At 73.8% G+C, this 57494-nt stretch carries 44 protein-coding genes (2 of these 44 only partly in view); 17 read left to right on the top strand and 27 right to left on the bottom strand.

Annotated elements, in window-relative coordinates:
- Together ACGF15_RS12155 and ACGF15_RS12150 are read left to right on the top strand one after the other, a co-directional pair.
- Positions 1–223, top strand: partial view of a hypothetical protein gene (locus ACGF15_RS12155; RefSeq protein WP_392798232.1) — the 3' portion only. Its footprint begins 437 nt before the window's first position; the window shows 223 of its 660 coding nt (coding positions 438–660); its start codon lies off the left edge, out of view; the stop codon is at positions 221–223.
- 5 nt (positions 224–228) lie between these two features.
- The gene (locus ACGF15_RS12150; protein ID WP_392798317.1) at positions 229–1095 is read left to right on the top strand and encodes an SgcJ/EcaC family oxidoreductase; all 867 of its coding nucleotides are present in this window, start codon (positions 229–231) and stop codon (positions 1093–1095) included.
- Between the two features lie 206 nt (positions 1096–1301).
- Here ACGF15_RS12150 and ACGF15_RS12145 read toward each other — a convergent pair whose 3' ends face one another.
- The 15 genes from ACGF15_RS12145 to ACGF15_RS12075 all read right to left on the bottom strand — a co-directional run bounded on the left by ACGF15_RS12145 (position 1302) and on the right by ACGF15_RS12075 (position 24260).
- Positions 1302–3938: a polynucleotide kinase-phosphatase gene (locus ACGF15_RS12145; RefSeq protein WP_392798314.1), complete on the bottom strand. Its 2637-nt coding sequence runs from the start codon at positions 3936–3938 to the stop codon at positions 1302–1304.
- A gap of 50 nt (positions 3939–3988) precedes the next feature.
- The gene (locus ACGF15_RS12140; protein WP_392798229.1) at positions 3989–5545 is read right to left on the bottom strand and encodes a 3' terminal RNA ribose 2'-O-methyltransferase Hen1; all 1557 of its coding nucleotides are present in this window, start codon (positions 5543–5545) and stop codon (positions 3989–3991) included.
- A 196-nt stretch (positions 5546–5741) separates the two neighbouring features.
- Positions 5742–6650, bottom strand: a complete 909-nt coding sequence (gene mmuM / locus ACGF15_RS12135) for a homocysteine S-methyltransferase (protein ID WP_392798226.1) — start codon at positions 6648–6650, stop codon at positions 5742–5744.
- A gap of 285 nt (positions 6651–6935) precedes the next feature.
- Positions 6936–7859: an LLM class F420-dependent oxidoreductase gene (locus ACGF15_RS12130; protein WP_345609559.1), complete on the bottom strand. Its 924-nt coding sequence runs from the start codon at positions 7857–7859 to the stop codon at positions 6936–6938.
- 36 nt (positions 7860–7895) lie between these two features.
- Positions 7896–8381: a DUF6099 family protein gene (locus tag ACGF15_RS12125; RefSeq protein ID WP_360646732.1), complete on the bottom strand. Its 486-nt coding sequence runs from the start codon at positions 8379–8381 to the stop codon at positions 7896–7898.
- 144 nt (positions 8382–8525) lie between these two features.
- The gene (locus ACGF15_RS12120) at positions 8526–8858 is read right to left on the bottom strand and encodes a nucleotide pyrophosphohydrolase (protein ID WP_345609563.1); all 333 of its coding nucleotides are present in this window, start codon (positions 8856–8858) and stop codon (positions 8526–8528) included.
- Positions 8855–10027 carry an AAA family ATPase gene (locus ACGF15_RS12115; RefSeq protein ID WP_392798221.1) on the bottom strand — a complete coding sequence of 391 codons (1173 nt, stop codon included), beginning with the start codon at positions 10025–10027 and terminating at the stop codon, positions 8855–8857. The genes ACGF15_RS12120 and ACGF15_RS12115 overlap by 4 nt, the downstream gene beginning before the upstream one ends.
- 56 nt (positions 10028–10083) lie before the next feature.
- On the bottom strand, positions 10084–10488 hold the full coding sequence (locus tag ACGF15_RS12110; protein WP_345609567.1) for a cell division protein SepF: 405 nt from the start codon (positions 10486–10488) through the stop codon (positions 10084–10086).
- 73 nt (positions 10489–10561) lie between these two features.
- On the bottom strand, positions 10562–15955 hold the full coding sequence (pulA, locus tag ACGF15_RS12105; protein WP_392798218.1) for a pullulanase-type alpha-1,6-glucosidase: 5394 nt from the start codon (positions 15953–15955) through the stop codon (positions 10562–10564).
- A 119-nt stretch (positions 15956–16074) separates the two neighbouring features.
- Positions 16075–17772, bottom strand: coding sequence for a carbohydrate-binding module family 20 domain-containing protein (locus ACGF15_RS12100; RefSeq protein ID WP_392798215.1), 1698 nt, complete (start codon positions 17770–17772; stop codon positions 16075–16077).
- 502 nt (positions 17773–18274) lie between these two features.
- The gene (locus tag ACGF15_RS12095) at positions 18275–19324 is read right to left on the bottom strand and encodes a LacI family DNA-binding transcriptional regulator (RefSeq protein WP_362610275.1); all 1050 of its coding nucleotides are present in this window, start codon (positions 19322–19324) and stop codon (positions 18275–18277) included.
- A complete protein-coding gene (locus ACGF15_RS12090; protein WP_345609575.1) occupies positions 19321–20970 on the bottom strand; it encodes a glycoside hydrolase family 13 protein in 1650 nt (549 codons plus the stop codon). Before ACGF15_RS12090 ends, ACGF15_RS12095 begins: the two co-directional genes overlap by 4 nt.
- A gap of 132 nt (positions 20971–21102) precedes the next feature.
- Complete coding sequence (locus tag ACGF15_RS12085; protein WP_345609577.1) at positions 21103–21954, bottom strand: carbohydrate ABC transporter permease; 852 nt, start codon at positions 21952–21954, stop codon at positions 21103–21105.
- Positions 21951–22961 (bottom strand): carbohydrate ABC transporter permease, encoded by a 1011-nt coding sequence (locus tag ACGF15_RS12080; RefSeq protein WP_256522019.1) that lies wholly within the window; start codon positions 22959–22961, stop codon positions 21951–21953. The genes ACGF15_RS12085 and ACGF15_RS12080 overlap by 4 nt, the downstream gene beginning before the upstream one ends.
- Positions 22962–22982: 21 nt before the next feature.
- Complete coding sequence (locus tag ACGF15_RS12075; RefSeq protein WP_345609579.1) at positions 22983–24260, bottom strand: extracellular solute-binding protein; 1278 nt, start codon at positions 24258–24260, stop codon at positions 22983–22985.
- Between the two features lie 349 nt (positions 24261–24609).
- Between ACGF15_RS12075 and ACGF15_RS12070 the strand changes: the two genes are divergently transcribed.
- Positions 24610–25632: a LacI family DNA-binding transcriptional regulator gene (locus ACGF15_RS12070; protein WP_345609581.1), complete on the top strand. Its 1023-nt coding sequence runs from the start codon at positions 24610–24612 to the stop codon at positions 25630–25632.
- Positions 25633–25935: 303 nt separating this feature from the next.
- Here the strand turns inward: ACGF15_RS12070 and ACGF15_RS12065 are convergent, their stop codons facing one another.
- The 5 genes from ACGF15_RS12065 to ACGF15_RS12045 form a co-directional block, all read right to left on the bottom strand.
- Complete coding sequence (locus ACGF15_RS12065; RefSeq protein ID WP_392798210.1) at positions 25936–28749, bottom strand: hypothetical protein; 2814 nt, start codon at positions 28747–28749, stop codon at positions 25936–25938.
- On the bottom strand, positions 28746–29870 hold the full coding sequence (locus ACGF15_RS12060) for an AAA family ATPase (RefSeq protein WP_345609585.1): 1125 nt from the start codon (positions 29868–29870) through the stop codon (positions 28746–28748). The genes ACGF15_RS12065 and ACGF15_RS12060 overlap by 4 nt, the downstream gene beginning before the upstream one ends.
- Before the next feature lie 83 nt (positions 29871–29953).
- Positions 29954–31336 carry a VWA domain-containing protein gene (locus ACGF15_RS12055; RefSeq protein WP_392798207.1) on the bottom strand — a complete coding sequence of 461 codons (1383 nt, stop codon included), beginning with the start codon at positions 31334–31336 and terminating at the stop codon, positions 29954–29956.
- Positions 31333–32760, bottom strand: coding sequence for a hypothetical protein (locus ACGF15_RS12050; protein ID WP_392798204.1), 1428 nt, complete (start codon positions 32758–32760; stop codon positions 31333–31335). The genes ACGF15_RS12055 and ACGF15_RS12050 overlap by 4 nt, the downstream gene beginning before the upstream one ends.
- Positions 32730–33245 carry a hypothetical protein gene (locus ACGF15_RS12045; RefSeq protein ID WP_345609591.1) on the bottom strand — a complete coding sequence of 172 codons (516 nt, stop codon included), beginning with the start codon at positions 33243–33245 and terminating at the stop codon, positions 32730–32732. Before ACGF15_RS12045 ends, ACGF15_RS12050 begins: the two co-directional genes overlap by 31 nt.
- 664 nt (positions 33246–33909) lie before the next feature.
- Here ACGF15_RS12045 and tap point away from each other — a divergent pair.
- The 3 genes from tap (at position 33910) to ACGF15_RS12030 (ending at position 38476) form a co-directional block, all read left to right on the top strand.
- Complete coding sequence (gene tap, locus ACGF15_RS12040; RefSeq protein WP_392798201.1) at positions 33910–36141, top strand: telomere-associated protein Tap; 2232 nt, start codon at positions 33910–33912, stop codon at positions 36139–36141.
- A gap of 12 nt (positions 36142–36153) precedes the next feature.
- Positions 36154–36711 (top strand): telomere-protecting terminal protein Tpg, encoded by a 558-nt coding sequence (gene tpg, locus ACGF15_RS12035; RefSeq protein WP_362610295.1) that lies wholly within the window; start codon positions 36154–36156, stop codon positions 36709–36711.
- 613 nt (positions 36712–37324) lie between these two features.
- Positions 37325–38476 carry an SMI1/KNR4 family protein gene (locus ACGF15_RS12030; RefSeq protein ID WP_345609597.1) on the top strand — a complete coding sequence of 384 codons (1152 nt, stop codon included), beginning with the start codon at positions 37325–37327 and terminating at the stop codon, positions 38474–38476.
- Between the two features lie 241 nt (positions 38477–38717).
- Here ACGF15_RS12030 and ACGF15_RS12025 read toward each other — a convergent pair whose 3' ends face one another.
- From ACGF15_RS12025 to ACGF15_RS12015, 3 genes are all read right to left on the bottom strand, one after another.
- Positions 38718–39944, bottom strand: coding sequence for an esterase/lipase family protein (locus ACGF15_RS12025; protein ID WP_392798196.1), 1227 nt, complete (start codon positions 39942–39944; stop codon positions 38718–38720).
- A gap of 437 nt (positions 39945–40381) precedes the next feature.
- Positions 40382–42010 carry a hypothetical protein gene (locus tag ACGF15_RS12020; protein WP_392798311.1) on the bottom strand — a complete coding sequence of 543 codons (1629 nt, stop codon included), beginning with the start codon at positions 42008–42010 and terminating at the stop codon, positions 40382–40384.
- 606 nt (positions 42011–42616) lie between these two features.
- Positions 42617–43498 carry an alpha/beta fold hydrolase gene (locus tag ACGF15_RS12015; RefSeq protein ID WP_392798193.1) on the bottom strand — a complete coding sequence of 294 codons (882 nt, stop codon included), beginning with the start codon at positions 43496–43498 and terminating at the stop codon, positions 42617–42619.
- 187 nt (positions 43499–43685) lie between these two features.
- Here ACGF15_RS12015 and ACGF15_RS12010 point away from each other — a divergent pair, with 187 nt between their 5' ends.
- From ACGF15_RS12010 to ACGF15_RS11995, 4 genes are all read left to right on the top strand, one after another.
- Complete coding sequence (locus tag ACGF15_RS12010) at positions 43686–44273, top strand: TetR/AcrR family transcriptional regulator (protein WP_392798190.1); 588 nt, start codon at positions 43686–43688, stop codon at positions 44271–44273.
- A 46-nt stretch (positions 44274–44319) separates the two neighbouring features.
- Entirely contained in the window at positions 44320–44820 is a 501-nt protein-coding gene (locus ACGF15_RS12005; RefSeq protein ID WP_362740755.1) for a nitroreductase family deazaflavin-dependent oxidoreductase, read from the top strand.
- Between the two features lie 314 nt (positions 44821–45134).
- Entirely contained in the window at positions 45135–45797 is a 663-nt protein-coding gene (locus ACGF15_RS12000; protein WP_362608664.1) for a helix-turn-helix domain-containing protein, read from the top strand.
- The gene (locus tag ACGF15_RS11995; protein ID WP_392798185.1) at positions 45797–46696 is read left to right on the top strand and encodes an endo alpha-1,4 polygalactosaminidase; all 900 of its coding nucleotides are present in this window, start codon (positions 45797–45799) and stop codon (positions 46694–46696) included. The genes ACGF15_RS12000 and ACGF15_RS11995 overlap by 1 nt, the downstream gene beginning before the upstream one ends.
- Positions 46697–46874: 178 nt before the next feature.
- On the opposite strand, the gene gdhA is transcribed toward ACGF15_RS11995, so the two are convergent.
- Both gdhA and ACGF15_RS11985 read right to left on the bottom strand, forming a co-directional pair.
- Positions 46875–48230, bottom strand: a complete 1356-nt coding sequence (gene gdhA / locus ACGF15_RS11990; RefSeq protein ID WP_345609612.1) for an NADP-specific glutamate dehydrogenase — start codon at positions 48228–48230, stop codon at positions 46875–46877.
- 154 nt (positions 48231–48384) lie between these two features.
- Positions 48385–50055 carry an FAD-dependent oxidoreductase gene (locus tag ACGF15_RS11985; protein ID WP_392798182.1) on the bottom strand — a complete coding sequence of 557 codons (1671 nt, stop codon included), beginning with the start codon at positions 50053–50055 and terminating at the stop codon, positions 48385–48387.
- Positions 50056–50297: 242 nt separating this feature from the next.
- Between ACGF15_RS11985 and ACGF15_RS11980 the strand changes: the two genes are divergently transcribed.
- The 7 genes from ACGF15_RS11980 to ACGF15_RS11950 all read left to right on the top strand — a co-directional run bounded on the left by ACGF15_RS11980 (position 50298) and on the right by ACGF15_RS11950 (position 55618).
- The gene (locus tag ACGF15_RS11980; RefSeq protein ID WP_345609872.1) at positions 50298–51419 is read left to right on the top strand and encodes a SchA/CurD-like domain-containing protein; all 1122 of its coding nucleotides are present in this window, start codon (positions 50298–50300) and stop codon (positions 51417–51419) included.
- A 71-nt stretch (positions 51420–51490) separates the two neighbouring features.
- On the top strand, positions 51491–51916 hold the full coding sequence (locus ACGF15_RS11975) for a cupin domain-containing protein (protein ID WP_256522035.1): 426 nt from the start codon (positions 51491–51493) through the stop codon (positions 51914–51916).
- The gene (locus tag ACGF15_RS11970) at positions 51913–53181 is read left to right on the top strand and encodes a beta-ketoacyl-[acyl-carrier-protein] synthase family protein (RefSeq protein WP_345609618.1); all 1269 of its coding nucleotides are present in this window, start codon (positions 51913–51915) and stop codon (positions 53179–53181) included. Before ACGF15_RS11975 ends, ACGF15_RS11970 begins: the two co-directional genes overlap by 4 nt.
- Positions 53178–54416 carry a beta-ketoacyl synthase N-terminal-like domain-containing protein gene (locus ACGF15_RS11965; RefSeq protein WP_392798178.1) on the top strand — a complete coding sequence of 413 codons (1239 nt, stop codon included), beginning with the start codon at positions 53178–53180 and terminating at the stop codon, positions 54414–54416. The genes ACGF15_RS11970 and ACGF15_RS11965 overlap by 4 nt, the downstream gene beginning before the upstream one ends.
- Before the next feature lie 79 nt (positions 54417–54495).
- The gene (locus tag ACGF15_RS11960) at positions 54496–54753 is read left to right on the top strand and encodes an acyl carrier protein (RefSeq protein WP_256522039.1); all 258 of its coding nucleotides are present in this window, start codon (positions 54496–54498) and stop codon (positions 54751–54753) included.
- Between the two features lie 2 nt (positions 54754–54755).
- Positions 54756–55244, top strand: a complete 489-nt coding sequence (locus ACGF15_RS11955; RefSeq protein ID WP_345609623.1) for an SRPBCC family protein — start codon at positions 54756–54758, stop codon at positions 55242–55244.
- 41 nt (positions 55245–55285) lie between these two features.
- Positions 55286–55618, top strand: coding sequence for a TcmI family type II polyketide cyclase (locus ACGF15_RS11950; RefSeq protein WP_360650382.1), 333 nt, complete (start codon positions 55286–55288; stop codon positions 55616–55618).
- 75 nt (positions 55619–55693) lie between these two features.
- Here the strand turns inward: ACGF15_RS11950 and ACGF15_RS11945 are convergent, their stop codons facing one another.
- On the bottom strand, positions 55694–56740 hold the full coding sequence (locus tag ACGF15_RS11945) for a methyltransferase (protein WP_392798173.1): 1047 nt from the start codon (positions 56738–56740) through the stop codon (positions 55694–55696).
- Between the two features lie 103 nt (positions 56741–56843).
- A protein-coding gene (locus ACGF15_RS11940; RefSeq protein WP_345609629.1) for a right-handed parallel beta-helix repeat-containing protein crosses the window boundary here: on the bottom strand, positions 56844–57494 show its 3' portion. 417 nt of this gene lie beyond the right edge of the window; the window shows 651 of its 1068 coding nt (coding positions 418–1068); its start codon lies beyond the right edge, outside the window — the gene reads right to left on this strand; its stop codon occupies positions 56844–56846.

Genomic DNA, 57494 nt, shown 5'->3' with positions numbered 1-57494 from the left:
CTCGGCGCGCGGGCAGGTGCTCAGCGAGCGGCCCACCCCCATGGACCGCCATCTCTTCGGCCGGGCGGGCTGGCCCCTCAACCTCATCTGCTACCTGGAACGCCGGGGTGACGCCTTCTACCACGCGCTCGCGGGCTGGACGCCCCCTGCGGAGGGCTCCGGCACGGACGTGTGCACCGCGCTCGACCTGCGCATCCGTACCAGCGCCCTGGCGGCGGTGTGACGGAGATGGACGAGCCCGGCACACCGGCGCATCCCGAGGTCCGGCGGGAGCAGGACCTGCGCGCGATCGCCGCCCTGTGGGACGAGTTCGCGCGGGGCTGGGCGGCAGGCGACGCCAGGCGGTTCGCCGCGAGCTTCGCCGAGGACTGCGACTTCACCACCGTACGAGGCGGCAAGCCGGCCGGCCGGGCGGGCATCGAGGCCGGACACGCGGAACTCTTCCGCGGCCCGTACGCGGGAACCACGCTCGACACCGAACTCAGGGCCGTCCGCTTCCTCCGCCCGGGCCTCGCCACGGTCGACGCGGCGTCGGCGATCAGGGCGCCCGGTGGCGCCGTGCGGACCCGCACCCATGCTCTGGCCGTCGTGGAACGGACGGCGGAGCGCACCTGGCTGATCACCGCGTTCCACAACATGGTCCCCGTCTCCCCCGCCGCGCGGGAGGCACCCCCCTCGAAGGAGTCCGCGATGCCCACACCCGTCACCCGACCCGCGCTGCGCCATCTGGCCGTCGTGGCGCGCGACCCGGAGAAGCTCGCCGCCTTCTACGGCGAGGTCTTCGCGATGGAACTCTTCCACCGCGATCCGGACGGCAGTTGCTTCCTCTCCGACGGGTACCTGACGCTGGCGCTGATCAAGCACCGGCTCGACGGCGAGACCCCGGTGGGGATGAACCACTTCGGCTTCCATGTCGGGAGCACGGCCGAGGTGTCCGAGGCCCTCGTCGCGGCCGGCACCCCGGAGCCGGCGGAGCGCTTCACCGACCGCCCCTACGCCGAGTACCGGGCGATGGATCCGGAGGGGAACTGGTTCGACCTCTCGGCCCACGGCTTCGGCGGTCCCCGGCCGCCTGCCGGTCCTGCCGAGGCGTGATCCGCGGCGGGTGACCGGGGCCGGGCCGGGGCCGCGAGCCGGAGCCGCGAGCAGGCCGGGCCCCGGGGCGGACGCGGACCGCACCGAGCACCGGGCACCGGGCACCGGGCGATGCGCACGGGCGCCGCCGGGCGGGCGGTGGTGCCCGCCCGGTGTCCAGGGGTTCCCGGTGTCCAGGGGTTCCCTGCCTCAAGGGGTACCCGGTGTCACAGCCGGGGGTCGACCGGCTCCGACTCCAGTGCGAGGACCGCGAACACGGCCTCGTGGACCCGCCACAGCGGCTCCGCGTCGGCGAGCCGGTCCAGCGCCTCCAGCCCGAGCGCGTACTCGCGCAGCGCGAGTGAGCGCTTGTGGCCGAGGGAGCGCTGCCGCAGCCTCTCCAGGTTCTCCGGGCGGGTGTACTCGGGCCCGTAGACGATGCGCAGGTACTCGCGTCCGCGGACCTTCACCCCGGGCTGGACGAGGCGTCCCCCGGCGTTCCTGGCAAGCGCCTGGAGCGGCTTGACGACCATGCCCTCCCCGCCGCGGCCGGTCAGCTCCAGCCACCAGTCGGTCCCCGCGCGCACCGAGTCCTCGTCGCCGGTGTCCACCAGCAGGCGGCGGGTGATCCGCAGCAGACCCGTGGGATCGTGCTCGACGAGGCGGTCCAGCCAGGCCAGTTGGCGGTCGTGCGGGACGGCGGCGAGGCTGCGGCCCTCGGCCGCCAGGATCTGGAAGGGTGCGAGGTTCACCCCGTCGAGCCCCTCGGTGCTCCAGCAGTAGCGCCGGTAGGCGTCGGTGAACGCCGCCGCGTCCGCCGCCCGGGCGGCCTGGCGGGCGCGCAGCCCGCCGAGCGGCACGCCCCGGGCGGCGGCGGCGTCCAGCGCCCCGAGCGCCGTCGGGAACGCCGCGCCCGAGGCCGCGCCGACCGCGGCGTACTGGGCGCGCAGCAGACCGGTCGCCTTGAGGGACCAGGGCATCAGCTCGCCGTCCAGCAGCAGCCAGTCGGTGTCCAGCTCCTGCCACAGGCCCGCGGCGCCCACGGCCGCACGCAGCCGCTCCAGCACCTGCTCCGTGACCCGGGGGTCGTCGAAGAACGGGCGCCCGGTACGGGTGTGCAGGGCTCCCGTGGGGCCCTCGACGCCGAAGCGGCGGGCCGCCGCCCGTGCGTCCCGGCACACCAGCGCCACGACCCGGGAGCCCATGTGCTTCTCCTCGCACACGACCGTGCCCACACCGTCCGCGCGGTACTGGGCGAAGGCCTCCGCCGGGTGCTCCAGGTAGCCCTCCTGCCGGGTGGTGGCGGTGGGGGCCATCGTGGGCGGGAGATAGGCGAGCAGCCTGGGGTCGACGGCGAAGCGGCTCATCACCTCCAGCGCCGCGGCCGCGTTCTCCTCCCGGACGGCCACCCGCCCCGTCTGCCGGGTCTCCACCACCCGGCGGCCCCAGACGTCCGCCAGGTCCAGCGGCCGGCCCTCGCGGCCGCCCGGCGCCTCGCTGGTCATCGGGCGGACCGGCTCGTACCAGGTCCGCTCGGCCGGGACCTCCACCAGCTCCCGCTCGGGCCAGCGCAGCGCGGTGAGCTTGCCTCCGAAGACCGCACCGGTGTCGAGGCAGATGGTGTTGTTCAGCCAGGACGCCGCCGGCACCGGGGTGTGCCCGTAGACCACCGCCGCACGCCCCCGGTAGTCCTCCGCCCACGGGTAGCGCACGGGGAGGCCGAACTCGTCGGTCTCGCCGGTGGTGTCGCCGTAGAGCGCGTGCGAGCGGACACGGCCGGAGGTGCGGCCGTGGTACTTCTCCGGCAGCCCCGCGTGGCAGACCACCAGGCGGCCCTCGTCGAGGACGTAGTGGCTGACCAGGCCCTCGACGAAGGTGCGCACCCGCTCGCGGAAGGCGGGGTCCCGGGCGTCCTCCTGCTGGAGCTGGGCGATGGTCTCGGCGAGTCCGTGGGTGTGCCGGACGGCACGCCCCTTGAGCCACCGGCCGAGCTTGTTCTCGTGGTTGCCGGGGACGCACAGGGCGTTGCCCGATGCGGTCATGGCCATCACCCGGCGCAGCACCCCGGGACTGTCGGGCCCCCGGTCCACCAGGTCGCCGACGAAGACGGCGGTGCGCCCCTCGGGGTGCACGCCGTCCACGTAGCCGAGCCTGGCCAGCAGGGTCTCCAGTTCGGAGGAGCAGCCGTGGACGTCGCCGATGATGTCGAAGGGGCCCGTCAGGTGGCGCAGGTCGTTGAAGCGGCGTTCCAGGACGACCTCGGCGGTGTCCGCCTCGGCGGGGTCGCGCAGCACGTGCACCTTGCGGAAGCCCTCGCGCTCCAGGCCGCGCAGCGACCTGCGCAGTTCGCGGCGGTGGCGGCTGATCACACGGCGCGGCACACCGGCGCGGTCGGGACGAACGGCATTGCGGGCGGCGCACACGTCCTCGGGCATGTCGAGGACGATCGCCAGGGGCAGCACGTCGTGCTCGCGGGCCAGCCGCACCAGACTCCTGCGGCTCTCCGGCTGGACGTTGGTGGCGTCGACGACGGTCAGGCGTCCGGCGGCCAGGCGCTTGCCGACGATGTAGTGGAGCACGTCGAAGGCGTCGCCGCTCGCGCTCTGGTCGTTCTCGTCGTCGGCGACGAGGCCGCGGCAGAAGTCGGAGGAGACGACCTCCGTCGGCTTGAAGTGCTTCCTGGCGAAGGTCGACTTGCCGGAGCCGGTGGCGCCGACGAGGACGACCAGGGACAGGTCGGTGACGGGGAGGCGGCGCGGGGCGCCGGTGGCCGCCGCCGGGGCGTCCGGTCCGGCGGCGGTCCGCGCGCGGGGCTGCGGACCCGTCTCCCGCGGAGTACCGGGGGTGGGGCTCGTGGTGTCCATGGTGTCCGTCGCCGGGTCGGGGGCGCTGTGGCCCGTGGGGTTGCTGCCGGTCATGCGTTCTCGCCCTCCTTCTCCGTGGCGTCGGTCCGCGCCTGCGGCTCGTCCCGCGGTCGGGGGGCGGGGTCGGCCGGTGTGTGCCGCGGTGCGTCCGGCGCGGTGCCGTCCGCGGCCGTCCGCTCGAAGACGGCCATCTGGGTGGGTGGTCCCACCTCGGGGTCGTCGGGGCCGACCGGGGCGAACCGCACCCGGTAGCCGTGCCGTTCGGCCACCGAAGCCGCCCAGGTGCGGAACTCCGCGCGGGTCCACTCGAAGCGGTGGTCGGCGTGGCGGACCCGGCCCGCGGGCAGCGTCTCCCAGCGGACGTTGTACTCGACGTTCGGCGTGGTGACGAGCACGGTGCCGGGCCGGGCGGTGCCGAACACGGCGTGCTCCAGGGCGGGCAGCCGCGGCGGGTCGAGGTGCTCGATCACCTCGCTGAGCACGGCGGCGTCGTAGCCGGTCAACCGCTTGTCGGTGTAGGCGAGCGAGCCCTGGACAAGGCTGACGCGGGAGGCCTGGCGCTCGCCGAGGCGGTCCAGCCTGAGTCTCCGGGCGGCGACGGCGAGCGCGCGTACCGACACGTCCATGCCCACGATCTCGGTGAAGCGGACGTCCTGGAGCAGGGCCTGGACCAACTGGCCCTGGCCGCAGCCCAGGTCGAGGACCCGGCTCGCGCCCGCGGCGTGCAGCTCCGCCAGAACGGCCTCGCGGCGCTGCACGGCGAGCGGCACCGGGCGGTCCTCGGTGTCGGACGTCTCGTCGACGGCGTTGTCCACGTCCTCCAGGCGCAGGTCGTCCGCCTCGGCGAGGCGGATCAGCTCCAGCCGGTCCATGGCCTGCCGGGTGAGGCTCCAGCGGCGCGACAGGTAGCGGCTGGTGATGAGCTTCTGCTCCGGGTGGTCCGCGAGCCAGCCCTCGCCGGCGCGCAGGAGCTTGTCGACCTCGTCGGGGGCGACCCAGTAGTGCTTGGCGTCGTCGAGGACCGGCAGCAGGACGTAGAGCTGCCGCAGGGCGTCGCGCAGGCGCAGCTCGCCCTGCAGGACGAGCCGGACGTAGCGGGAGTCGCCCCACTCGGGGAAGCTCTCGTCCAGGGGGACCGGCCGGGCGTCGACGTGCGCCCAGCCCAGCGGCTCGAAGAGCGCGCGGACCAGCTCCGCACCGCCGCGCGCGGGCACCGCGGGGAGTTCGACGCGCAGCGGCAGGGGGGCGGCGGCACGGTCCGGCAGGGCGTTGCAGACGCCTCGCAGCGCGCTCTTGAACACCGTGCTCAGGGCGACGGCGAGCAGGGAGGAGGCCGCGTACGGGCGGTCGTTGACGTATTGGGCCAGGGCCGTGTCGGGCGCGCCGCCGCGCCCCTTGCCCTTGCCGCGCCGTACGAGTGCCACCGGATCGACCTCCAGCAGGAGGGCCGCCGTGCAGCGCTCGGCGGAGGCCTCCGGGTAGAAGACGTGCGCGGTGCCGTAGGCGGTGGAGAACGCCTGCGCGTTGTCGGGATGCTTGTGCAGCAGGAAGCCGAGGTCCGTCGCGGGGTTCTCCGGGGTACCGGTCGTACTGATCGTCAGGAACACCCGTGTGATTATCGCGGGTCGCCGGTGCGGCGACCACGCGTTTTCGCCCGTCGGGGGCCGTGGGGGGCCGCGGCTGCCGCAGGCTCCGCCCGGCGCGCGCGGCAGCACCGGGCCGCGCCCGCGGGCCGGGTGACCGGGGCCGGGTGACCGGGGCCGGGTGACCGGGGCCGGTGGCCGTGCACCCGCCGGGTCCGGATCACGGCGGGCGGCGCAGCAGCGGGGCGAGGGCGGCGATGCGGTCCGGGCCGACCCGGCAGCAGCCGCCCACCAGCCGGGCCCCGGCGGCGCGCCAGGAGCGCACCGGCGCGGAGTCGAAGGCCACTGCTCCGTGCCAGGCGCGGGCGACGGGGTCCCAGTGCTCGCCGCTGTTGGGGTAGACCACCCCCGGCCTGCCGGTGACGGCCGCCGCCACCGCCAAAGCCGCCCCGGCCTCCGGGGGATCGCAGCAGTTGACCCCGACGGCGGCGACACCCCGCCGCCCCGCGGCCACCGCGAAGGCCTCCGCCAGGTCCTGTCCGGCCCGGGTGCGGCCGTTCGCGACGGTGTACGAGAGCCAGACCGGCACCCCGCAGCCCTCCGCGGCCTCCAGCAGGGCGTGCGCCTCCTCGGCGTCGGGCACCGTCTCCAGGGCCAGCACATCGGGACCGGCTGCGGCGAGGGCCTCGATCCGGGGGCGGTGGAAGCGCTCCAGTGCGCCGGGGGGCAGCCCGTAGCGGCCGCGGTACTCGCTCCCGTCGGCGAGGTGGGCCCCGTAGGGCCCGACGGAGGCGGCCACCCAGACCTCGTGGTCCGCCTCCTCGGCCGCCGCCCGGGCCAGGGCGACACTGCGGGCCATCAGGTCACCGGCCTCGCGCCGGCCCGTGCCGCGGCGGGCGAAGCCCTCGAAGGTGGCCTGGTAGCTCGCGCCGATGAGCACCTGGGCCCCCGCGCGCGCATAGGCGCGGTGCGCGGCCAGGATCTGCGCCGGGGCGTCGGCGAGCAGCCGCGCGGACCAGAGCCCGCCGCTCAGGTCGCAGCCCTGCGCCTCCAACTGGTTGGACAGGCCCCCGTCGAGGAGGAGGGTGTCCTCGGCGAGCGCCTCGGTGAGCGTGCGGACAGGTCGCACGGCGTCCTCCCTTCCTCGTGCGTCCCCGGGCCGGGGCCCGGGGCTGCGGGGGCGCCGCCCCGGCGCGGCGCGGGGAGCGACCGCCGGGGTCCCGGTCGGGTCGTGCCCGGGCAGGGGCAGGAGCGGAGCCGGTGCGGGACCCGGCCCCGGACCCTGTGGTCCGCCCACCGGTCCGGGCCGCCGGGCGGGCGTCCGAGGGCCTGCGGGGCGTGGGGTGCGGGCACCCCTGCCGGCCACGGTACTCCGGCCACTCGCCGGGAGCGCCGACGGCGGCCGCGGAGCGCGTCAGCCCAGTTGGGACTGCACGGCCGAGGAGATCAGTTCGAGGTGGTCCAGGTCGTCGAGGTCCAGCACCTGGAGGTAGATCCGGGAGCACCCGGTCTCGGCGTAGCGGCCGATCCTGTCCACCACCTCGTCGGGAGAGCCGGCCAGCCCGTTGGCCCGCAGTTCGTCGACCTCCCGGCCGATGGCGGCGGCGCGCCGGGCCACCTCGGTGTCGTCCTTGCCGACGCACACCACCAGGGCGTTGGAGTAGACGAGGTCGTCGGGGGCCCGGCCCGCCCGGGCGGCGGCCTCGCGGACGCGGCCGAACTGGCGCACCGTGTCCTCGATCGACGCGAAGGGCAGGTTGAACTCGTCGGCGTAGCGGGCGGCCAGCCGCGGGGTGCGCACCGCCCCGTGGCCGCCGATCAGCACCGGGACCCTTGCCTGGGCGGGCTTGGGCAGGGCGGGCGAGTCGGTGAGCCGGTAGTAGGTGCCGTCGAAGTCGAAGGTGCCGCCGGTCCCGGTGCCCCACAGCCCGGTGATGATCGCCAGCTGCTCCTCCAGCCTGCCCATCCTCTCCTTCGGGAACGGGATGCCGTAGGCGCGGTGCTCCTCCTCGAACCAGCCTGCGCCGAGGCCGAGTTCGATCCTGCCCCCGGACATCCGGTCGACCTGGGCGACCTGGATCGCGAGCACGCCCGGGTGGCGGAAGGTGCCTGCCGTCATCAGCGTGCCCAGGCGGATCCTCCGCGTCTCGCGGGCGAGCCCGGCCAGGGTGATCCATGCGTCCGTCGGCCCGGGCAGGCCGTCGGCCGATCCCATGCGGAGGTAGTGGTCGGAACGGAAGAAGGCGTCGAAGCCGAGGTCCTCGGTGGCCTTGGCGACGGTGAGCAGCGTGTCGTAGCTCGCGCCCTGCTGGGGCTCGGTGAAGATGCGAAGATCCATGCACCCATCCTGCACCGCGGCCCTGTCCGCGGCCGGTCAGCGGGGGCCAGCGCGCCCGCGGACGGCCTCGGGAGGGGCGGCCTGGTGCACGGAGAGCCTGCGCAGCATCTCCCTGACCCGGTCCCCGGATTCGTCGGCGATGTCCATCGTCTCGATGCACTGCCAGTAGAGCCCCTCGTCGTCGGTGGCGCAGGCGACGCCGACCAGGACGATGCCCAGTTCGCCCAGCAGGCCGAGCAGTGCCGTCAGCACCGCGGCCGGGTCCGCGACGCCCGTCAGCCGCGCGGCCCTGAGCCCGGCGGCCCGCACCGCCGGGTGGTCGGCGGGGGTTCCCGCCCGGGCCGCCGTCTCGCTCAGCGCCCGGGCCTCCCCGCGGAGATCGGGAGGCCCCCCGGAGGCGATGACCCCTCCGACGGCGTGCGCCAGGGCCTGGATCTGCCAGGCCTCGGCTATCACCTCCGCGACCTCCGTGCTGCGCTCCAGCGCCTGCCTGCTGCTGCCGATGAGCCGTAACGCGTCCATCCCCGCACCCCGTTCCGACGACTGCCTGCCCTCCTACTTCACTACCCAGAGTGAAGGTCATCGACCAGAAAAGCCAGGGGAATTCGGAAATCTGTGGACAGCCAGGCGGTTGTGGATACTTCGATGACTCCGAAGAGTGACGATCTAGTCGAGAGGGAACCGGCTCTCGTTGCGGTGGACCTTGTCGCGCAGCGCCTGGCCCGGGTCGACGCCGAGCACCGCGCAGAACTGGAGCAGATAGGCGAGCACGTCCGCCACCTCGTCGCGGACCCGGTGCGCCTGCGCCTCGTCCTCCATCACCGCCGCCGACTCCTCGGGGGTCAACCACTGGAAGATCTCCATGAGTTCGGCGGCCTCCACGCTCAGCGCCGAGGCAAGGTTCTTCGGGGTGTGGTAAGTCCCCCAGCCGCGGGCGGCCGCGAACTCGACCACCCTCCGCTGCAGATCGGCCAGGTCCGGTCCCTCGTCTCTCGTCATGCCCCCAGGTCTACCACCGCCGCCCCGGGGACCCCCCTCGCGCAGGAGCCGTCCGCCACCGCGCCGAGGAGGCGGATGTGCCCCCGGGCGCACATCTCCGCGGCCAGGAGGGTCAGATGGCGCGCCTGCTCGGGGTCGAGGCCGCGGTCCAGGCCGTCCGCCAGCACCGTGAGGGACTGGTAGGCCTCCGGCACCTCGGCGACCGCGTCCACGGCCAGCACTCCGGGGCCGGTCAGCAGGACCAGCGCCAGCGCGAGGTAGCGCAACTCCCCCTCCCCCAGCCGCCCGACGGGGGTGTCCGGACGGCCCTGCCCGCGGGCCAGGAGCGCCCGGACCGTGCCGTCCTCCGCCGCCTCCGCCCGGACGTCGGCCACCTCCCCCGCACAGCCCAGCCGGGCCGCGCCCACCAGGCGCGCATGCCGACGGGCGCACTCGCTGCGCGTGCGGTACAGGACCTCGGCCAGGTTGTCGCACCCGCGCCGCAGCCGGCCCGGGCCGGCGGGCACCGGGGCCCGCATCCGCTCGGGGCGGGGATCGCACGAGAACACCGGCCGCAGCGCCATCACCACCTGCTCGGCGGCGGCCAGCACCCGGAGCTGCGCCGTGGTCCGGCCCGCCACGTGCAGCGGGAGCAGCGCGGTCGCCAGCCGGTCGTCGGGCAGCGCGGCCCGGGTGACGCCTTCCGTGCCGGAGGTGTGCCAGCTCGCCTCCACGCTGCGCCTGCGCGGGTCGCGCAGCGCGGTCGCGAGCAGGACCCGCCCGCCGCAGGTCAGCCGTTCTCCGACGATGCGGAGCTCCGGCTCGACCTGGACGGCGAGGTCGAGGCGCACGGGTCCCTCGGGGCCGTCCGCCGTGCAGCCGAGACGGAAGCCGCGACGCCCCTGCCGGTCGGGCCGGGACCACTCCGGCACGCACCCCGCCGGATCGGGTACCGAGCGGTCGAGGACCCGGCCGGCGGCGAGCCGGGCCAGGACCTCGAAGGCGTGCAGGGCCGTGGTCTTGCCGCTGCCGCTGCTCCCCGCGAAGAGGGTCAGCGGAGCGATCGGCAGGGTGGCCGCGCGGTGGGCGCGGAAGGCCGAGAGCCGCAGTTCGGTGACGGACGGGCGGGCTGCTCCCGGGGCGGCCGGGCGCGGGGCGCGGGGGCGGGCCGGAGACGGCGTGGAGTCCATGGGCCGGACCGTACGCAGCAAGATCCACGAGGAACCGTTCCGGCGCCGCGGGCTTCCTACGAATGGGGTACGGCCGCCTCCGCGGAACCGTCGACCTCGGTGCCGGGAGGCGCCAGCAGGAAGACGTTGCGGTCCACCCGGTGCATCGCGCTGCCCAGGCCGAAGACCACACCGCTGCTGAAGTCGAGGATCCGCTTGGCCACGTCGGCGTCCGCCGCGGTCAGGTCGAGCAGCACCGGGGTGCGGTCGATGAGGTACTCGGCCACGTCCCGGGCGTCGGAGAAGACCTGCACCCTCAGCACCACCAGCCGGCGTTCCCCCTCGGTGGTGCCGGCGTACTCCCCGGGAACGGTGCGGTGGTCCGCCCGCGACGGCCATGCGTCCCGGCCGCGCAGCGGCACCACCCGGGCAAGGCCCTCCCACTGCTCGTCGGTGACGTCGTACCTCTCGTACCTACTCATGGGTCCATCCTCGCGCCCCTCACCCGTTCGGCCCAACTGCGACACGGGGGTGAGGGGCACGGGGCGACGGGGGTCAGCCGCGGGCGAAGACCGCGACGGTGCGCGGGGGGACCGTGAAGGTGCCCGAACCCCGGTCGTAGGCGGCGGACTTCACCACCGGGTCTGAGCCGTGCCGCTGCACCGGGTGGAGGGCGTAGCGCTCACCGGCGAGCGCGGCGAGTTCCTGGTCCTGCCGCTCGGCGGTGGCGTTGAAGACGACCACCAGCCCGCCCAGCCGCATGGTGACCACACCCGGCGCCTCCTCGGGGCCCGACAGCGGGAAGGACAGCTCCCGCTGCACCCGGCGGGCCGTTCCCAGGGAGAAGACGTCCTCCGAGGTGCGGATGCGCAGCAGGTCCCGGTAGGCGGCCGAGGCCCGCGTGATCTGCGGGCAGCCGGCCCTCAGCGACGGGGCCGCCAGCAGCGGCCTCGCGTGGGGCCACTTGGCCTCGTTGTCCGCGGCCGGCGGAAGGCCGCGGCCGAAGCCGTTGCCGTCCCGGCAGTCCCAGTGGATCGCGTTGAACCAGTCGCCGCTGTCGTAGGAGTTGCGGTCCAGCGACTTGGAGCGGAGCAGGTCCGTCCCCGCCTGGGAGAGCGCCGGGCCCTGCGAGAGGGCCGCGGTGGCCATCGCGAGGACCTGCATCCTGGCCCGGTCCGCCGGCGGGGTGCCGACCGGGAGCTTGTAGGCCAGGGCGTCGTAGAGCGTCTCGTTGTCGTGGGCGTCCGCGTAGGCGAGCGCCTCGCCGGGGGCGGCGGCGTACCCGGCCGGGGAGCCGTTGTAGTCGACCTCGGCGCCGGTCACCTCGCGGCCGGAGGTGTCCGTGAACCGGTAGGAGGCGAGGTTGCCGGTCAGGCCGACCTTGAGCAGGTCCTGGTAGTGCAGCAGCCGGGCCTTCTGCTCGGCGGGAGTGCCGTTGGCCGGGGAGCCGTTGGGTTCGGTGTACAGGCCCGAGGCGAAGCCCTGCACTCCCGGGTCCTCGTCGAAGGGGCCTCCCCCGCGTACCGCGTCGCGGGCCCGGTCGGAGAAGGTGGCGATGCCGGTGCCCGCCATGTTCTCCTGCGTGGCCTGGACGAAGCGGGCGTCGTCGGCGACCTCGCCGAAGTTCCAGCCCTCGCCGTACAGCACGACGGCCTTGCCGTCGACGCCGTCGCGGGCCGGGGTCAGCTCGTCCAGGGCGGCACGCACGGCGAGGATGTTGTCCTTGGGGTGGTGCCCCATCAGGTCGAAGCGGAAGCCGTCGACCTTGTACTCGCGCGCCCAGGTGACGACGGAGTCCACCACCAGCTTGCCCATCATGGCGTTCTCGGGCGCGGTGTTGGCGCAGCAGGTCGAGGTGGCGACGGAGCCGTCGGCGAGCAGGCGCTGGTAGTAGCCGGGCACGATCCGGTCGAGGACGGACTTCTCGGACTGCCCGGCCGCCACGGTGTGGTTGTAGACCACGTCCATGACCGTGCGCAGGCCCTGCCCGTTGAGTGCCTGCACCATGCGGCGGAACTCGACGGTCCGGCGGGTGCCGTCCGGGTCGGTGGCGTAGGAGCCCTCGGGGACGGTGTAGTGCAGCGGGTCGTAGCCCCAGTTGTAGGCGTCCTTCGCGGCCGACTCGGCCACGCACGCCTGCTGCTCGGCGGAGTCGGGGGCGTAGACCGACAGCTCGCAGGCGGGCTCGCTGCGGTCGGCGGGCTTCTCGGGGATGGTGCCGATGTCGAAGGCGGGGAGCAGGTGGACGTAGGAGGTGCCGGCGTCGGCCAGGGCGCGCAGGTGCCTGGATCCGGCGCTGTCGCGGTCGGTGAAGGCGAGGTAGGTGCCCCGGAGCCGGGGGTCGGCGGTGGCGTCGGCGACGGAGAAGTCGCGGATGTGCAGCTCCTGGATCTGCGCGTCGCGCAGGGGGACGGCGGCGGGTTTGCGCAGCCGGTCCCAGCCGGCGGGTGCCAGTGAGCGGTCGGCGAGGTCGACCACGATGCTCTTCTCGGAGTCCGCGGTCAGGGCCAGCGCGTAGGGGTCGGTGACCGTGTTGGTGACGACCTCGGCGACGCTGGGCGCCCACACGGTCACCCGGTAGCGGTAGCTCTGCCCCTTCCAGCCCCTGCCGCCTCGGACCGACCAGACGCCGCTGGCCTCGTCGCGCCGCATGGGCACGGTGCGGCCGCCGATCTCCAGCGCGACCCGCTGGGCGGTCGGCGCCCAGAGCCGGAGGGTGGGCCTTCCCCTGCGGTCGAAGACGGCGCCGAGTTCGGCCCGGGTGGCCTCGGCCGCGTACAGGTCGTCCAGGACGCCGGCGAGCTGCACGCCCGTGGCGCCCAGGACCGCGCCCGCGGCGGTGTGGCGGGCGGCGACGACCTGCCCCTTGAGCGCCTCGCGGACCCGGTTGCGGTCGCGTGCGTCCACGGTGAAGGCGTTCTGCCCGGCGAGGTGCGGGAAGCGCTTCCGCTGGGCGTCGGTCAGCTGCCCGGGATGCAGCCGCAGGACGCGGTGCTCGCCGCTCAGGGTGCCGTCCTCGACGGAGATCCCCCCGTCGCGGGCGTACAGCAGGGAGGTGGCGGCCGCCGCGTCACCCCCGTCCCACACCAGCGTGTCCCGGTCGATCCAGACCGCGTAGGAGGTGCCGAGGTCCAGGGCCGCGCCGCCGCCCTTCGGCTGCGGCAGCAGGTACCTCTCCTGCCCGGCGAGCAGCCACGCCTCGTGGCCGGTCGCGCCGAGGTCGAGCAACTGGTCGGCGGGCAGGTCCTTCTCGTCGCCCCGGTGCACGATGTAGGAGAGCGAGGTGGCGCCGGGGGCGAGGGGCACCTCGAAGACCGCGCCGTAGGCGTCGGTGCGGACCGGCCGCAGCGGCGCGGACCAGTCGGTGGGCTCGGCCGCGCCGGTCCAGGTGTGCAGGCCCCAGCCCTCGTAGTCGCCGTCGGGGCGGTGGTAGTGCAGGGTCGCGGTGCCGGTGTCCGGCGGCGGGTAGGCGCCCTCGGGTGCCTGCTCCAGGACCTCGGGGCTGCCCTGCTCGATCCAGACCTCGCCGGTGCGGGTCAGGTCGACGGCGCGGTCGGCCTCGGTGTCCTTGACCCCGTCGCGGTTCACGGGGATGAAGCCGACGGAGGTGGCGCCGGGCCTGAGCTTCACGTAGGCGAAGGCACCGTAGGCGTCCCGGCCGGTGAACGGCTTGCCCGTCGGCCAGGGTGTGGACTCGCCCTCGGCGACGTCGCCCCAGGTGTACAGGTTCCAGTCGGCGTAGTCGCCGTCGGGGCGGCGGTAGTGGACGACGGCGTGGTCGCGCTCGACGGCGGTCGGCGGCCGGGGGACCTCGGGTGCGCCGCTGGTGGTCGCGGCGGTGGCGCTCGCGGTGCGTCCGGCGCTGTCCACGACGACGGCCTTGTAGCGCAGCGGCGTTCCGGCGGGGGCGTCCACCCGGTGGGTGACCCGGTAGGGGGCGTGGTCGGCCGAACCGAGCACCTTCCAGGGGCCGTTGCCGGTCTGCGCGGCGAAGACGACCCGGTCGAGCCGCCCCCCGGAGACGTCCGCGGTCAGCGCGACCGTGCCGGTGGCTCCGGCCTCCGGGGCCTCCAGGGTGAGGGAGGGCCGCTGTGCGGGGTGGGCGAGCGGACGGGCGGCCTTCAGCACCAGGGTGCCGAGGGCGGGGACGGTGACGCGCACCCGGCCGTCGGAGCCGCTGGTGGCACCGGTGCCGACGCCGTGGAGGGCGCCGAAGGGCATGCCGGCGGAGCCGGTGGGGATCTCGACGGTGCGCGGCCCGGTGGAGCTGTTCGCGGCGACCAGGTACTCGGTCCGGGTCCCGGCGTCGATGCGGGAGAAGGCGTACACGGGGCCCTCCGCGAGGCGCTCCTGCTGTACGCCGTCGCGCAGCGCGGGGTGGCGGGCGGTCAGCCGGGACAGCTGCGCTATCCGGCGGTACAGCGGGTGGCCGGTGTCGTAGGCGTCCTCGGCGTGGGTGCGGTCGGTGCCGATCAGGTCGTCGTCGAGGTAGTCGGCGGTCCGGGACGCGAACAGCGGCTGGCGGGCGTCCTTGTCGCCGCCCGCTCCGGTGAAGCCCTGCTCGTCGCCGGCGTAGACGACCGGGTTGCCGCGGGTGAGGAACATCAGCTCGTTGGCGAGGCCGTAGCGGCGCAGCAGTTCGGCGTCGTCGGCACGGGGGTTGTCCTGCTTCAGGAAGGTGCCGAACCGGCCCATGTCGTGGTTGCCGAGGAAGGGCACCGACTCGTAGGCGTTGGCCTTGTCGGTGGTGTAGCGGTAGTCCTGCGCGAAGAGGTCCGCCAGCCTCCGGGCCGGTGCGCCCTGCGAGGCGAAGGCACGGGCGGCCTCCTGGAAGGGGAAGTCGAGGGTGGCGTCGAGGCGGCCCTCGGTGACGTAGGGGGCGGTGACCGCGGGATCGGCGGAGTACACCTCGCCGAACATGAAGAAGTCGTCCCGGCCGCGCTTGGCGGCGTAGGCGTCGAGCGCCGTCGCCCACTGCGTCCAGAACTCGGTGTTCACGTGCTTGACGGTGTCGATGCGGAAGCCGTCGATGTCGAAGTCGCGTACCCAGCGGCGGTAGATGCGCTCCATGCCCTCGACGACCTCGGGCCGCTCGGTCCACAGGTCGTCCAGGCCCACGAAGTCACCGTGTCCGGAGGACTCGCCCGCGAAGGCCGAGTCCCCCCGGTTGTGGTACATGGTCGGGTCGTTGAGCCAGGCGGGGACCTTGAGGTCGCGCTCGGCGGCGGGCACGACGGGGGTGCGCGGGAAGGAGTCCCGGTCGACGGCGGGGAAGCGGCGCGTCCCGTCGGCGTAGTCCGCGTCGTCGAAGGGGACGCCGTCCTTCGTCAGATAGGGGAAGGCGCCCTTGGAGAGGTACGCGTAGGACTTCTCCTCGTAGTCCACGACGTCCGCGGTGTGGTTGGTGATGACGTCGAAGAAGACCTTCATGCCCTTGGCGTGGGCCTTGTCGATCAGCCGCTCCAGGTCCTCGTTGGTCCCGAAGTGGGGGTCGACCTGGGTGAAGTCGGTGATCCAGTAGCCGTGGTACCCGGCGGAGGCGTTCTTCCCCTCGCCCTGCACGGGCTGGTTCTTGAAGATCGGCGCCATCCACAGGGCCGTGGTGCCCAGGCCCTTGATGTAGTCCAGCCGCTCGGTGAGGCCCTTCAGGTCGCCGCCCTGGTAGAAGCCCTTGTCCTCGGGGTCGAAGCCGTGGTCCAGCCGGGTGCCGGTGAGGCCGCCGCGGTCGTTGCGCCTGTCGCCGTTGGCGAAACGGTCCGGCAGGACGAAGTAGAACTGCTCCCGGGTGAGGTCGTGGCGGGCCGGTTCGGCGGCCAGGGCCCTGTCCGAGGGCGGTCGGGGCGGTTTGGGCGCGGCGTTCGCCGGGACGGCGGACACGAGGGCCGCGACCGTCGCCGCCGCGAGGCCGCCGGCGATCAGGCGCCGCCGCTTCGGGGGTGAGGGTGTCAAGGCGGGGTACTCCTGGGTGAGGGCGGGGTGGGGAGGCGCGCCGGTGGTCCGGCGCGGTTCCGCCCCGCGCCCGGCCGGGCGCGGGGCGGTGGGCCGCGGTGCGGCCGAGGGGGCGGCGGTCAGGGCCGCCAGAGGTCGTTCAGGGTGAGGGTGCCGCCGGCGGGGACGGTCGCGGTGCGGTTGGCGCCGCTCTCCCAGGTGACGTTCCCGGACTGGTCCTTGCGGAGGTACTTGTAGGCGAAGGCCGTTCCGGCCGGGAGGCTCACCTCCCGCTTCCACACGGGGTAGTCGGCGGGGTCGAGTTTCAGCGCCGCGTCCGGGTTCCAGCCGCCGAGTTCGGCGCGGTCGCCGGTGACGTAGATGTTCTGGCCCCAGACGGTGGTGGCGTTCACCGCGAAGGACGCGGCGGCGACGGGCTCGGGGTCGGTGCCCCCGGAGCAGCTGCGGGCGCCCGCGTGCAGCGCCACGGCGGTCCCGGCGGCAAGGGTGGCCGTGAAGCGTCCCGAGCCGTCGACCGTGATGCTCCGCCCGCTCTGCACGTCGCAGTAGGCGCCGGAGGGCAGCGAGGTCTGGAAGGTGCGGGTGAAGGCGGAGCCGTCGTGGTTGATCGCCACATAGGCCCGGTCGCCGCGCCCGAAGGCGATCCGGTCGCCGCCGTCGTCCCACCAGTCGGTGACGCCCCGCCCGTGCGCGGTGTTGCGGAAGGCGACCATGGAGGAGATCTCGCGCCAGGCGTGCTGGCACTTCCAGCCGTCGCGGTAGCAGGCGTCCACCCGGCCGCCGTTCGGCGGGCCGGCGTCGTGGTCGGTGAACTCGTATCCGGAGTGCACGTCCGGTGAGCCGTAGGGCCAGGCCAGCATGAAGACATGGGCCAGGGTGTAGGCGGAGCCGTCCTTGTAGGTGAGGGTGTCGCCACCGCGCTCGGTGTCGTGGTTGGCGACGAACACGGCGGACTTCGCCGAGTCCATGAAGCCCCAGGCGGTGCCGAAGTTCTTCAGATGGGCGAGGTCCTCGTTGCGGAAGACCTGCTTCAGGGCCCGGGCGTAGCGGAACTCCTGGACGTCGCCGCTGCCCAGGTACTCGGACGGGGAGACGGCCTCGCCCTCGCCGTGGATGGCCTCGTGCTTCCAGTGGACCCCCGGGTCGGTCAGCCGGGACTTGACGGCCGCGAGGTCGGCCGCGGCCATGTGCTTGGAGGCGTCGATGCGGAAGCCGTCCACCCCGAGCGAGCGCAGGTCGTCGAGGTAGGCCGCGATCCGGTCGCGGACGTACTCCTCGCCGGTGTCCAGGTCGGCGAGGCCGACCAGTTCGCACTCCTGGACGTTGAAGCGGTTCCGGTAGTCGACGACCTGGCTGGTGCAGTTGTCGAAGTCGGGTGCGGAGTAGATCCCCGGGTAGCCGTACTTGGTGTACGGGGATCCCCCGGTGCCGGTGCCGTCGCCCGCCGCCATGTGGTTCACCACGGCGTCCGCGACGACCTTCACCCCGGCGGCGTGGCAGCTGTCGACCATCGCCGCGAAGGCGGCGCGGTCGCCGAGGCGCCCGGCGATCCGGTAGCTGACGGGCTGGTAGGACGTCCACCACTGGCTGCCCTGGATGTGCTCCTGCGGGGGCGACACCTGCACGAAGCCGTAGCCCGCGGGACCCAGTACATCGGTGCAGGCGCGGGCGACGGAGGGGAAGGTCCATTCGAACATCACCGCGGTGACGTCCTTGGTGCCGGGCGGGGCGGCCACGGCGGGGGTGGGGGGAGCCGTGACGGCGGCGGCGGCTGCCGCCACGACGGCGAGCGCTGCGGCCGCGGTTCTTCCGGCCATTCTGTCCTCCTGCGGTCGGGGAGGTGCGGATGCGAGGGAAGCCTCGTACGGCAACGCGCCATGCCCGCAAGGCCACATGAGAGGTGTTGCGCAAGAAGTCTGAAACTTGTTGCGGACGTGACCGTACGACCCGGTAGCGACCCGGTCAAGCCTTCGAACCGGTCTCGACCGGATGCTTCATGTCACCGCGCACACAGGGAAGTTCCGTCTTCGCAAACTCTTTCGCAAGTCATTGCGGCGGTGTTACGTTCAACGGCGACTCCGGTCCGGCCGGCCGGAGGGCCCGGTCCGTACCGTGTCCCACGCGCCCGGCCGGCCGGGCCGGTCCACCGGTACGCACCGGCCGGCTCAGCCCGCAGCCGCGCGATGGCCTGTTCGCCCTTCCGGCTGCCCGGCGCAGCTGCAGGAAAGCCCCGCACACGCGGCAAAGCCCCGTGCCCGCCCGGTGTCGGGCGGGCACGGGGCCCGGGAGGCGCGGGGTGCCGCCGGGGTCCGGCGCCCCTCAGCGGCGCGGGGCCCCGGTGGAGCCGCGCACCACCAGCTCCGGCTGGAAGACGAACTCCGTGCGCTGGACCGGGTTTCCCTCGATCTCCTCGGTCAGCGCGCCGACCGCGGCCGTCGCCATGGCGTGCACGGGCTGCCGCACCGTGGTGAGCGGCGGGTTGGTGAAGGCGATCAGCGGCGAGTCGTCGAAGCCGATCACCGAGACGTCGCGGGGTACGTCGAGACCCCGTTCGCGCGCCGCCCTGATCGCCCCGAGGGCCATCATGTCGCTGCCGCAGAAGATGCCGGTACACCCCTGGTCGAGCAGCAGCCCGGCGGCTGCCTGGCCGCCCTCGACGGAGAACAGCGTGCGCTGGACGAGGCTCCCCGCCTCCTGCTCGCCGACCCCCAGCAGGGACACCAGCGCCTCGACGAAGCCCTCGGCCTTGCGCTGGGAGGGCACGAAGCGGGTGGGTCCGATGGCCAGGCCGATGCGCTCGTGGCCCAGCTCCACCAGGTGGCGCACGGCCATCCGCGCCGCGGCCCGGTCGTCGGGCGAGACGACGGGGGCGGGCACGGCCTCGTTGTACCCGTTGATCAGGACGAACGGCACGCCCTCCTGGGCAAGTTTGAGGTAGCGGGACGGGTCCGCCGTGGTGTCCGAATGGAGTCCGCAGAGGAAGACGATGCCGGTGACCCCTCGCTGCTCCAACTGCTCGACGAGCTCGTCCTCCGTACAGCCGCCGGGTGACTGGGTGCACAGCACCGGCGTGTAGCCGTGTCCCGCCAGGGCCTGCTCGATGACCTGGGCGAACGCCGGGAAGATCGGGTTCGTCAGCTCGGGCGTGATCAGGCCGACGAGCCCGGCGCTGCGCTGGCGCAGCCGCACCGGGCGCTCGTACCCGAGCACGTCGAGCGCGGCGAGCACCCGGTGCCGGGTGGCCGCGGCCACGCCCGCCTTGCCGTTGAGGACCCGGCTGACGGTGGCCTCGCTGACCTGCGCCTGGAGCGCCAGGTCGGCGAGCCTCGGGGCGAGGACGCTGCTGCCCCGGGGCGGCACCACCGTCATACGGCCCACCACACGGTGGTGTCGGCGGGCACCACGGCCTCACCCTCCTCGACGGCGACGTCCTCGTTGGCGAGCAGCATCCGCCCGGGGGCGGGGAAGCGGACCGGCTCCCCGGTGGTGTTGGCCAGGCACACGAAGCCCTCACGGGCGAAGGCCAGCACCCCCTCGGGGGCGTCCAGCCAGGTCACCGAGGAGCCTGCGCCCAGGCCCGGCTGGGCCCGGCGGACGGCCAGGGCGCTGCGGTAGAGCTCCAGGGTGGAGTGGGGGTCCCCGGTCTGGGCCGCCACGCTCAGCGCACCCCACTGCGCGGGCTGCGGCAGCCAGCTGCCGCCGCTGCCGAAGCCGTAGGAGGTCCCCTCACAGGTCCACGGGATCGGGACCCGGCAGCCGTCGCGGTAGCCGTCCTGGCCGCTGGCGCGCCAGAAGGACGGGTCCTGGCGGACCTCGTCGGGCAGGTCGGTGACGTCCGGGAGGCCGAGTTCCTCGCCCTGGTAGAGGTAGAGGGAGCCCGGAAGGGCGAGGGCCAGCAGGGTCGCGGCGCGGGCCCGGCGCAGGCCGAGTTCGCGGTCGCCGGGCTCGCGGAGCTGGGTGCCGAGGCCGGGCGGGTTGGCGAAGCGGGTGGCGTGGCGGGTCACGTCGTGGTTGGAGAGCACCCAGGTCGCGGGGGCTCCGACCGGGCGCATCGCGGCGAGGGACTGGTCGATGACGGCGCGCAGTTCGGCCGCGTCCCAGTGGGTTCCCAGGTACTGGAAGTTGAACGCCTGGTGCATCTCGTCGGGGCGGACGTAGTGGGCGGTGCGCTCCACCGTCGGCGTCCATGCCTCCGCGACCAGGATGCGCTCGTCGCCGTACTCGGACAGCACCCGGCGCCAGGAACGGTAGACCTCGTGGACGCCGTCCTGGTCGAAGAAGGGCATGACGTCGTTGCCGAGCAGCTTCAGCTGGTCGTGCCGCCCGATGTCGGGGAGGCCGGGGGCCTTGACCAGGCCGTGGGCGACGTCCACCCGGAAGCCGTCGACCCCCATGTCCAGCCAGAAGCGCAGGATGGAGCGGAACTCGTCGTGGACGGCCGGGTGCTCCCAGTTGAAGTCGGGCTGCTCGGGGGCGAAGAGGTGCAGGTACCACTCGCCGTCCTCGACCCGGGTCCAGGCCGGGCCGCCGAAGATGGACTCCCAGTCGTTCGGGGGCAGTGCGCCGCCGGGGCCCTTGCCGGGGCGGAAGTGGTAGCGCTCCCTGAGCGGGGAGCCGGGACCCTCGCGCAGGGCGCGCTGGAACCACTCGTGCTGGTCGGAGGAGTGGTTGGGCACCAGGTCGACGATGATCCTCAGCCCGAGGGCGTGGCCCTCGCGGATGAGGGCGTCGGCGTCCAGGAGGTTGCCGAACATGGGGTCGATGGCGCGGTAGTCGGCGACGTCGTATCCGGCGTCTGCCTGGGGGGACGCATAGAAGGGGCTGAGCCACACGGCGTCGACGCCGAGGTCGCGCAGGTACGGCAGCCGGCTGCGGATGCCCTCCAGATCGCCCATGCCGTCGCCGTTTCCGTCGGCGAAGCTGCGCGGGTAGACCTGGTAGATCACCGCGTCGCGCCACCAGCCCGTGTCCGTGCCGGAGGTGGGGGCGGCGGGGGCGGCAAGGTGCTGGGTCATGTCATCCCTGGAAGTCATGGGGTGGGTGCGGCGCCGGTCCGGGTACAGGCCGGGACCGGCGCCGCGGCTTCATACGCGCGGGTGGTCGTGGTCGCGGCGGACGTGCCGGTTCACGGAACGGCCGCTCACGGTCTAGCCCTTCACGGCGCCGGCCGACATGCCGGTCACCAGGTGCCGCTGGGCGAAGAGGAACACGATCATCGCCGGGATGGCGATGAGCACCGAGGCGGCGGTCATCGGCCCCCACTGGGCGCCGTACTGGTTGACGAACTTCTGGAGCCCGCCCGCAAGGGTCATGTTCTCGTCGCCGACCATGAAGGCGGAGGCGTAGGCGACCTCTCCCCAGGCGGTGATGAACGAGTAGAAGGCCGTCACGGCGATGCCCGGCTTGGCGAGCGGCAGGATGAGCCGCCAGAAGGTGCCGAACGGGGTGAGGCCGTCCACCTGGCCCGACTCGTCGATCTCCAGGGGGATGGTGTCGAAGAAGCCCTTCATCATCCAGGCGCAGAAGGGCACGGCGATGGTCAGGTAGGTGATGATCAGGCCGGCCGCGTGGTTGAGCAGGCCGATGGACGACATGATGTTGTAGATCGGCACGATGAGGACGGCGACCGGGAACATCTGCGTGATCAGCAGCGTCCACATCAGCCCCCGCTTGCCCGGGAAGCGGAAGCGGCTGACGGCGTATCCGGTGGTGGCGGCGATGACCACGCCGAGGAGGGTGGTGAGGCCCGCGACGACCAGCGAGTTCCCGAACCAGGTGAGGAACGGGGTGTCGCTGAGCAGCCCGGTGTAGTTCTCGAGGGTCGTCTCCTTGACGAAGTCCGTGGTGGTCGCGTACTTCGCCGGCTTGAGCGAGGTGAGCAGCACCCACACGACGGGGAACACGGCGATCGCGGAGGCCAGCAGCAGGCCGCCGTGCAGACCGAGCGAGGCGAGCGGGGTGCGCCGCCCGCGGCGGGGGGTGTCGACTGCGGTGGTCACCAGACTTCTCCCTGCTTGCGAAGGGCCCGCCGGTAGGCTGCGGCGACGAGCATCAGGAGCACCAGGATCAGCACGCCCCACGTGGAGGACTGGGCGAAGTCCCGGGGGCTGATCTCGAAGGAGAACCGGTACGCCTGGGTGACGAGGATCTGCGTCGCCTCGCCGGGGCCGCCCCGGGTGAGGAGGAAGATCACCGGGAACATGTTGAAGGTCCAGATGGTGCTGAGCAGCACGACCGTGGTGCTGACCGAGCGGAGACCGGGGAGGGTGATGTTGCGGAACCGCTGCCAGGCGTTGGCCCCGTCCATCTCGGCCGCCTCGTAGAGCTCGCCGGGGATGGACTGCAGGCCGCCGAGGAGCGCGACCATCATGAACGGGACGCCCAGCCAGACGTTGACCGTGATGACGGCGAGCTTCGCCCAGGTCGGGTCGTTGAGCCAGGGCACCGCGTCGATGCCGGCCCCGCCGAGGATCTGGTTGAGCAGGCCGCGGCGCTCGTCGTAGAGGAAGCGCCAGGCGAAGACCGAGACGAAGCCGGGCACGGCCCACGGCAGGATGATCATCATGCGGTAGAGCGAGCGGCCGGCGATGCGGCGGTTGAGCATGTTCGCCAGGACGAGTCCCAGCACGAAGGTGACGCCCACACAGCAGACCGTCCACACCACGGTCCAGCCGAGGGTGTCGAAGAACTGGCTGCTGGACAGGGCCGCCGCGTAGTTGTCCAGGCCCACGAACTCGTAGGTCGCGGGGATCTCGTTGACGCCGATGGTCCGGGCGACGTTGCGCTCGGTGGCGTCGGTGAGCGACAGGTAGACGCCCCGCAGCAGGGGGTATCCGATGATCACGGCGATCACGATCGTCACCGGGGCGACCATCGCCCACGCGTACCAGTGCGTGGAGAGGGAACGGCGGAGCTTCCCCGCGGGCCTGCCAGCACGGCGGCTCCGGCCGCGGGCGCTCTCGCCCGCGGCCTTCGCCACCGTCTGGCTGCTGGTGTCCACAGCCATCAGCCGGTCAACCTTCCTCGGTTACTTCCAGTCCTTGAGGAGCTTGCGGTACTCCTCGGCGGTCGCCTTGGCGCCGTTCTCCGGCGTGGTCTGGCCCGTCAGGACCTTGGTGTACTCGGTCTGGAGCGGGGCGAAGAGGGAGCCGGTCTCGGGGATCCAGGGGCGCTCGACCGCCTTGTCGACGACCGGGCGGAAGAAGCCGACGATCTCGTTGGAGGCGACGCCGGGCTGGGAGTAGACCGAGTTGCGGGTGGGGAGCAGGCTGAGCTCCTTGGCGACCTTGGCCTGGGTCTCGGCGGAGGTCATGTACTCGGTGAAGGCGTAGGAGGCCTCCAGGTTCCCGGAGCCCGCGTAGACGGCCAGGTTGTGGCCTCCCTGCGGGGCGCCCTGACCGGCGGAGCCGGCCGGGACGGGGGCGATGCCGAGGTTGGACTTGTCGGCGAACTCGGCGCCGGCGTAGGTGTCCGTCACGGCCCAGGGGCCGTTGATCATCATGGCGACCTTGCCGTCCTTGAAGGACGCCTGCATGTTGTCCCAGCCGTTGGTGGCGTCGGTGATCGCGGCCTTGGAGTCCACCAGGTCCTTGACGACCTTCATCGCCTTGACGCCGGCCTCGCCGTCGACGGTGACCTGCTTCTTCTCCGCGTCGACCAGGTCGCCGCCCTCGCCGTAGAGGAAGGACAGGAACCAGTAGGCGTCGTCACCGCGGAGGTAGAGGCCGGTCTTGCCGGTCTTGTCCTTGATGGCGGTGGCGACGGTCTTCAGCTCGTCGATGGTCGTGGGGACCTCGACGCCGGCCTCCTTGAAGATCTTCTTGTTGTAGAAGACGCCCATGGAGTCGATGACCTGCGGCACCGCGTAGGTCTTGCCGTCGTACTTGGTGGACGCCGCGGCCTGCGGAAGGAAGTCCTTCTCCTCCTTCAGCGCGGAGGTGCCGTCGAGCGGGGCGAGGTAGCCCAGGTCGGCGAACTCGGGGGTCCAGGCGACCTCCGAGCGGATCACGTCCGGAGCGCCGGAACCCGCCTGGGCGGCGTTCTTGAACTTGTTCTGCGCCTCACCGAACGGGACGTTGACGTAGTTGACCTTCACCTCGGGGTGGAGCTTGGTGAAGTCCTCGGCGATCTTCTTGAAGACCTTGTCCTCGCTGCCGACCGTGGAGGTGTCCCACCAGGTGACGGTGCCGCTGAGCTCGCCGCCCGCGCTCTTGCCGCCGCTCTCGCCGCCGTTGTCCCCACCGCACGCCGTCGCCGACACGGCCAGTGCCGCGACCAGAGCGGTGGCCGCTATGCCACGCCGCATGTGAACTCCTTCAGTGAAGCCCGGAAGGGCGGGGGCTCAGACCTGGCCTCCCGCCGTCCGCTTCCTCGCGGTGCCGGGTTGCCAGGAACGTAACAGGGCTGAAAACCATCGGAAAGACCTTGCGGCAACTTTCTGCAAGCCAGGGGGATCGTTACATCCGCGTGTCTGGAGAGTTGCCGTTCATTCGCTTGACACTGCGGCGGAACCAGGGTGCCTGCACCCGCAAGAGTTCGGCAAGACCTCCGCAAGACTTTGCAGCGCTGTGACGAGCCTCTCGCCGGGTGCGGACGAACGCACCGATCACGCACCTGGTGGGCAATTCACCCACCGCCCGGTACAGTCCCCTTCCATGACCGCGCGGCTCGCCGACATCGCAGCCCAGGCGGGGGTCAGTGAAGCCACAGTCAGCCGCGTGCTCAACGGCAAGCCCGGTGTGGCCGCGGCCACCCGCGAGTCCGTTCTCGCCGCACTCGACGTGCTGGGCTACGAGCGGCCTGTCCGGCTGCGCCGCAGCAGCGCCGGGCTGGTCGGACTGATAACCCCCGAACTGGACAACCCGATCTTCCCCGCGCTCGCGCAGGTGATCGGCCAGGCGCTGACCCGCCAGGGGTACACCCCCGTCCTCGCGACGCAGACCCCCGGCGGCTCCACCGAGGACGAGCTGACCGAGATGCTGGTCGACCGCGGCGTCGCCGGGATCATCTTCGTCTCCGGACTGCACGCCGACACCACCGCCGACACCGGGCGCTACGACCGGCTGCGCGCCCAGGGCGTACCGCACGTCCTCGTCAACGGCTTCTCCCCGGCGGTGCAGGCGCCGTTCGTCTCCCCCGACGACCGGGCGGCCATGCACCTGGCGGTGGGGCACCTGGCCTCGCTCGGGCACTCCCGGATCGGGCTGGCCGTCGGGCCGCGGCGCTTCGTGCCCGTGCTGCGGAAGATCGAGGGCTTCCAGCAGGCGATGGCGGAGCGCTTCGGGCTGACCGAGGAGGAGGCGCAGGCCCTGGTCCAGCACTCGCTCTACACCCTGGAGGGCGGCCAGGCGGCCGCGGCCGCGCTCATCGCCCGGGGCTGCACGGCGGTGGTGTGCGCGAGCGACATGATGGCGCTGGGCGCCGTGCGGGCGGCACGGCAGCAGGGGCTGCGGGTTCCGGCGGAGGTCTCGGTGGTCGGCTTCGACGACTCGCCGCTCATAGCCTTCACCGATCCCCCGCTGACGACCGTCCGGCAGCCCGTGCAGGCCATGGGGCAGGCCGCGGTGCGGGCCCTGCTGGAGGAGATAGGGGGCACCCCCGCCCCGCACAGCGAGTTCGTCTTCATGCCGGAGCTGGTCGTACGGGGGTCCACGGCCTCGGCTCCCGAGGGGCGCTGAGGGCGGTCCCGTCCCTCCCCGGCGGGGCGCGGCGACCTCCGCGGCACCGGCCGCGCTGTCGCCGGTCCCGCCCGGGGAGCCGGTCCCGCCCGGGGAGCCGGTCCCGCCCGGGGAGCCGGTCCGGCCCAGGGACCGGCGGCTGCCGGCGGTGCCGGTCCTCCCTCGCGCCTGGCGGCCGGGGCACCCGGGGAGTCGCCACGGAAGTTGTGGCGGTACCGGGAACGCTTCCCTCCGGGCGGCGCGGCCGGTGCCGGGCGGGAGCGGAAGAACCCCCGGCCGATCGGCTCCCGCCCGGCAGCCCGGTCATCCGGCGGCGAGCAACTGCGCCAGCGCGGTGGCCGTCGACGGGTGGCGGGCCGGCAGGACCGCTCCGCCGCTCTGCGGCGTGGTCCAGCCTCCGTCGCAGCCCAGCAGTCCCGCCAGGGCGTCGCACGCCGTGGGGTGCTCCGCCAGCAGAGCGGCCCCGGCGGCGCCCCGCGCAGACCGTTCCGCGCGAGGCGCCTGCTCGGCACGCCACGGCGGAGTCCAGGCGTCCAGTGCCGCCAGGCGCCCGGGGAAGATCCTCCCCGCCTCGCGTATCAGCAGCGGTGCGAGTTCGGCGCCACCGCCCTTGAGCGTGGTGATGAGCGTCGGCAGCCACGGCAGCAGGACCGGGTCGGGCAGCCTCCCGAACGCGTTCGACACCATCTCCACCACGAGGTCCGTCAGCGCCGGTACGGGCTCCAGGGCGTGGACGAAGCCGCTGAGGTAGCGGGGGAAGGCGGGCACGACCAGCGGATTGCCGAGCATGTCGTCGCAGCGGGTGCGCAGTTCCTCGCGGGAGACCGTCCCCAGCTGCACCTGGGCGGCCCACAGCAGGGCCGTTCTGGACGGCTCCAGGGGGTGCGACTGCGCCACCGCCAACTCCAGCTGGGAGCGGTCGCAGCCGAGCGAGAGCGCCAGGGACTCCATCCCGAACAGGAAGCCGAGCATCGCCGCCACCTGGCGGACGGTGGCGTCCTCTTCGGTGAAGGCGGTGGGCAGCAGGGTGCAGTAGTGGGCGTAGCCGGCCCTGACGAAGGACTCGATCCACGACGGCAGCTCGGGTTCCGCAGTGCGGTAGTAGGCCAGCAGCCGACGCACCCGGCGCAGCACCTCCGGTGCTCCGTCGACGCTGCGCTCCGCGGCCAGCACCTCCAGGGCACGGGTGCCCAGCTCGTCGGCGAGGCGCCGGCTGCCCAGGTACAGCACCGCGTCCTCGACCGCGCCCAGTACCTCGGCCGCGGTGGCACGGGGACCGTAGGCGGTGCGCCGCAGCCGCTGCTCCAGGACCTGTTCGATACTCACGCCCTCGTACCCCAGCTCGATCAGGGCCCGCTGGTGGGTGCCCAGTGCCAGGTCCCAGGACTCCTGGAGGGACCGTTCGCCGAGTCGGCGCTCGCCCATGATCGGACGGGCCGCCCCCGGCGGCAGAAGGCGGCGCAGCATCCACAGCACGTCGGAGCAGGGCCGGAGTTCCGGACTGCCCATCAGGTCCAGCAGTGCCCGTTTCACTCCGCGCTGCTCCATCTTCAGACCGAGCGGGGCGAGGCGGTCGTGCACGTCCCGGGCGAGCGGAGGCAGGGCGTCGTAGCCGACCCGGCCGATCCGGTCGCCCCCCATCATGATCTCCACGAGGCGGGCGACGTCCCGTCGACCGGGAACACCGTCCTTCTCGATGCAGGTCACCGCGGCGTCCTGGAAGTCGTACGGGGTGGGCTTGGCCCGGTCCCGCATCCCGGCCAGGAGGATGGAGGTCTCGAAGACGGCGATGGCGTCCGCGGTGGAGGCGAGGTAGCCGTTGCGGCGGGCCGCCCGGACGATGTCCACCGACCAGCCGAGCAGTTCGGCCTCGTCCAGTGTGTCGATCACCGGCGGTCTGCGCAGGAACCCCGAGAGACGGTCCTCGAACGGTGGCTGCGGGGCGGGGACCGGTACGGCGGCCCCCTTCCCGGCGCGAGGTCCCGCCGTGCCCGCCTGCCCCGCGAGCCGGTAGGGCCTCACTCGGGTGCGCTTGAGGTTCTTGGCCCACTGCGTCGCCGCGATGGAGACCGATCCCGAGGCGAGACCGAACTGGGACTCGATGGCCGCGTGGCTGGAGGGGATGAGCCCGTGCTGCCAGGTGGTCCCGCTCGGCGGCGCGATCCGGTAGGTGTCCGAGCCGGCCACCCCGAACTCCTCGACGCGGCTGGCCGCGTGGAAGGCGCCGCAGACGTAGAGGCAGTCGGCCGGGTCGATGGACCCGGCGGCCAGGTGGTGGCGCATCCGCGTCCACATGTACCGCTCGCGCTCCTCGTCGACCCGGACCCGGCCCCCGTCGCCCGGTGCGAGCCGGCGGAACAGGCTGCCGATGAGGAACATCACCTGGCGGTAGGTGTCGTGGTCGCCGTCGCCGAGCGGCACCTCCACGTACTGGTGCCACCACTCCGACCAGTGACGCACCTTGCCGTGGCGCAGCAGGTGCTCCTCCAGTTCGGCGAAACGGGGCCGCAGGTCACCGATCTCGATGCCGACGGCCTCGCCGTGCAGCGCCGCCCCGGACTCCGCCGGGCGCCCCTCCTCCGACGCCTCCGCGTCGGCCGCCCGCTGCTCACGGGGCTCCTCGGGCTGCTGCCCGAGGGCGTCCCACTGGAAGACGTGGTCCGAGGAGCGGTCCACCAGGACGAGTTCCACACCGGGGGTGTCCAGGGCGTAGGCGATGGCCTGGTACTCGGCGGAGGCCTCGGTGATCGGGGCGACGACCGACAGCGGGGCCCACTCGGCCGGGAAGCCGTCGATCTCGCTGGCGAAGGCCTGGACCGCCACCGGGAGGCGGCAGTTGCGCAGTTCGTTGAGCAGCGGCGCCATGTCCTCGCACAGCTCCAGGTACACGACCTTGGGCTGCTTCTCGCGCAGGCGGCGGGCCATGGCCATGGCGGAGGCGGGCGAGTGGTGGCAGACCGGGAAGATCTCCAGCGGTTCGTTCACCGCACGGTCCACGTCGTCGACCATCCCGAGGAGGATGCCCTCCAGGGCGTCCCGTCCTCCGGCGAAGACCTCGGCCGCCTGGTGCAGTTGCTCCCGGAGCGCGCCGAACGGGGTCGGGTCCTGGGCGCTCACGAGAGCGTGGCGATCGCGTCGCGGCCGCCCTCCAGGAACTCCGGCCAGGAGCCCCCCTTCTCCTTGCTGCGCGGCTCGACCACGCCGTGCAGGTACTTGTTCAGGATGGCCAGGTCCTCCGGCTCCCGGCGGGTGAGCGAGCCGACGAGAGAGGCGGCGAGAGTACGGGCGGTCAGGGTGCGCTCGCCGAAGAAGGTGCTGTGCAGCACGGCGTCCTCCAGAACGCCGATCTGCTCGGCCGTGGAGAGCGCGGACTCCAGCTTCTCGTCGTCGCTCCCCGCCGCGGCGGAGGTGGCACGCAGGTCGGCGAAGCTCTGGAGCAGGACGTCCAGCAGGGTGGGCGGAACGTCCAGGTCGATCGCGTGGCGGCGCAGCAGTTCCTCGGTGCGGAAGCGGACGATCTCCGCCTCGCTCTTCTTGTTGGTGACGACCGGGATGCGGACGAAGTTGAAGCGGCGCTTGAGGGCGGAGGAGAGGTCGTTGACGCCGCGGTCGCGGCTGTTGGCGGTGGCGATCACCGAGAACCCGGGCTTGGCGAAGACGATGTTGTCCCCGCCGCCGTCGCTCTCCAGCTCCGGGACGGAGATGTACTTCTCGGAGAGCACGGAGATGAGCGCGTCCTGGACGTCGCTGGTGGAGCGGGTGAGCTCCTCGAAGCGGCCGATGGACCCGCCCTCCATGGCGGTCATGATCGGCGAGGGGATCATCGACTCCCGGGACTGGCCCTTGGCGATGACCATCGACACGTTCCACGAGTACTTGATGTGGTCCTCGGTGGTGCCGGCCGTGCCCTGCACGACGAGGGTGGAGTTCCGGCAGATCGCAGCGGACAGGAGCTCGGCCAGCCAGCTCTTGCCGGTGCCGGGGTCGCCGATGAGCAGCAGGCCGCGGTCGGAGGCGAGGGTGACGATGGAGCGCTCGACGAAGCTGCGGTCGCCGAACCACTTCTGGGAGACCTCCCGCTCGAGACCGTCGGAGCGCTCGGAGCCGAGGATGAACAGACGGACCATCTTCGGGGACAGCCGCCAGGAGAAGGGCTTGGGGCCGTCGTCGATCGACTCCAGCCAGTCGAGCTCCTCGGCGTACTTGATCTCGGCGGGAGCGCGCAGCAGGTCGGACATGGGAAGGGCCTTTCGGGTGGGTTCGTGGGCGGGGCGCGGTGGGCGGGGCCCGTTGGGGGCCGGGTCGCCGCGGAGGCGGGCCCTCAGGTGAGGAAGGTCTTGAGCTCGTGGACGAGCTTGTCGATGTGGCCGGAGACCACCGGTGTGCCGAGGGCCTTGAACCGCTCCCGGAACCAGGGGTTGACCTCCTGGCGCCCGGAGCTGGTCACGGAGCCGACGGGAATGAACTTCGCGCCGGAGCGGTGGACCGCCTCGATGCCCTCGAACAGCGGCTGGGACCGGTCGAACTCGTAGAAGTCCGAGATCCAGACCATGACGGTGTTCTTCGGTTCGGCGATCTTCGGCCGGGCCATGGCCATGGCCACCGGGCCGTCGTTGCCGCCGCCCAGTTTGGTGCGCAGCAGCACGTCGAAGGGGTCGTTCACCCAGGGGGTGAGGTCGATGGCCCGGGTGTCGTAGGCGATCAGATGGACGTCCACCTTGGGCAGGCCGGCGAAGATCGAGGCGAGGATGGTGCAGTTGACCATGGAGTCGACCATGGACCCGGACTGGTCCACCACTACGATCAGCCGCTGGGGCGTCGTCCTGCGGACGGTGTGCCGGTAGTAGAGGCGGTCGACGTAGAGGCGCTCCTCCTCCGGGCTCCAGTTGGTGAGGTTCTTCCAGATGGTGCGGTCGAGGTCGAGGTTGCGGAAGACGCGCTTGGGCGGGACCGAGCGGTCCAGCTCGCCTGCCGTGGCCTTCTCGACCTGGGTGCGCAGGACCTCGGCCACCTCGTCCACGTAGCGGCGGATGAGGGACTTGGCGTTGGCGAGGGCGACCCCGGAGAGGTTGCCCTTGTCCCGGAGGAGCTGCTCGATCAGGGACATGCTGGGCGTCAGGCGCGCGGACAGCCGGGGGTCGGCCAGCACCTCCCGCAGATGCATGCGGGCCACCAGGTCGGCTTCGATGGATCCCAGCTCGCCTCCGAGGCCGTCTTCGCCGCCCGCGGCCGCGGCCCGGCCGGCCCGCAGGGCCCCGGGGCGGGAGCCGAGAGCCCTCTCCAACCAGCCCGCGTCGGACTGCCAGCGGGCCAGGCGGTCGGCGGTGACGGTGCCCGAGCCGGTGGCGAACACATTGAGCAGGACCTTGGAGGCGAGGGCCGCCCTGCGGACCTCCGCGGCGCGGTCGCGGCCGCCGTCCGGCTCGGCCTCGGGCGCCATCAGTCCGTCGAAGGCGTCGGCCAGCTCCGGATGCCGCTGGACGACCGAGTCGACGGAGGTGCCGGGGTCGAGCAGGGCGGGCGGCAGGCCGATGTCCTCGACGACGGCGAGACTGGCCGACTCCAGCGTCTGGTGCTCCTCCGGGTCGAAGAGCCTGGACAGCAGGCGCCAGTACAGGACCTGGCGCCGGTTGTCGTGCGGGTCCGGTGCGCTCGGCGCCCCGTCCGGCCGGGGGCCGGCGTGCTCCGTGGAGTGCTCGGTCATGTGCGCAGCAGCCTTCCGGCTCGTTCCCTCAGACCGGCTACGGCATCGGTGGCCGCCTTCTCGGCCCGGATTCCCGCCTTGTCCGCGGTGCCCCCCGCCCATGCCCCGGCGTGGACGGCGACGGCCTTCTTCCGGACCACCGTCTCCACCGCGAGAGGCTGGACGGTGAACCGCCCGGCGTCCCACCGCAGGAGCCCGATGCAGGCACGGGACCGGGCCACCGTCTCGGCGGTCAGCGGTCCGGCGGCGGGGAGGCGGTCCCCGTCGACGGTCAGGGGGTGTCCGGCGAGTTCGAGCGCGGCCGGGCCGTCCTCCTCCGCGCGGACCGCGTACCCCTCCAGCAGGATCGGGACGGCGATGCGGACCGGGTGCCGGTCGAGCGGGGCGGTCGCCGCCGAGGTCGAGGCGGGCAGTACCACCCGGGCGGTGGCGAAGGGGTCGGCCTCGTCCGCGGGGCGGGCATGTGCCTCGTCCCACAGCAGGTCGCCCTCGCCGGTGAGGGGCATGGCGTCGAGCTCCATCGAACGGCCCTCTCCCGCGGCGGCGAGAAGGGACAGATGCGGCCGGAGCAGTTGCCACAGGCCCGCGCCGACCACCGTGTCGGGCTTGGGCGCGGATGCGGCGGCGCGGACCAGGCGGGGCGCACCGCCGTCCGCCGGTTCGAACACGGCGTGCACCTGGGCCTGGACGGCGGTGGCGTGCTCCTGGAGGTCGACTCCCAGCGGCAGCAGGCGCCCGGTGGCCGGCGTCGTCGCGGGAGCGGGGGCCGCACCGGGCAGCGTCAGCAGCAGGGACCGCATCCACAGGTCGGCCCAGCGGCGCTCCGGGACGCGCTCCAGCGTCGCGCCGGGGCAGGACGCGGCCAGTTCGGCGGCGAAACCGTCGAGGAGGGCGGCCTGGCGGCGCAGCAGGGTGTCGGGCAGCATCGCGGAGACGACCGGCGCCGCTCCGGCGGCGAGGTCGTGGTCCAGGCCCCGCCAGCCGCTGCGGGCCAGGTCGCACAGCCAGCTGCGGGCCGCGGCCGACAGGTTGGACGCGGGCTCCGGGCCGGGATCCTGCCGCTCCGGTGCCTCTGCGGGCGCGGGGCGGCCGGTGGCTTCGTCGACACGGGTGGCGAGTGCGTCGTGGACGGAACCGAGCAGCGCGGCACGGGCGGCGGCCAGAGCGAGGAAGTGCTCCTCACCGGCGGCTCCGGCGGCCGCCTTGCCGGCGGCCTCGGCGGCCCGGGCGGCCAGCGGGGTGCCGGTGACGGCCTCGGCGAGCCGGTCGAGCCCCTCGGCCTGGGCGGGGCGGGGCCGCAGCAGACCGTCGGTGAGCACTGCGTCGAAGGCGTCCACCGCGGCGAGCGCCTCGTCGAGGCCCTCGATCGGTTCGCCGAGCAGGTCGGTGCGCATCAGGCAGCCGCCCTCGTGGTCGGGAACCACTGCATCTCGGGCAGCGGCGCGGTGGTCGGGGGGAGTTCGAGGTAGGCCAGGTGGCGCAGGAAGCGGCTGAAGACGGGTGCCGCCGCCGAGGTGTCGCCCTGGGCGGGCCGTGTCCGGGTCATGGTCCCGAGGAGGGCGGCGGCGTCGGGCTCGGGGGCCGTCTCGACCTTCAGGTACCGGGCGACGCGCTCGGCGCCGTACTGGAGGACCGCCTCGGTGACCAGGGCGCGGAGGTGGTTGCAGAAGGTGCCCCGGGCACCGCCGCACGGGCGGTTGTTGTTGGTGCTGCAGGCGAAGGCGTACGTCCCGGCGGAGATCGACGAGACATAGACGCGGCCTATGTCCGAGCCGCTGGAGACGACTCCCTGCAACCGGCCGTCGGCCAGCTCGACGAACGGCACCTTGGCCAGCTTCCGCGGCCGAGCGGGCGCCACCACCCGCGCCGTGCTCGACTTCTCCCAGACCGACACCACGTCAACTCCCATACGTAGGGCAAAGAAAAGGGGGTGTTCCAGCCACCCCGGCGGAACACGAACGAAGGTATCCCCGGCCACTGACAACGGCCCCCGCCCGTCCACAGCACCGGTACGACAATCGTTCGGGCTGCCGCCAGGACAGCCCCGAGGGGCGGCGCGCACCCCTTCTGCGCACAGGGCCCCACCCACCGGCGGCCCCTGCCCGGGAACTCCCGGCCGGAGGGCGGGAGCCGGTGTCCACCAATCTGCGCTCCCGGGGCCGGGCACCGCTGATGCTGTTCTGTTCAGCGAGGCCGGCGCAGAGGACGCCCCGACGAGGATCAGGGTCGGCTCGCATCCCGAGGCGCCCAAGGTGCTGGAGGAGTACGGGGAGGAGGGGGCGACCGGGCCGGTCCTCGCGCCCGGCCTGGAGGCGGCGCCCGCGCGCCGGCCGCCCGCCCTCGCCACCGGGTCCCCGGGTCCCCGGGGGGACGTCTTCCTGTGCCATCCGTTGCTCGTCCACACGCGGCACAGCCGCGCCACGGGGTGCGCTCTCCCTCGTGCTCGTTCCGCGTGCCCGTTCCGCTCGTGTGGGTCGTTCCGCACTCCCGCGCCACGCCGCGTACGGGTTCCGTACGCGGAAGGAACGCCTGCCGTACGGTTGATGACGTAGGGTGCGGTGGGGAGGTGTGGCATGTCCGAGTTGTTCGATGCGGTCGACGCGCTGGTCGCGTCCCGCTCTCCGCTGCCTCCGCCCGAGGAGCGCAAGCGGCTGCGTATCGCGCACGGCCTGACGCTGGAGGAAGTCGCCGCGGCGTTGAAGGTGCGGCGGGCCACCGTGTCGGGCTGGGAGTCCGTGAGGAAGCCGACCGAGCCGCGCGGGCCGGAGCGCGAGGCGTACGCGCGGCTGCTGAAGCAGCTCGCGGAGCTGTACCCCGCAGCCCCGGAAGAGGTGGTCCGCGCCCCGGACGTGCCCCTGCAGAACGCGGCCACCGGCGCCGCGCCCGCGCAGGTACCGGCGCCGCAGGCGCCTGCGGCGCCCGGGCCGGAGGTGGCAAGCGCCCCCGAGGACCCCCGGAGCGGCACGGCCGCGGCCCGTCCGGCGCGCACCACCGGGCCGACGACCTCGGCGTCGCGCCGCCCGGGCGCGAGGAAGGCGGCCCCGGCCGGTGCCCCGGCGGGCGGCGCGGATCCGCGGTTCGAGAACGGGCCGCTGGCGGTCGTCGGGGTCGAGGACGGGAAGGTGCTGGCGTACTGCACCGGCGGGCTGGTCCTGGACGTGCCCGCACGGAGCCTGCCGTCCCTGGTGGAGTGGACGCTCAAGGAGGCGAGGATCGGTCAACCGAGGCTGTCCCGGCCGGGCAGGGACGCCGATCCGCTGCTCGTGCTCACCGGCGCCGCGCTGGAGCGCTACGGCCTCCCGGCCGTGCTCACGGAGGAGGAGCGGCTCGCCGGGCGCCTGCCGGAGGGCCACACGGCCGTCAGGCAGCTGACCCGCGCCGAGTGGAGGCTGACGCAGCGCGGGTTGGGACCCTGGGCGCGGATCTACCGCCCCGCGACCGGTTCTGAGCGGGCCTGCGTGCAGCTGTGCATCCCGTCCTGGCAGGCGCTGGACCCGCGCCACTGGGGCGAGGCCGGGCAGCTCCCGCCCGCCGAACTCGCCCGGGTCCTGGGCGTGTACGCGTCCCGGGTGATGACGCCGCGCGGCTCGACCGCGGTGACCGGCCTGGAGCTGATGACCGCGCTGCACCCGCCGACCCGCGCCTCCGAGGCGGATTCCGAGGGCCGCCGCCGCTCCGAGCAGAACCCCGGCTCGCTGGGCAAGGACCCGGTCGACCTGATGAACTGGCCGCCGTGCGAGGTGCCCGACGGCCACCCGGTCCTCAAGGACCTGCCCCGCTTCCACGTCCGCGGCCCCGGCGAGAAGCTGTTCGAGGAGGCATACGACTGGGCGCGGCCGATGACCGACGCGGAGTGCACCCTGCGGCACCTGGTCGGCATCGACGTCAACATGGCCTTCGCCGCGGGCGCGAACGGGTTGAGCGTCGGCCTCGGGGAAGCGACGCACCTCAAGGCCCCGGCGTTCGACCCGAAGCTGCCCGGCTCCTGGCTGGTCGACCTGTCCCACGTCGACCTGTCGAGGGTGAAGGTCGGCAAGGAGCGGGTGGAGCTGGACGGCTCACTGCTGCCCTCCCCGTTCACACCGAAGGGAGACCGCCCGGAGGGACCGGCCTGGTACGCGACGCCCACCGTCGCCTACGCGGTGGAACTCGGCTACGACGTCGCGCCGCTGGAGGCGTACGTCCGGTACGAGAACAGCCGCTACCTGGACGGCTGGTACCAGCGGCTGCGCGACGCCTACCTCGCCACGATGGCCGACCTCGGTGTCGGCGCCGACCTCGCCCCGGCGGACTTCCTCGCCGCGATGGACGGCTACAAGGACCGCGACCCGGAACTGGCGATCGTCACCACGGCCATCAAGGCCACGGTGAAGGGCGGCCTGGGCAAGCTGCGCGAACGGCCCCGCGGCGAGGGCTGGCGCCCCGGCGAGCCGTGGCGCGCCCTCACCCGCCCCACCTGGCGGCCCGACATCCGCGCGGCGGTCATCTCCCGCACCCGGATCAACCTGCACCGCAAGATCGTCAAGCACGCGGCGTTCACCGGGCAGTACCCGGTCGCGATCCTCTCCGACTGCGTCGTCTACGCCGCCGGCGGACCGAGCCCCCTGGACTTCCTGCCCTACCGGGAGGGCAAGCCCCTCCCGGGTGGGTTCAAGCTCGGCGTCAACCCCGGCCTGGTCAAGCACGAGGGAAGCCAGAGCGTGCTGTGGGGCGAGGAGGTCCGCGACCGGTTCGACGCGCCGGAGCTCAACCTCGCCAGGTACATCAAGGACGGCACCGTCACCGACGCCGACAGCGGAGAGTAGGAGAGGGCGACCATGAGCCTGTTCGGGGACGGCCTGGACGCCGCGGTGCAGAAGGCCTTCACCCGCCCGGTGCCCAAGAGCGCCGGTGCGCAGATGCGCTACCTGGTCAAGCAGCTCAAGGGCACCAGGGCCGTCGCCCGGACGCTGCAGGTCTCCCAGCGCACCGTCGAACGCTACGTCACGGGCCAGATCAGGACGCCCCGCCCGGAACTCGCCGCCCGCCTGGAGCGGGAGGTGAAGGCGCGGTGGCAGCCGCAGATCCGGGCCCGGGCCCGGCAGAAGGCGGCGACCACCGAGGGGATCGTGGTCGACACCCGCGCCCGCATGGGCTACACCGCGCCCGTCGGGTCGACGGACGAGTCCCGTATCCGGCACCTGACCGTGGCCCTGCCCCCGCGCTACGCGGCACGCCTCTTCGACGCCCGGGCCGCGGGTGCCGACGAGCGGGTGCTCAGGGAGATCACCGCCGAAGGGCTCAGGGAGGTCTACTTCCAGGACGGCGGCCGACGGGCCGGCAGCCTGGAGGAGGTCCGGCTCACGGATGTGGAGCACCTGGAGTTCGACCTGTAGGGACCGCACCCCGCCGGGTGGCCGTCATCTGAGTGTGGTCGGGTAGCCGGATCACACCGAGCCGAACGCAACGGCTGCCGTAGCCAGGCTGCCGGCCGCGAGTGAGCCCGTGGGCCGCAGCACGACGGTCGTCGCCAAGGGGGCGTGCTGTCACCAGGGGCGTGGACGGCGGGTGCCGAGCAGGGTTCCGGCCCGCGATGCGGTCCCAGTCGGCCAGCCCCGCGTCCCACTTGCGTCGGCGCAGCATGTGGTCGCTGAAGAGGCGCCGACTCCGGTCGAGCAGCTCGCCCGCCTCCGCGTCGCCGGGTCGCAGCAGGGCGGTGGCGGTCTCGCGGACGACACCGGCGCCGGGGGCGTCGAGGAGCCGCCGCAACTGCTCGTATCCACGCAGCCCGGTTCCCGCAGCCCTGCCACCGCTCGCGCCCGCACCCCGGCCGCCGGGTGCGCGAGCGGCGGTCGCAGCAGCCCGGCGTCCGCGCGGTTCCCGCACTCGGCCAGCCCGAGCGCTACCCCGGCGAGCTGCACACGAGGGGGCGGGGCCGCGTGGCAGCGTCGATGGGAGAGCCGGTGGACAGTCGTCGAACTGTCAGTGCTCGTCCTTAGGGTCGGACCCATGGCAGACGACCTGGTCCGGGACGCGTGGAACCGCATCGACACGTGGCTGCGCGAGCACGCCCCTCGCACCTTCGCCACGCTCCGGCCGCCCGCGGGGCCCGAGGAGGTGGCGTCGGCGCAGGAGGCGCTGGGGGTCGTCTTCCCCACCGACCTGGTCGCGTCTCTGCTGCGGCACAACGGAGCGGTGGACGGGGCCGAGGCGTTCCGGTTCGACACGGACGACCGGCTGCTCGGAGTGGCCGGGATCCTGAGGGACACCGAGTTCATGCGCCACAGCGCGGAAGACCTCGACGAGGAGCAGGCCGCATCCTACTGGCACCACGGATACGTGAAGTTCGGTTCCTACGGGGCGACGTCCGACGGACTCCTGATCGACTGCCGTCCCGGGCGGAACTCCTTCGGTGCCGTCGGACGGTTCTTCGACGAGACCGGCACCGGCTTCGGGCAGGCAGACTCACTGGGCGGATATCTGGCAGAGCTGGCCGACCGGCTCGAACGCGGCCGGGACGGGGGTGCCGTCACGTTCAACGGCCGGCTGTTCTGGGAGTGGGCATGCCCTGCCCTCCCGGAGTGGGGCAGCGCCGACGAGCCTCTTCCCGCACCGGACGAGTGGCTGCCGGAGTTGGACCTTTCCTGCAGCCCCGAGGACCTCCTGCACGCGAGCCACCTGGACGATCTCGAGGAGCTCGGCGCACTCCTCGCGGTCCTGCCGCGTGAGCGGGTGGCCGAGGCCGCACGGAGGCAACTGCGCAGGCTGGCCGCCGAAACAGGCCTGGAGAGGTACCCCGAGATCGGGTCGGCCCTGGAGGCCGTGGAGCGCGGTGCAGCCCCACCACGGCCGGAACAGACCACCCCGCTCGTCCTGCGACTGCGCGCGGTGCTGAAGCAGGCGCACAGCCGCCGGGACCACCACCGCAGGTGGGCGGCAGAGAGGATGGTCGAAGGGATCTGGGGCTCCCCCTACAGGTCCGTGTACGAGACCGCGGGGATCCGCAGCCGCCTCACTGCCGACTGGCGTGCGGAGCTGCACGCGGACCTGGGCAGCCCCCCACTGCCTCCGATACCCGACGATCGTTTCTGGGGAGCCCTCCGCAACTCCGCCATCGACTCCGGCTGGCACGCGGCCGAGTACGGGCAGGATCAGGACTGATGCCGGAGGTCTCCCGTTCCGCCCGGTGCTTCATCCGGCCGGACCCGCCGGATGAAGCAGTCGGTCACACCAGGGCCGGGGTGGGCCATCGGGCCGGTGGCGGGAACCATCGCGCCCTCGCTCGGCGGCCGAGTGTCCCGACCGCGGCGGAACGGGTGGTGCCGCCCGCGGGGGTGGGCCGGGCGGACGGGCGCAAGCCCCTCTCCGGCCCCGCTGCCCGTCCGCCTGGCGCCCGGGCCGGTCAGTCGGGCAGGCGGTCCAGGAGCCAGGTGCAGAGTTCCTCGGTGACCTTGGTGTGGCGTTCGTTCCGCGTCGCGCAGAGGAAGTCGTCGACCTGGGCTTCGTCCGGGGGCAGGGACGCGATGTCCGCGTACAGGTCCTGGTGGGTGTCCAGGCCCCGGACGGCGACCGCACTCACCGAGGGGACGAAGCAGTGGTCCTCGACGGGCATGTCGACGCCGAGGCCGATGATCTTGTTGAGCACGTCGGCGAGGATCCGGAAGCTCTCAAGGGTGCCGCCGGGGGCGCCCTCGACGTCCGGGAGGTTCTCGGCGAGGACGTCGTTCCTCTGCGCCGTGACGACGCGGAGCGTCGCAGCGAGCGAGTCGCCCTCTGGCGGCATCGTGCGCAGGTCGGTGCCGGTGATGGCGAGGCCCTTGCCCTTGACCGCGGTGGTACCCGGCTCGATGCCGTTGCCCGTGCCGTCGCCGGTGCCGTTGGCGACCGCGAGGATCTTCGGGATCCGCGGCCAGCCGCCAACCCGCTCCAGTTCGTCGAGGAACTGGGTGCGCAGCGGGCTGACGCCGGGCTTGTCCGACCAGTCCTCGATGTGCCGCCACAGCTGCTGCTGCGCGGCAGGGCTGTTCATCTGGTCGGAGAAGCGGCTGTCCAGCCTGCGGATGTAGTGCGCGAACGCCTGCAGGGAGAGGGGGATGTGGGCGCCGTTGTGAGGGCTGTCGTAGGAGAAGTACACGCCGGCCTGGTGGTCGATGCCTTCCGTTTCCATCCTGGCGAGCGCGTAGCGGGTCACCAGGCCGCCCATGCTGAAGCCGCCTACGGCCAGGCGGGTCCGGCCCGGCCTCTCGGCGGCGGCACGACGGACGGCCTCCGTGGCCGTGCTCGCGTTGTCGAGGATCGAGGCGCTGCGCTCGTCGAAGCCGATCAGGACGACGTCCCGTCCGCGTCGGCGCAGTTCACCGATCAGCGGACAGGCGGAGCCTTGCAGGCCCGCCCAGAGCTCGTCGAGGGAACTCGGCCCGCTGTTGAAGCCGTCGGCCATGAGCACCGGCCGCACGAGGCCGCTGTTGCCCTCGCCGTAGTACACCCAGGCGGTGCCGCCCGGGAGCTGCCAGGTGTCGTCGGGATGCGGCGCGGGTGCGACCAGCTCCTTGGGCGGGGTGGCGGCGAGCGCGATCGGCGCTGCGCCCTCGAACGCGGCGATGACGTCGCGCTCTGCGGGTTCGGACATGCCCTTCCCCTGACCTGCTGTGGACATCGGGTTGCGGCGCCCTTGCGGCGCCGCGCCCCGTCCTGAGCCAGCCGATCGGCGATCTGCCGAGTTCGGGCGGAAATCCCCCTGAAGGGCTGAATTCCTCTGAAGGGCAGATTGTCCGCAAGGACCTGACTCCCCGTGCGCCCGGGTGGTGCGTCGGCAGATCGCACACGCCCGCAGCAGGCCGCCGCCTCTCCGGTCCGCCACAACTCTGCGGTGTGCGGGGCGGGTCGGCCCCCGGAGGGCTTCCTCGCCTCCGGGCACGGGGCGGCGGCCGCCATGACCCCCCTCCGGCTCCCGCTCGCCGCTGCGGCCCGGTGCCCGCCGACGGCAGGTGCGGGCACACCTGTTCGCCGGGTGAATCGGGCTACGGGGCATGGACGAGACCACCGGAGGGGTGGGGCGGGCGGTGCCTACAGCAGTCCGCCCAGCGGCAGGGTCCGCTCGGCGAGTCGGCCGTGCAGCCGTCCGCCGGTGGTGTCGGCCTCGGCGAGCCAGTCGGCGGCGAGCAGCAGGTCCACCTGCTCGGCGATCCGGTCCGGCCGCAGGTCGCAGAACGCGGCGGCCCGCTCCAGGTCCAGGCCGCCGTCCCCGGCCGGTCCGAGGCCGCCCTCCGCGCGGGCGTGGGCAGCCGTGTACAGGGCCAGGAGGCGGGTGGCGGCCGTGGCCTTCTTCTTACGGAGCTTCCGGTCGCCCACGGCCTTCTGCGCCCAGCCGGAGATTCTCGCCCGGGGGGTCTTGCCGAAGTCGAACGGGCGGGTCCGCTCGGGCAGCAGGGCCGGGACGGTGACGGTGGCGGGGTCCTCGGGCCGGGAGGCCATCACCTCCGCGACGGATCCGGGCAGACGCAGCCAGTCCGCCTCCACCAGTTGCTCAAGCACCGCCTCGGCGCTGCCGGAGAGCCAGCCGGCGAGATCCTGACCGGTGATGTTCCCGGTGCCGGCGCGCGCGGCGCGCAGGGTGAGCATCAGCACCGCCAGGCGCACCTCGGCCCGCGGATCCGGGGCGTGGGCGGCGACGTACTCCAGCACGGCACGGGCGTGGGCGGCCTGCTGCCGGGTCAGCAGCCGCTCCACCACCGGTCCGCCGCCCGGCTGGGGGCCGCCGCGGTTGGCGTGCATCTCCCGGGTGGTCTGCGCCGCCTTCTCGGCGCGAACGGCCTCCTGGCGCAGGGAGGCGTCGCCGCCGACGTCGGCCCACAGGCGGAAGGCGCGGGCCTTGCGGTCGTGGAGCCCGGCGAGCAGGGCGAGGTCGGGTTCGGGGCGCCGCTGGTAGGCGCGGAAGGCGTCACCGAGCTCGATGAGTTCCGCCCGGAGCACATCCGGTTCGAGGTCGTGCGGCACGGTGCGCTGCGCGATCTTCCCCCAGCGCTTCGCCCGCCGGGGCGCGGCGGCGGGGGCGCCGCTCCGAGCACCGGGGAGCAGGGCGTCCCCGGGGCTCGGAGCGGTCGCGCCGACGCGCTGGGAGGGGGCCTGGTCGGAGAACACGGGTGTCGCGGCCCCGGCCGTGCCGACCGGGGGCTCCTGCGCCGGTGCCCGGTCCCCCGCGGCCCGGCCGGCGCCTGCCGGGGCGGGGCGGGGCGGGGGCTGGGCGGTGTCCAGGACCCGGCTGTCGGGGGTGGCGGCCGCGCAGCGCGCGCACAGCTCCGCGATCCGCCACAGCCTTCCGGCCCGGTCCGCGTGCACCGCCAGGACCACCGGACCGCCGCACCGCACCGCGCCTTCCGGCGGGTTCGCCGCGCCGCGCCGTGCGGTGGCGGGGTCGGGGGTGTGCCACGCGCAGTCGGCGGCACGGCAGGCGCACCATGCCGTGCCGCGCGGCCCGCCTCCCTCGCGGATGCCGGCCAGGTGCATGTTGACGTGGGCGATCGCGGCCTTGCGCCCCGCGGCGGCACCGCCGGGGACGCGCTGGTCGGCGCAGGCCGGGCGCGAGCAGGAGAGCTTCACCGCACCGGCTGACGGGCGGCCGTCAGGATCCAGCCGTACCGTCCATACCCGTCCCGCGACGCGCTCCTGCTGCCGTGTGCCGGCCTCCACCACCATGTACGAACCTTCCGCCTGTGCCCTGATCCGGGGACCTCGGTGCTTCTCCATCACTGGGGATGATGACCCATCAGACGGGCGGGAACAGCCGTTCCGGCCGGACGCGCCCGGCCCGTCGGGGCGGGCGACGCGCTTCGCCGCCCGTGCGTGCTCCGGCAGCGGCGGGGGTGGTGGTGCGCGGGCCGCCCCGGCGAGGGGCGGGTGCGCGGCGTACGGAGGGGGCGCGAAGCGGGTGCCGAGGGCCGTCACGTCCCCGGTGGACCGGAGCGCGGCGGCCCGACGGCGTGCCCCGCGAGGGCGGAGGACCGCCTTCGCACCGGGCATCCGGGCGATGGGGCGAGGCGGTGCCCGGCTGCCGTCACCCGCCCCGCCGGGGACGGCTGGGCGGGCCCTGGCGCGGGGAGCCCCGTCGGCACACCGCTGCGAGGGTTCCCCCGGCTGCGGCGGCCTCCGGAAGCGGCGCGAGCCGGGGCTGTTCGGTGGGTACGACGGGGGCCTTCCGGGCAGCCCTCGCGCGGCCGCCCGGAGCGCCGGAGACGACGACACTTCACGGTCGCCCGCGCGCTCCGGTACCGCGCGTGCCAGGCCGACGTTCGCGCGACCCGCTCAGGCCGTGTGCGCCACCAGGGCGTCGACGAGGCGGGGCCAGAGTTCACGCGGGCGGTCGTGTCCCATGTCGGGGATCAGGAGGAGTTCGGCGCCGGGCACGAGTTCCGCCGTGCGCCGACCCCCGCTGGGGTCGATCAGCGTGTCGTCCAGCCCGTGGACCACCAGTGTCGGCACCCGCAGGCCGCGGAGTGCCTGTGCGCGTGAACCGCTGAGGATCATCGCCCCGAGCTGCCGTCCGGTCCCCTCGGGGTAGTAGGCGCGGTCGTAGCTCTCGGCGGCCAGCTCGCGCAGCACCGCGGCGTCGCCGTAGCGCCGGGAGGCCCACACCAGCTCCTTCTCCGCCGCCGCTACGTATCCCTCGCGGTCCGCGGGCCTCCCGCCGAGCAGCACCGCCTGGGCCTCCGGGCTGGGGTTGCCGTAGGCACTCTCGCCGGTCGAGGACATCATCGACGTCAGGGTCAGCACCCGCTCCGGGGCGGACAGGGCCATCGTCTGGGCGATCATTCCGCCCATCGAGGCGCCGACCATATGGGCGCGTTCGACACCGAGCGCGGTGAGCAGGCCGAGGCCGTCCCCGGCCATGTCGAGGAGCCGGTACGGCACCATCGCCTGCGCGCCGGGAAGGTCGCCCGAGGTGACGGCCGCGACGAGCCCGTCCATGTCGACGGGGTGCTCGCCGAACCTGGTGGACAGCCCGCAGTCGCGGTTGTCGTACCGGATCACATGGCGGCCGCGGTCCGCCAGCGCCTGGCAGAAGTCCTCGTGCCAGGCGAGCATCTGCGCGCCGAAACCCATGACGAGCAGGACCGTGGGATCCTCCGGGTCGCCGAAGCACTCGTACGCGAGGGACACGTCGGGGGATACAGCCGTGATCGACATGCGGAGAGCATGACACGGCCGCCTCCGGGGGCGCACTCGGATTCCCGGCGGCCCCACCGGGTGGACCGTCCCCCCGTGCCGCTGTCCCGCGCGCACGGGCCGCGGCCGGGGCGCGGGCCGCCCGAGTACCGACGGCCGAGGTCTGCAATAATGACCGACCAGTCAGTCATCAACGGAGGGATCACGGGTGCCCAGGCAGGTGGATCGCGAGGCCCGGCGGGAGCAGATCCTCGGCGCCGCGGTGCGGGTGTTCGCCCGGCAGGGCTACGCCGCCAGCAGGATCGAGGACATCGCCCGCGAGGCCGGTGTCGCCAAAGGCAGTGTCTACCTCTCCTTCGGCAGCCGCGAGGAGTTGCTGCGTGCCGCCTTCGACGGGCTCGCGGACCGCTCCGGCGCACTGCTCGCCGAGGTCGGCCGCCATCCGGGCGGTCCCGCGGAGCGGCTCGCGTTCCTGGTGCGTGCGGCCATGGAGCTGCTGGAGGGCGAACGCGACCTCGCCCGGGTGCTGCTCGACGTCTGGTCCGCAGGGGCGCGCCGGCCGGCCTGGATCGACATGGCCGGCTTCTACCGGGAGTACCGCGCGGTGGTCGCCGGCCTGCTGGAGGAGCGCGACGCACGGGCCGCCGCCGCACCGGCGGTCGCGCCGTCCGCCCACGCCACCGTGCTCGTCGGAGCGATCGAGGGGTGCGTCCTGCAGTGGCTGTTCGATCCGGAGGTCGAGCTGGGCCCTCTCGTCGAACCGCTCGTCACCCTGCTGGTGCCGCCCCGCGCATGACGCATCCGCACCCAGCGACCCGCAGAAGAGGAAGGAGAGGACGGCCATGCTCAATCCGCTCAGAGGGGGACCGCCCGGGAAAGGGCTCCGGCGCCTGGCGCTGCGTGCGCCCATCGGGCTCTACCGCATCGGGCTGGGGGGCCTGCTGGGACAGCGCATGGTGCTGCTGACGCACACCGGCCGGGTCTCCGGCCGGCCCCGTCAGGTGGTGCTGGAAGTGGTCGCCCGGCTTCCGGAGCCGGGCTGCTACCTGATCGCCTCCGGCTACGGGGAGCGCTCGCAGTGGCTGCGCAACATCCTGGCGACGCCGGAGGTGCACTACCAGGTGGGGCGCCGGACCCGCCGGGGCACCGCCGTCCCGCTGCCGCCGGAGGAGTCCGGCAGGGCGCTCGCCGACTACGCCCGCCGGCATCCGCGCCTGGCCGGGCGCCTGATGCGGTCCGTCGGCCACGCACCGAGCACCCAGGCCGACTTCGAGGCGCTGGGGGCGGACCGCCACGGGGGCGTGCCCCTGATCGCCCTGCGCCCGTCGCCCGGCGACGCATAGCGCCCGGCGGAAGGCTTCCCGGGCCGGGCCGGGAAGCCGCATGCCGCGCGGGCCCCGGGGGCCCGGACGAGGGCCCGCGGGTGTGGCCGCGGCCGCATGCGCCCGCGCGGGCCCCGGGCGACGTCACGCCGATCGTCCTCGGCCTCGTGGCGCCCCATGCGCCCGCGCGGGATGCCGGGCCGGGAAGCCCCATGCGCCCGCGCGGGATGCCGGGCCGGGCCGGGAGGCGGGCCGCGGGCGCCCGCGCGGGGCGCCGTGCCGTGCGACCATGGTCGGCGGTACACCCGGCCCGACGGTCCCGACGAGGTATCCCCGTGACGAAGCCCGCCGCCCGCGAGCCGCAGCGCCGCAACTCCCGTTCCAACCGCGCCCGGATCCTGGCCGCGGCCCGCCAGGAACTGGCCTTCCATCCGGACACCACCCTGGAGGAGATCGCCCGCGCCGCGGGAGTCGTGCGGCGGACCGTCTACGGGCACTTCCCCGGGCGGACGGCCCTGCTCGACGCACTGGCGGAGGAGGCGGCCCGGTCGCTGGCGGCGGCCGTCCGCGCGGCCGCTGCGGCCGGCGGCCCCGGGGAGGCGGCCGACCGCGCCCTCGCGCGGTTCGTGCTCACCATCTGGCCGGTCGGCGACCGCTACCGCATGCTCATCTCCCTCGCCCGCCGCGATCTGGGCCATGAGCGGATCGCCGAGGTACTCGCCCCGGCCCGGGAGGCCACGGGCGCCGTCCTGGCCCGGGGCCAGGCGGCGGGCCTGTTCCGCACCCGGGTGCCCGCGCCGGTGCTCGCCGCCGCGCTGGAGGCCCTCACCCTGTCCCTGCTGGAGAGCGTGGGCCGCGGGGCCTGGAAGGACGACGGCCGGGCCACGGCCGTGACGGCCCTGATGGCCGTCGGGGTTCCGGCCGAGCGGGCCGAGTCCGAGGTCCGCGCGCTCGCGGAGACCCCGGGGGCCCTGGCGGCGCACGGGGACGGCGCCTGATGCGGGCGCCGGGGGCCGGGGGCCCGCACCCGAGCGGTCGGCCCGCGGCGGGCCGGGCGGCCCGCGCCGCGGCGGCCGCTGCGACCGCCGTCCTGCTGCTGTTCACGGCGGCCTGCTCCGGCGGCGGGGAGCGGGAGCCGCACCCGAGCGCACCCGGACCGGGGGCTTCCGAGGCCGTGCGGCCGCCCGAGCCCGGCACCGTATTCGACTACCAGATCGGGGGCCCCTACGCCCCGCCGGGCGCGGTCCGTGCCGTGGCCCGGGACCGCAGCGCGGAGCCGGCCCCGGGCCTCTACAACGTCTGCTACGTCAACGCCTTCCAGGCGCAGCCGGGTGACGAGGTGGACTGGTGGCGCACCCACCACCCGCGGCTGCTGCTGCGGGACGGCCGCGGGGCCCTGGTCGTGGACGAGGACTGGGAGGAGCCGCTGCTCGACATCTCCACCGAGGCCCGCCGCAGCGCCCTGATGGAGGTGATCGGCCCCTGGATCGACGGCTGCGCCGAGGACGGCTACGACGCCGTCGAGCCCGACAACCTGGACTCGTACACCCGGTCGGACGGCCTGCTCACCGCGGACCACGCCGTCGCCTTCGCCCGTCTGCTGAGCGAGCGGGCCCACGCCCGCGGGCTGGCTATCGCGCAGAAGAACGGCGCCGAACTCCTCGGGGCCCGGGACCGGATGGGCTTCGACTTCGCGGTGGCCGAGGAGTGCGGGCGCTACGACGAGTGCACGGCGTACCAGGAGGCCTACGAGGGCCGGGTGTTCGACGTCGAGTACCGGGCCCCGGACTTCGCGACCGCCTGCCGGAACCGGGGCGGGGCGCCGCTGTCCGTGACGCTGCGGGACCGGGAGGTGCGTCCCGCGGGGAGCCCCGGTCACGTGCACCGCACCTGCTGAGGGGACGGGTTCGCCCGGCAGGGGCACGGGCGGTCCGGTCCGGTGCCGCCCCGGCCGTGGCCCTGCCGGGGCGGCACCGGACCGGACGGGCGGGCGACAGGGCGTCCGGACACGCGCCGGGCGCCGGGCACGCCGCGAGGGCGGCGCCCCGGCGCCCGGAGGGCCCGGCCGGTTGCGGTCAGACCACGCCCTGGGCCGACATCGCGTCGGCCACCCGGAGGAACCCGGCGATGTTGGCCCCGGTGACGTAGTCGCCCGGTCTGCCGAAGCGCTCCGCGGTCTCGTGGCACACCCGGTGGATGCCGGCCATGGTCACGGACAGTTCGGCCGCCACCCGCTCGCGCCCCCAGCTCTCCCGGGAGGCGTTCTGCCGCATCTCCAGGGCGCTCACGGCGACGCCGCCCGCGTTGGCCGCCTTGCCGGGGCCGAAGGCGACGCCGGCCTCCTGGAAGACGCGGACCGCCTCGGGGGTGCAGGGCATGTTGGCGCCCTCGGAGACGGCCCGGACCCCGCCGCGCACCAGCGCCCGCGCGTCGTCGGCGCCCAGCTCGTTCTGGGTGGCGGAGGGGAAGGCGACGTCCACCGGCACGTCCCAGACGCTGCCCGAGGGCAGGAAGCGCGCCGAGCCGCCGCGCCGCTCCGCGTAGTCGCTGACCCGGCCGCGCTCCACCTCCTTGACCGTGCGCAGGAGTTCGAGGTCGATGCCCTTCTCGTCGACGACACAGCCCTGCGAGTCGGAGCAGGTGACGGGGTGGGCGCCGAGGGCGGACAGCTTCTCGATGGTGTAGAGGGCGACGTTCCCTGAGCCGGAGACGGAGGCGGTGAGCCCCGCGAGGTCCTGGCCCCGGGCGGCGAGCATCTCGGCGGCGAACAGCACACTGCCGTAGCCGGTGGCCGCGGTGCGGCCCTCGGAGCCGCCCCAGGCGGTGCCCTTGCCGGTGAGGACCCCGGCTTCCCAGCGGTTGGTGATCCGGCGGTACTGGCCGAAGAGGTAGCCGATCTCCCGGGCGCCGACGCCGATGTCGCCGGCCGGCACGTCGGTGTGCTCGCCGATGTGCCGGTGGAGCTCGGTCATGAAGGACTGGCAGAAACGCATGACCTCGGCGTCGGACCGGCCGCGCGGGTCGAAGTCGCTGCCCCCCTTGCCACCGCCGATACCGAGGCCGGTGAGGGCGTTCTTGAAGATCTGCTCGAAGCCGAGGAACTTGACCACGCCGAGCGAGACGGTGGGGTGGAAGCGCAGCCCGCCCTTGTACGGGCCGAGGGCGCTGTTGAACTCGACCCGGAAGCCCCGGGCCACCTGGACCCGGCCGCGGTCGTCCTGCCAGGGCACCCGGAAGATGATCTGCCGCTCCGGCTCGACCAGCCGCTCCACGAGGCCCGGCTCGGCGTACTCGGGGTGGGCCGCGAAGACGGGACCGAGGCTGTCGAGGACCTCGTGCGCGGCCTGGTGGAACTCGCTCTCACCGGGGTTGCGGCGCACCAGCTCGTCGTAGAGGGCGGCTTGGCGGTCCTTCGGAGGTTCAGCTGCCACAGCGTTTCCCTTCCTGCCCGGCCGTCGGGTCGCTGCCCCGGCCGGAGCGGGTCGTCCAGGTGTCGTTGCCTGCGTGGAGTACGGCAGCCCCGTCCCTGACGTTCACGCACACACGAGGGGGAGGCGGCTCGGGCCGCCTCCCCCGCGGACGCTATCAGCCGCGCGCGGCCGGCCGGGAAGCCCCCGGAGCGCGGTCCATCAACTCGGCGAGCACCTCCGTCAGCAGCGCCTGCGGGTCCTCGGCGGGACCCTCGGTGCGCCAGGCGACGAAGCCGTCGGGGCGCACCAGCACCGCCCCGGCGCCCGTGACGCCGTGCTCGGCCGCCCAGTCGGTCCCGGCCTCGGGGACCAGGTCCGCCTCCGGCCCCTCGCCGACGGTGTGGACGGTGACGGGGACGCCGAGGCGCGCGGTGGCCCCCGCCGCGGCGGCCCGCCACCGGGCGGCGCCCTCGACGCCGGTGAGCAGCACCGTCTGCCGCTCGTAGAGGTCGAGGGTGGAGACGGTCCGCTGCTCGGCAGGCCGGTACAGCCACAGGTGGGGGGCGCGGCTGCCCGGTTCGCCGTGCAGGTCGGGCGTCTCGGGGACGATCGGGAGGCCGGGGTCCGCACCGGCGACGGCGCCCGTGCGGTAGCGGTAGGCGAGGGCGACGGCGAGCATGCCGGTGCGGGGGCCGCCGGGGCCCGGGGCGGGGTCGTAGCCGGGGTGGCTGTGCTCGCCGGAGCGGGCGGAGGCGCGGGCGCTGGTGGCCTGGGCGACGGGGCGGCGCTCCGCCTCGTAGCTGTCGAGGAGGCCGGGACCGGCCTCGCCGCGCAGGACGGCGGCGAGCTTCCAGGCGAGGTTGTGGGCGTCCTGGATGCCGGTGTTGGACCCGAAGGCGCCGGTCGGGGACATCTCGTGGGCGGAGTCGCCGGCGAGGAAGACCCGGCCGTCGCGGTAGCGGTCCGCGACGCGCTCGGCGGCGTGCCAGGGGGACCTGCTGAGGACTTCGACGTCGAGGTCGGGCGTGCCCGCGGCCACCCGGAGGTGGGCGGTGATGCGCTCGTCGGTGAAGTCGTCCAGGCTCTCGCCGCGGCCGGGCTGCCAGGGAGCGTGGAAGACCCAGTTCTCCTCGTTGTCGACGGGCAGCAGCGCGCCGTCGCCGCCCTCGCCGGTGACGTAGCAGACGATGAAGCGGCGGTCGCCCACCACGGAGGCGAGCCGGCGGGAGCGGAACATGACGCTCACGTTGTGGAAGAGCTCGCCCGGCCCGCTGTGGCCGATGCCCAGTTGCTCGCGCACGGGGCTGCGCGGGCCGTCCGCCGCGACGAGGTAGTCCGCGCGCACGGTGCGGGCGGTGCCCGTGACGCGGTCCTCCACGACCGCCAGGACGCCGTCGGCGTCCTGCTCGAAGGAGCGCAGCTCGGTGGAGAAGCGCAGGTCCCCGCCGAGCTTGCGGGCGTGTTCGACCAGTACCGGCTCCAGGTCGTTCTGGCTGCACACGCACCAGGCGGACGGGCTGAAGCGAGCCGGTCCGCCCGGGGGCTGAACGTTGCGCACCAGCCATTCGTCGTCGCCCGCGGTGAGGCTCGACGTCTGGAGGATCCCGTGGTTGCCGGCGAGGAGGCGGCCGGCCTCGATGATCTGCTGTTCGACACCCGCCGTACGGAAGATCTCCATGGTGCGGACGTTGTTGCCGCGGCCGCGCGGATGACGGGAGGTGTCCGCGTGGCGCTCGACGAGCATGTGCTCGACGCCCAGTCTGCCGAGGAAGAGGGAGAGCGACAGGCCCACCAGGGACCCGCCGACGACCAGGACCGGGACACGTACTTCGGCTTGTTGCTGCATACAGGGGCTCCTGCCAGGGCCGCAGGGAAGGGGACGACCTTTCCATGCCCCCGCGCGGGGCGTTGCCTCGGCTCTTCACCCGGCTGGTTCACACATCTCGCGCCACCCGTGGTAGGGCCCGAGGATCGAGAGCGGACCGCCACGGTGCGTGACGCGAGCGCTTTCTGTCCGCGCCCGGTGCAGGCCCGGTCTCCCGGGTGACCGCGTGGCGACATCCCCGTCCCATGAGAGGCGTGACCATCATGACGACCCTGTCCGAACGCATATCCCAGTCGGCCTTCGACGGATCCCGGCTGCGTGTGGTGCTGCTGCTCGACCTCCACGACGGTGCGCAGCAGGAGTTCCTCACCGCCTACGAGCACATGCGCCACCAGGTGGCCTCGGTACCGGGCCACATCAGCGACCAGCTGTGCCAGTCGATCGAGAACCCCTCGCAGTGGCTGATCACCAGCGAATGGGAGAGCGCACCGCCCTTCCTGGCCTGGGTGAACAGCGAGGCGCACCTCGACACGGTGAAGCCACTGCACGACTGCGTGCGCGACACCCGCTCCTTCCGCTACAGCATCCTGCGCGAGACCGGCGGGGTGAACGCCCCGGCCGAGCGCACCCGTGCGGGCGCCTTCCAGGCGGCTCCCCGCGTGGGCGACGGGGTGGTGCGGCACGCGCTCACCTTCACCGTCCGCCCGGGCTCCGAGGAGAAGGTCGCCGCGATCCTGGCCGACTACGCCTCGCCCGAGGCCCGCGTCGACGACACCACCCGGCTGCGGCGCACCTCGCTCTTCCTGCACGGCAACCGCGTGGTGCGGACCGTGGAGGTGCAGGGCGACCTGATGGCGGCCCTGCGCCATGTGGCCCGCCAGCCGGAGGTGCGGGCCGTGGAGGAGGCGCTCAACCCGTTCCTGGAGCAGGACCGGGACCTCGACGACCCGCAGTCGGCGCGCACCTTCTTCACCCGTGCGGCGCTCCCCTCCGTCCACCACCTGGCGACCCGGGGTGCCCCGCACGGCGACGTGGAGCGCCGGGCGCTGCTCTACCCGGCCAAGCCGGGGTGCGGCATGGCGCTGGCCAGGCTGCTGGCGCAGCAGGACGAGGCGGCGGCGGAGGACCCGGCGGGGCTCGTCGACAGCAGCACGGTCTTCCAGCGGGACGACATCGTCGTCCGCCTGGTGGACGTGCGCGGGCCGCTGGACTCCGACCCGCTGCTCGCCGCAGCGGCCCGCGGGCCGCGCAAGGCGGCCGTGCTGGCCCGCCTGCTCGACCTCGACGCCCTGGGTGTCGGGGCCTGCGGCGACGACACGGACTTCGCGCTGTCACTGCTGCACCGCGCCGAGATGCGGCTGGTCACCGACCGCCGCGCGGCCTGAGCGGACGCACGGGCGCTCGGTACCCGCCCGCCCGGCACCACCACCCCTCACCTCTCCGTGGAGGAGCGTTCATGAACACCACACACCGCATCGTCGACCTCTCCGAGACCCAGCCCAACCGCCGGCGCGGCGGGGACCTGCGCGCCGTGCTCACCCCCACGGCGGTCGGCGCCACCAGCGGCTTCATGGGGCTGGCGATCATCGCTCCGGGCGATCGGATCGCCGAGCACTACCACCCGTACTCCGAGGAGTTCGTGTACGTGGTCGCGGGTGAGCTGGAGGTCGACCTCGACGACGAGACCTTCCCCATCCGCACCGACCAGGGGCTGATGATCCCGCTGAACGTGCGCCACCGCTTCCGCAACGTGGGAGCCGTGGAGGCGCGGATGGTCTTCCACCTCGGTCCCCTGGCGCCCCGCCCCGAGCTGGGGCACGTGGACACCGAGGAGACCGCACGGCCCGAGGACGCGGCGCAGCCCACGGGGGCGGTTTCGTGAGCCGACGGGTGGCGGTGACCGGCGTCGGCATCGTCGCACCCGGTGGTGTGGGTGCGCCGGCGTTCTGGGACCTCCTCGCGGACGGCCGTACCGCGACGCGGGGCATCACCCTCTTCGATCCGGCCGGCTTCCGGTCCCGTATCGCCGCGGAGGTCGACTTCGACCCGGCGGTGCACGGGCTGGAGGCGCAGACGGTCCGCCGGGCCGACCGCTATGTGCAGTTCGCGATGGTCGCCGCGCGCGAGGCGCTGGCGGACTCGGGGCTGGACATGGAGCGGGAGGACCCGTGGCGGATCGGGGTGTCCATGGGCACCGCCGTCGGCGGCACCACCCGACTGGAGCACGACTACGTGGCGGTGAGCGCCTCGGGCCGGCGCTGGGACGTGGACCACAGCGAGGCGCAGCCGCATCTGCACCGGGCCTTCTCGCCCAGCACGCTCGCCTCCGAGGTGGCGGAGCAGACGGGCGCGCACGGGCCGGTCCAGACGGTCTCCACGGGGTGCACCTCCGGCCTCGACGCCGTCGGCTACGCCTACCAGGCGATCGTGGACGGACGGGTGGACGTGTGCGTCGCGGGCGCCTCCGACTCGCCCATCTCGCCGATCACCGTGGCCTGCTTCGACGCCATCCGGGCCACCTCGGCCAACAACGACGACCCGGCGCACGCCTCGCGTCCCTTCGACGCGCACCGCGACGGCTTCGTGATGGGCGAGGGCGGCGCGGTGCTGGTGCTGGAGGACCTGGAGCGGGCGCGGGCCCGCGGGGCCCGGGTGTACTGCGAGGTCGGCGGCTACGCGACGTTCGGCAACGCCCACCACATGACGGGGCTGACCCGCGAGGGGCTGGAGATGGCCCGGGCCGTCGACCGGTCGCTGGAGATGGCCCGGCGGGACCCCTCGGACGTGGACTACGTCAACGCCCACGGCTCCGGCACCCAGCAGAACGACCGGCACGAGACGGCCGCGGTGAAGCGCTCGCTCGGCGAGCACGCCTACCGGGTGCCGATGAGCTCCATCAAGTCCATGGTGGGCCACTCGCTGGGGGCGATCGGCGCGATCGAGGTCGTGGCCTGCGTACTGGCCCTGGACCGCCAGGTGGTGCCGCCGACGGCGAACTACGAGACGCCCGACCCCGAGTGCGATCTGGACTACGTGCCCCGTACCGCCCGGGAGGCGAGGCTGCGCACCGTGCTGTCGGTGGGCAGCGGGTTCGGCGGCTTCCAGTCCGCGGTGGTGCTCAGCAGGCCGGACGGGAGGACGCGATGAGTACGGATCGGGCACGACGTCCGGTGATCACCGGGATCGGCGTGGTGGCTCCGGGCGGTGTGGGCACGGACGCCTTCTGGAAGAACGCCCGGGAGGGCGTGAGCGCCCTCGACCACGTCACCCGCGAAGGGTGCGGCCATCTGCCGCTGAGGGTCGCCGGCGAGGTCCGGGGCTTCGACCCGGAGGCGCAGGTGGAGCAGCGCTACCTGGTGCAGACGGACCGCTTCAGCCACTTCGCGATGGCGGCGGCCGACATGGCGCTCGCGGACGCCGGGTTCACGGCGGACGCCCTCGCGCAGGACCCGTACGCGGTGGGTGTGGTCACCGCCGCCGGCTCCGGCGGCGGCGAGTTCGGCCAGCGCGAGCTCCAGCGGCTGTGGGGCCAGGGCTCCACCTATGTGGGCCCCTACCAGTCGATCGCCTGGTTCTACGCGGCGAGCACCGGCCAGATATCGATCCGCGGCGGGTTCAAGGGCCCCTGCGGGGTCGTGGCCAGCGACGAGGCGGGCGGTCTGGACGCCGTGGCGCACGCCGCCGCGGCCGTGCGCCGGGGAACCGGCACCGTGGTGGTCGGCTCGGCCGAGGCGCCGCTGGCGCCGTACTCGATCGTGTGCCAGCTGGGCTACCGGGAGCTGAGCTGTGTGGAGGAGCCGGAGCGGGCCTACCGCCCGTTCACCCCGCAGGCCTGCGGCTTCGTGCCCGCCGAGGGCGGCGCGATGCTGGTGGTCGAGGACGAGGGCGCGGCCCGCCGCCGGGGCGCCCCGGTACGGGCCGAGGTGGCCGGCCATGCGGCGACCTTCACCGGTGCCTCGCGCTGGGAGGAGTCCCGCGAGGGGCTCGCTCGGGCGATCCGCGGGGCGCTGGAGCAGGCCGGGTGCGCACCCGAGGAGGTCGACGTGGTCTTCGCGGACGCCCTGGGCCTTCCGGAGGCGGACCGCGCCGAGGCGCTGGCGCTGGCCGACGCCCTCGGGCCGCACGGCTCCCGGGTCCCGGTGACGGCTCCCAAGACCGGCACCGGGCGGGCGTACTGCGGTGCGCCGGTGCTGGACACCGCGGCGGCGGTGCTGGCCATGGAGCACGGCCTGGTGCCGCCGACCCCGCACGTCCACGAGGTCTGCCACGACCTCGCCCTGGTGACCGGCCGGGCCAGACCGGCGGAGTTGCGCACCGCGCTGGTGCTGAGCCGGGGCCTGATGGGCTCCAACGCGGCGCTGGTGGTGCGCCGGGCCGTCTGAGCCGGCCGAGACCTCCTCCGGGCCGTGCCGCGGTGCCGGGGGCCGACCGCAACTGTGAGAGAGAGAAGGTGGAGTGCGCATGACCGCACGACTGACGGCGGACGAGCTGTCCGCCCTGATGAAGAAGGGCGCCGGCATCACCGTCGACGCCGCGACCCTGGAGCGCGACCCCGAGACCCCGTTCGAGGTGTACGGGCTCGACTCCCTGGGCCTGCTCGGCATCGTCGGCGAGCTGGAGAACCGGTACGGACGGGCGCTGCCGCCCGACGCCGACCGCTGCAAGACGCCCCGCGAGTTCCTCGACCTCGTCAACGACTCCCTGATGGCAGGAGCCTGAACATGTCCGGGCACACCGAGAACGAGATCCTCATCGACGCACCCCTGGACCTGGTCTGGGAGGTCACCAACGACGTCGACCACTGGCCGCAGCTCTTCACCGAGTACGCCTCGGTGGAGGTGCTGGAGCGGGACGGCGACCGGACGGTGTTCCGGCTGACCATGTACCCGGACGAGAACGGCAAGGTCTGGAGCTGGGTCTCCGAGCGGGAGGCGGACCGTGCCGCGCTGACGGTGCGCGCCAGGCGGGTCGAGACCGGGCCCTTCCAGTACATGAACATCCGCTGGACGTACGCCGAGACGCCCGAGGGGGCGGTGCGCATGCACTGGACCCAGGACTTCGCGATGAAGCCGGACGCCCCCGTCGACGACGAGTGGATGACCGAGAACATCAACCGGAACTCGAAGGTCCAGATGGGTCTCATCCGGGACCGCATCGAGCAGCGCGCCCGCGCGGGGGACCGCGCGACCGCCCCGGTCAGCCGCGGCTGACCACCCGCACCGACCCGACGCCCTCCGAAGGGACGCCCCCGATGCACCACGCACTGATCGTCGCCCGTATGGCCCCCGGCTCGGCGCCGGACATCGCGGAGGTGTTCGCCGAATCCGACGGCGGCGAGCTGCCGCACCTCGTCGGCGTCCGGCGGCGCAGCCTGTTCCAGTTCGGCGACGTGTACCTCCACCTGATCGAGGCGGACCGGCCGCCGGGACCGGCGATCGCCGAGGTCACCGAGCACGCGGCGTTCCGCGACGTCAGCGAACGGCTCGCGCGCTTCGTGAGCCCGTACGACCCGGCGACCTGGCGGAGTCCGAAGGACGCGATGGCCGAGCAGTTCTACAGCTGGCACAGCGGACCGGGCTCCTGACGGCGGCGCACGGCGGCGGCCGGCCCTGCGGATCGCGGGGCCGGCCGCCGCCGTGCGGGCGCGGGGACGGGCCGGTCAGGCCGGGACGGTGCTCTCGAAGGCGTGCAGATAGGCGTTGACCGGACGCACCTCGCCCAGCACCAGGCCCGCCTCGGCCATCCGGGCGGCCATGCTGCCGCGGGTGTGCTTCGCACCGCCGACGTTGAGGAGCAGCATCAGGTCCATCGCCGTGGTGAAGCGCATCGAGGGGGAGTCGTCGACCAGGTTCTCGATGACGATCACCCGGGCGCCCGGGCGGGCGGCGCCGACCACGTTGGCGAGGGTGCGGCGGGTGGACTCGTCGTCCCACTCCAGGATGTTCTTGATGATGTAGACGTCCGCCTGGACCGGCACCGCGCGGCGGCAGTCGCCGGGCACGATGGCGACCCGGTCGGCCAGGGCGCCGCCCTCGCGCAGGCGCGGGTCGGCGTTGCCGGCGACCCCGGGCAGGTCGAGCAGGGTGCCGTGCAGCCCGGGGTGCTTCTCCAGCAGGCTGGCCAGCACGTGCCCCTGGCCGCCCCCGATGTCGGCGACGCTGGACACCCCGTCGAGGTCGAGCAGTTCGGCGACGTCCCGGGCCGACTGGACGCTGGAGGTGGTCATGGCCCGGTTGAAGACATGGGCCGATTCCGCCGCGTCCTCGTGCAGGTAGGGGAAGAACTCCTTGCCGAACAGGCCCTCGAAGACGCTGTCCCCGGTGCGCACGGCCTCGTCCAGCTTCGGCCAGGCGGCCCAGGTCCAGGGCTCGGTGCACCACAGGGCGATCCAGCGGAGGCTGCGCGGGTCGTCCTCGCGCAGCTGGCGGGACATGTCGGTGTGGGCGAAGCGCCCGTCGGCCTCCTCGGTGAAGACGCCGTAGCAGGCGAGTGCGCGCAGCAGGCGGCGGAGCGCCTTCGGGTCGGCCTTGACCGCTGCGGCGAGGCGTTCGGCGTCCTGGGGCGTGTCGTCGAGGGCGTCGGCGACGCCGAGCCGGGCGGCGGCGCGCACGGCGGCGGCGCAGGCGGCGCCGAAGACGAGTTCACGCAGGCGCATGGCGTCCTGGGGCGGGGCGGCGGCGGTGGTGGAGGTGGTGGTGGAGGTCATGGCGTCTCGCTTCTCGTGGAGGGTCTCGTGGGAGGTCTCGTGGGGGGTCTCGTGGGAGGCCGGCGCCGGGGCCGGCCGGACGGCGTCGAGCGAACGGCGGGGCTCAGCACAGGCCGGCGGGTTCGGACACACCGCAGAGGTTGGCGTCGAACCGGTTGCCGGTGCCGGCCGTGTCGCGGTTGGCGAGGTCGGCGGAGGAGTTGCCGAGGACGAGGTTGCCGCGGATCACGTTGCCGGTCCCGGGGACGCCGACGACGCTCTTGAACAGGACCACGCCGCCGGAGAAGGGAGTGGCGCCGACGTTGCCGCGGATGGTGTTGGACTCCACGAGGGTGTCCTCGGTGCCGGTGAGCACGACGCCCGCGCCCTGGATGCGGGGCAGGCGGGCGGTGGCCGGGCAGGACCGGTTGTTGGCGCTCACCACGTTCCGGCGGACCGTCAGCGCCCCGGCGCGGGGGGTGGACTCGTCGCCGACGAGGAAGATCCCCGCGCAGTTGCCGGTGATGGCGTTGGCCTCGACGACCAGGTTGCGCACCCGGCGCACGGTGGCGCCGATGCGGTTGCCGGACATCTCGTTGCCCTCGATCCGGGTGCCCAGGGTGTCGGTGGCCCCGGCCTCCTCCGTGACGGTGTTGGCGACGAAGAGGCCCGCGTCCCCGTTGTCGCGCACGCTGTTGCCGGTGAGCAGCGAGCGGGTGGAGCGCTCCTGGGCGATGCCCCAGGTGCCGTTGGAGCGGGAGGCCACCCCGGAGAC

It is taken from the genome of Streptomyces sp. NPDC048001, from assembly GCF_043203115.1.
In the GTDB taxonomy this organism is placed as follows: Bacteria; Actinomycetota; Actinomycetes; order Streptomycetales; family Streptomycetaceae; genus Streptomyces; species Streptomyces sanyensis.
The sequence above is the reverse complement of the archived record's forward strand: the minus strand, read 5'-3'. Positions and strand labels throughout refer to the sequence as shown.

Excerpts from the sequence above, each read along its gene's own strand:
- ACGF15_RS12045 (WP_345609591.1), bottom strand. The coding sequence starts at position 33,245 with ATGGGAGTTGACGTGGTGTCGGTCTGGGAGAAGTCGAGCACGGCGCGG.
- ACGF15_RS12095 (WP_362610275.1), bottom strand. The coding sequence starts at position 19,324 with ATGACGGTGGTGCCGCCCCGGGGCAGCAGCGTCCTCGCCCCGAGGCTC.
- ACGF15_RS12075 (WP_345609579.1), bottom strand. The coding sequence starts at position 24,260 with ATGCGGCGTGGCATAGCGGCCACCGCTCTGGTCGCGGCACTGGCCGTG.
- ACGF15_RS12020 (WP_392798311.1), bottom strand. The coding sequence starts at position 42,010 with ATGGTGGTGGAGGCCGGCACACGGCAGCAGGAGCGCGTCGCGGGACGG.
- ACGF15_RS12060 (WP_345609585.1), bottom strand. The coding sequence starts at position 29,870 with ATGTCCGACCTGCTGCGCGCTCCCGCCGAGATCAAGTACGCCGAGGAG.
- ACGF15_RS12030 (WP_345609597.1), top strand. The coding sequence starts at position 37,325 with ATGGCAGACGACCTGGTCCGGGACGCGTGGAACCGCATCGACACGTGG.
- ACGF15_RS12130 (WP_345609559.1), bottom strand. The coding sequence starts at position 7,859 with ATGGATCTTCGCATCTTCACCGAGCCCCAGCAGGGCGCGAGCTACGAC.
- ACGF15_RS11985 (WP_392798182.1), bottom strand. The coding sequence starts at position 50,055 with ATGCAGCAACAAGCCGAAGTACGTGTCCCGGTCCTGGTCGTCGGCGGG.
- ACGF15_RS12015 (WP_392798193.1), bottom strand. The coding sequence starts at position 43,498 with ATGTCGATCACGGCTGTATCCCCCGACGTGTCCCTCGCGTACGAGTGC.
- ACGF15_RS11995 (WP_392798185.1), top strand. The coding sequence starts at position 45,797 with ATGCGGGCGCCGGGGGCCGGGGGCCCGCACCCGAGCGGTCGGCCCGCG.
- ACGF15_RS12055 (WP_392798207.1), bottom strand. The coding sequence starts at position 31,336 with ATGACCGAGCACTCCACGGAGCACGCCGGCCCCCGGCCGGACGGGGCG.
- ACGF15_RS12090 (WP_345609575.1), bottom strand. The coding sequence starts at position 20,970 with ATGACCCAGCACCTTGCCGCCCCCGCCGCCCCCACCTCCGGCACGGAC.
- ACGF15_RS11960 (WP_256522039.1), top strand. The coding sequence starts at position 54,496 with ATGACCGCACGACTGACGGCGGACGAGCTGTCCGCCCTGATGAAGAAG.
- ACGF15_RS12080 (WP_256522019.1), bottom strand. The coding sequence starts at position 22,961 with ATGGCTGTGGACACCAGCAGCCAGACGGTGGCGAAGGCCGCGGGCGAG.
- ACGF15_RS12145 (WP_392798314.1), bottom strand. The coding sequence starts at position 3,938 with ATGGACACCACGAGCCCCACCCCCGGTACTCCGCGGGAGACGGGTCCG.
- ACGF15_RS11945 (WP_392798173.1), bottom strand. The coding sequence starts at position 56,740 with ATGACCTCCACCACCACCTCCACCACCGCCGCCGCCCCGCCCCAGGAC.
- ACGF15_RS12005 (WP_362740755.1), top strand. The coding sequence starts at position 44,320 with ATGCTCAATCCGCTCAGAGGGGGACCGCCCGGGAAAGGGCTCCGGCGC.
- ACGF15_RS12120 (WP_345609563.1), bottom strand. The coding sequence starts at position 8,858 with ATGACGAGAGACGAGGGACCGGACCTGGCCGATCTGCAGCGGAGGGTG.
- ACGF15_RS11950 (WP_360650382.1), top strand. The coding sequence starts at position 55,286 with ATGCACCACGCACTGATCGTCGCCCGTATGGCCCCCGGCTCGGCGCCG.
- tpg (WP_362610295.1), top strand. The coding sequence starts at position 36,154 with ATGAGCCTGTTCGGGGACGGCCTGGACGCCGCGGTGCAGAAGGCCTTC.
- ACGF15_RS11980 (WP_345609872.1), top strand. The coding sequence starts at position 50,298 with ATGACGACCCTGTCCGAACGCATATCCCAGTCGGCCTTCGACGGATCC.
- tap (WP_392798201.1), top strand. The coding sequence starts at position 33,910 with ATGTCCGAGTTGTTCGATGCGGTCGACGCGCTGGTCGCGTCCCGCTCT.
- ACGF15_RS12125 (WP_360646732.1), bottom strand. The coding sequence starts at position 8,381 with ATGGACGCGTTACGGCTCATCGGCAGCAGCAGGCAGGCGCTGGAGCGC.
- ACGF15_RS11955 (WP_345609623.1), top strand. The coding sequence starts at position 54,756 with ATGTCCGGGCACACCGAGAACGAGATCCTCATCGACGCACCCCTGGAC.
- ACGF15_RS12115 (WP_392798221.1), bottom strand. The coding sequence starts at position 10,027 with ATGGACTCCACGCCGTCTCCGGCCCGCCCCCGCGCCCCGCGCCCGGCC.
- ACGF15_RS12100 (WP_392798215.1), bottom strand. The coding sequence starts at position 17,772 with ATGGCCGGAAGAACCGCGGCCGCAGCGCTCGCCGTCGTGGCGGCAGCC.
- ACGF15_RS12025 (WP_392798196.1), bottom strand. The coding sequence starts at position 39,944 with ATGTCCGAACCCGCAGAGCGCGACGTCATCGCCGCGTTCGAGGGCGCA.
- ACGF15_RS12070 (WP_345609581.1), top strand. The coding sequence starts at position 24,610 with ATGACCGCGCGGCTCGCCGACATCGCAGCCCAGGCGGGGGTCAGTGAA.
- ACGF15_RS12150 (WP_392798317.1), top strand. The coding sequence starts at position 229 with ATGGACGAGCCCGGCACACCGGCGCATCCCGAGGTCCGGCGGGAGCAG.
- ACGF15_RS11975 (WP_256522035.1), top strand. The coding sequence starts at position 51,491 with ATGAACACCACACACCGCATCGTCGACCTCTCCGAGACCCAGCCCAAC.
- ACGF15_RS11965 (WP_392798178.1), top strand. The coding sequence starts at position 53,178 with ATGAGTACGGATCGGGCACGACGTCCGGTGATCACCGGGATCGGCGTG.
- ACGF15_RS12110 (WP_345609567.1), bottom strand. The coding sequence starts at position 10,488 with ATGAGTAGGTACGAGAGGTACGACGTCACCGACGAGCAGTGGGAGGGC.